The organism is Streptomyces sp. NPDC005803 (assembly GCF_040630435.1).
GTDB lineage: Bacteria > Actinomycetota > Actinomycetes > Streptomycetales > Streptomycetaceae > Streptomyces.
In genome coordinates this window covers 57202-114199 of the sequence record NZ_JBEXXO010000024.1, presented here as the reverse complement: position 1 = coordinate 114199, position 56998 = coordinate 57202, and the positions used below count along the sequence as shown (strand labels likewise).

The following is a 56998-nucleotide window of genomic DNA, read 5'->3' as shown; positions in this document are numbered from 1 at the left end:
CGTCTTGCGGGTCACCAGGTACGGGACACCGTGCTCGACGTAGCCGTGGCGGCGCGTGTGAATGTCGAGGAAGAGCGTGGCCAGCGCGCGCTCCAGGGCGGCGCCAGCGCCGCGGGAGACCGCGAAGCGCGAGCCGGACAGCTTCGTGGCGCGGGCAAAGTCGAGGATCCCGGTGGCCTCGCCCAGGTCGACGTGGTCCTTCGGCTCGAACGAGAACGCCGGCGGGTTGCCGACGCGCCGGATCTCGACCGCGAACTCCTCGGAGTCGCCGTCCGGGGCCTCGTCGTCGGGGAGATTCGGGATGGTCAGCAGGAGCTCGGTGAGCTCCTCCTGGACCTTCTCCTGCGCGGCCTCGATGTCGCGGATCTGGTCCTTCAGCTCGCGGGCGCGCTCCTTCAGCTTGGAGATGTCCCCACCCTGCTTGGCCGTCTGCTGGACCTCGCTCGCCACCCGCTTGGACTCCGCCCGCAGCTCGTCGGCCGAGCGGATGCTCTGGTTGCGCCGGGACTGGAGGTCTTCCAGCCGGGACAAATCCAGGGCGTAACCGCGACGAGCGAGCCGACGTACCGCTTCGGCACCCATTTCAATCAGGGCGCGGGCATCATGCATGAGGAAGATCCTTCTTATCCGGCGAGTGGGATGGGGATACCGCATCGACGGTAGCAACCGCCGACCCCTCACCGATCCGCAATATCGACGCGTCACCATCGGCGGTGATCTCGCGCAGAGTGGCCGATTCAAGATCATCCAAGAGCTCCGTGACCAAGAGGGAAAGATCGTCGTCGCCGATGGCGAGCGGCTCGATGTAGGGAGCCTCGGGGAAGAACAGCGGCATGGCCTCGCCGGCCGCGCGATCTCCATGCCAGTGGAGGACGGAAACCAGCAGGCCGTGCCCGACCAGGACGCGGGGCGCTGGGTGCTCCAGAGCGGCGAGGACGCCGGTGAGCAGCCTACGTATGCCCCCGTGCTGAGACTCCGCGGCGCCCGGCGGGCGCTGACGAGGACCGTGCTCGTCGAGCCAGGCCGCATAGTCGAGGAAGGGCTTGCCCTCGAGCTCCCCGTAGTCGAGTTCGTTCAGCCGGGCGTCTACAACCAGCTCGGGCGAGGGGACACCCATGAGTAGCGAGGCGGTCTGCCGAGCCCGTGGAAATTCGCTGGTCAGCCAGGTGGCCACGGAATGGAGCGGGAGGACGTTCCACGCACGGCCGAGTGACTGGCGGCCTTCGTCGGTCAGGAGGATCTGCTTGGTCGGGTCGCCGTTGACGAGGTACCGCTTGCTGTAGTCGGTCTGGCCATGGCGAAGGATGTACGTCGTCACGATCCACTCCGAGGGGTCGTCGCTGTCGCCAGAAGATCGCTGAGCACGGTGGCCATGAACGTGGCGCGTGCGTCGCCGGACTCCACGTAGAAGAGGAGGCCGTGGACCGCCAGGAGTCGGCACCAGGGTGCGAGCACGGGGACGGGGATCCGAGACGTACGTGAGGCGACGGCCAGCCGTGCGGTCGTCCCGCGTCCGAGCTCGTAGTAGACGGTCCAGAACGCCCAGTCGAACGCGGGATCGCCCACCATGGGGAGCGGATCGATCAGCCGGGGGTGTCCCCGCCAGTCGAACAAGACGTTCTCCCGGTACAGGTCGGCGTGCAGCACCGTCGCTCGGCGGGAGCCCTCCTCCAGATCGGCGACGGCTGCGAACCCTGCTTCGACGAGGGGATGCCAGCCACCAAGGTCGAGTTCGCGCATCCGCCGCTCGATCTGCGGACGCACTTCGTGGGCGAGGTAGTCGGTGAGGAGTGGAAGCTGCTCCGACCGGAGTCTGTCGCGCCCCAAGGTGTGGAGCCCGTGGACGGCCGCCGCCACCATTTGGAGCTCCCGCCGCGGCCGATCCGCGCCGCCGGGTTGCCCTCCGATGACTTCGAGCGCGGCCACGCCCAGATCGTCCGCGGCCTCCACGACCTCCGCCGTCGGGCCACGGGCCCAGAGCCGTGACGCTTCCACCTCATGGCGAAAACGAGATGGATCAACCCATGCTTTGAGGAGCAGCGGACGCCCGTCGGGACGGGCCGCGGTCGCGATCACCGAGGCGTGACCGGCGTCGTGGTACGCCACGAGCGTCAGCTTCCACCTCCCTGCCGCACGTGCCAGCAGCCCCGGGACAGCGTCGAGCCACGGCTTGACCGCGGGCCCGTAGTGCGCGAGCAATCGTTGTCTGCACCCCGCGGGGATCTCTCCGAGCGTCCGCCTCGTCATCAGCTCAGCTCGATCCCGTCCGAGACGAGCTCATCCGTCAGGGCGGGGAACTCGCCCAGTACCTCCGCGACGAGGGCCTGCACCTTGTCGACCTCGGCGTCCGGGGCGGAGAGGCGGACGAGGATGCGCCAGGGTTCGTCCAGACGCTGGCCGGTAGTGCTGACCAGATGCACTTCCGCATGCCCGTCGGTGTTCTCGTGCAGGCGGTGGGCCAGGCGCTGCGCGGCGATGTTGTAGAGCTTGCCGACGTGGTAGACGGGGTTCTTGCCGTTGGCGCCCTCCAGGTTCATCGGCCGCAGCGGCGTGATCAGCCCGTTGACCCGGTTACCGCGCCCGACGACGCCCTCGTCCCCCGACTCGATCGAGCTCCCGGTGTAGGTCAGGTACAGCTCGTCCTTCTCCGGGACGTCGCGGGCGTTGAGCCGGAAACGTGCCTGAGCGTCCGGGAGCCGGATGCCGGCCAGCCGGTGGCACTCGGCGAGGACGGTCTCCTTGTTGCGGATGTACTCGGCCCGGCTGGCGACGAGCCGCGACTTCTGCGGCACGCACAGGACGATGTCGGCTTCGTCGCCGTCCCAGAAGCCCATGAGCTTGACGTCGGCGCCGCACCACGCGTGGGAGAGGGTGAACTCGCTCTCGCCGGAGAAGTGGTTCACCAGGTCGCGGACGAACGACTCGAAGGCGTTCTCGGGGGCCCAGCCGGTCCCCAGCGACGTGTCGTTCGAGAGCCGCACCCGGCGCTCACGGAGGTCGTCGACGGAGCGGGGATTGAACCAGCGCGTGCGGTCGGGGGTCCCGTCGCCGGTGAGGACCGCCCCTGGGCTGGAGTTGCTGGTGATGTTGAAGACGATGTCGAGGTGGTCCGACACCTCGGGAAGCCGCTCGGCGAAGAACGCCCGCACCTCGGCCTCGACGATCTCCTCGACCGGGATCGTCTCGCCCCCGCACATCGGTGCCGCGCGACCGTTGACCAGGACGCGGACCGGGGCGGTCATCTCGCCTGCTCCGTAACGGACTTCGCTGGCGCCGCCGAGGAGAGCGAGCTTGTCGAAGTTGTGGTGCAGCACGGCGCCGAAGCGCGCGACGGTGTGGTGGCTGTAGGCGCGGGACAGCCGCTCGGCGAGGTGATCGGCGAGGGTGTCCGGGTGGCCGAGGCCCTTCCGCTCGACGATGGTCGTCGCGTCCGGTCTGGCCATGGCGGTGTCGATGACGAGGTGACTGTTGCCGATGATCGTGCTCGTACGAGGCATCACGAACTCCCGTTCAGGGGTGGGAAGAAGGAGATGAGCGCAGGCGTCAGCACGCCTGGACGAGCGGTGCGGTCGAGATTCAGCGAGGGACTCCGGCAGCGCGGAGATGCGCCACGATCGCTGCGAGCGACTGGTATGCGGAAACGGCTTGTTCTTCAGCGGTGAGTCGGATGATGTCGTGGGTCGTGACGAGGTCGATGTCCTGGGTCCGGCGGCGATCGAGCCAGAGGAGCAGTCGCCAGGCGAGCACCGGCCCGTGGAACGGCAAACGGTCCGCGAGATCGACCGGAATGCGCACCGGGGCTTCGTCCTCGTACAGCAGGTCCCGTACGAGATGGAAGACGACGTCGGTGTAGTCGAGAACGGCTGGGCCACAGGCACTCGCCTCCCAGTCGACGACGTGCAGGCGCTCTCCGTCGACGAGGAGGTGCTCGGGCTTGAGATCGCCATGTAGGTGAACGATTGGGTGGGCATCGATCGTTTGGAGGGCCTCCCGCAACGCAGCCCACCAGGGCATCCACCGGCAGCGGGCCGAGAACTGATCCAGTAGGAACTGGCTCGCGGAAACAGGGCTGCCAGTCCGTGCCGCCCAGCCGGGGCCAGGAGTAGCGCCGGCAGTGGGCCGGTGAAGCATGCCGCTCACCGCCACGACGTGACCGATGTAGTCCTCAGTCGCCTTGCGGGTGACCACCGAGCATGGTGTCCCGCGCACCGCCCGGAACACTGTCCAGGACCCGGCCTCTCCGCATCCCGTAGCGAGGACGGTCGGAACCGAGATGCCGCGCAGGGCAGCACGCTGGACCGTGGTGGCCTCCCGTCGACGTCGGCCGTCGGGGTCGATGCCGACGTAGACCTTCAGCACGGCACTGCCGTCCGTGGCGAACCGCGTTCTGGAGTACGGCTTGAGGACAGCCACGCCGAACGGCCCCAGCCCGTGTCCGCCCCACGGCTCCGCCGACTTCGTGCTGCGCATCCTCCACACACCTCCATCCCGTTCGAGAAGCAGAGCTGATCTCCAAAGTCCGCTGGAATGAACGGAGTTACCGCCATCGCCCTGCGGCTTTCTCGGTCTGCTGCGACAGTAGGCGCGGCGCCCCGCAGCACCCCGGAAAAACCTTCCGGGGTCGATTCCGGCCACGAGGTGATGCTCAGGACATGCGAGGGATGACAGAGAACCTGACCATCGGCGAACGCGTTGCCTGGTACCGGCGCCGACGCGGACTTTCCCAAGAAGTCCTGGCCGGCCTCGTCGGCCGCACCACGGACTGGCTGAGCAAAGCGGAGAACAACCGGATCGAGCTCGACCGCCTCTCGGTGATCACTTCACTCTCCGAGGCTCTCGACGTCTCGCTCGGGGATCTCCTCGCCGAGCCGACGCTCCTGGAGTGGTCGAGTGACAGCGGCCGCCGTACGGTGCCCGCTCTGCGTGACGCGCTCATGGACTACAAGCAGCTCACGCCCCTGCTGGGGCTCCCACCCGACGAAGAGCCGCCGACCCTGGCGGGCTTGCGGGACGCAGTGAAGGAAGTCCTCGACGCCTACCAGGTGTCTCAGTACGGCTTCGCGACCCGACGGCTTCCCCTCGTCCTCGCCGACGCCCTCGCGGCCTCCCGCTCGTATTCAGGGCGTGAAGGGGAGGAGGCCCATGCCGAACTCGCCCTGGCCTATCACGGTGCGGCCATGGTGCTGGGCAAGGTTGGGGAGTCAGAACTGGCGTGGATCGCCGCCGACCGTGGCCTTGCGGCAGCGCAACAGAGCGGCCAGAGCACGGTGACGGGCTCGCTCTTCCGGGCGGTCACGCACTGCCTGATGGCCACTGGCCGCTTCACCGCGGCGATCCAGCTGGTGAACGACGCGGCGGCCGTCATGCAGCCCGGCCTGGGCACCGCGAACGACGAATACCTCTCGGTCTACGGCACGCTCTTCCTCGCCGGCGCCATGGCGGCCGCCCGAGCGGAGGACCGTGCGACCACCCAGACCTTCCTCCGCGAAGCGGATGAGGTCGCACAACGGCTGGGGGCCGACGCGAACCACCTCTGGACGGCCTTCGGCCCGACCAACGTGGCCATCCACTGCGTCGCCACCGCCGGAGAACTCGGCGACATCCAGATCGCGGCCGATCTCGGGCAGCGCATCGACACCAGCGGCTTGCCTGTAGAACGGCGCGTGAGGCACAGCCTGGAAGTCGCCCGAGCCCTCAGCGCCTGGAACCGGACCGACGAGGCCCTGGCCACTCTGCTGGACGCCGAGCGAGCCGCACCCGAACAGGTACGCCACCACTACCTGAGCCGCGAACTGGTCATCGGCTGGATCCGCGGCACCCGAGGCCGCCCGTCCCAGCCGGTGGCAGACCTGGCCCGCAGGCTCGGCGTGGTCGGCGGTTAGAGTCCGTCCCGTGAGCGAGAACGAGCACGAAGCGAAGATGGCCCACCCGCGCATGGCCGCCGGCGCGCTCTTCTTCGACGACGCCGACCGGGTCCTGCTCGTCGAGCCCTCGTACAAGGACTATCGGGATATCCCCGGCGGGTACGTCGAGACGGGGGAGTCCCCCCTTCAAGCCTGCGTGCGCGAGGTCCAGGAGGAGCTCGGCATCAAGCCCGGAATCGGCCGCCTGCTCGTCGTGGACTGGGCGCCGAACCCCGGGGAGGGCGACAAGGTCCTCTACCTCTTCGACGGGGGACGCCTCACCGCGGATGAGTGTCGGCACATCGAGCTTCAGGCCGACGAGCTTCGCGGTTACGCCTTCCACGACGCCCGAGAGCTGCCGGACCTCACGATCCCTCGCCTCGTGCGCCGCATCACTGCGGGCATTGAGGCCCGTGCCGACGGGGCGACTACCTACCTGGAGCGTGGAGCGGCGCCGGAGGCGGCCGTGTAGCGAGGGCGCGTCGGGGCTGCCTCGCCAGACAGGTCTGCCTGGCATGCCGCTCGCCCATCGGTGCCTGATGTTCCCTGGCCGACGCGACCACGTGTGTCAGTGGGACACGCTAGCCTGCTTGCGTGATTACAGGTGAGCTGAAGAGCAAGATCGACCGACTCTGGGACGCCTTCTGGTCTGGCGGGATCTCCAACCCATTGGAGGTCATCGAGCAGATCACCTACCTGATGTTCATCCGGCGCCTGGACATCCTGGAGCAGGCCAAGGAGAACAAGGCCAATCGCACCGGACGGCCGGTTGAGAACCCGATCTACACGGACGACACCAAGATCCTTCGCTGGTCGGTGTTCATCAATGAGTCTCCCGAGAACATGCTCACGCGGGTACGTGACGGCGTCTTTCCCTGGCTGCGCACACTGGGCGGCGAGGACTCTACATACGCGCACCACATGAAGGACGCTCGATTCACCATCACGACCTCGAACCTGCTCGCCAAAGCCGTCGACATGATCAACGGCATCGACATGGGCGACAAGGACACCAAGGGCGACCTGTACGAGTACATGCTCAGCAAGATCGCCACGGCAGGGCAGAACGGGCAGTTCCGTACACCCCGGCACATCATCCAGTTGATGGTGGAGATGATGGCCCCGCAGCCGGGCGACGAGATCTGTGACCCAGCGTGTGGCACGGGTGGCTTCTTGGTCGCCTCTGCTGAGTACGTGGAGCACACTCACCGCGAGGCGTTGTTCGAGCCAGCACAGCGTCAGCACTTCAACGAGAGCATGTTCCACGGGTTCGACTTCGACAGCACGATGCTCCGCATCGGCAGCATGAACATGCTGCTGCACTCGGTAGAGAACCCCGACATTCGCTACCGCGACTCGCTCGCTCAGAGTGCGGCGGGCGAGGCCGATCGGTACTCCCTCATCCTCGCCAACCCGCCCTTCGCTGGCAGCCTCGACTACGACGCGACGGCGTCAGACCTGCAGAAGGTTGTCAAGACCAAGAAGACCGAGCTGCTGTTCCTCGCCCTGTTTCTGCGTCTCCTCAAGCCCGGTGGCAGGGCAGCAGTCATCGTTCCGGACGGGGTACTTTTTGGCTCCAGTAAGGCGCACAATGAGTTGCGGAAACTGCTCGTCGAAGGTCACAAACTGGACGCGGTGGTCAAGCTGCCCGGAGGCGTCTTCAAGCCGTACGCGGGGGTCTCTACAGCCATCTTGTTCTTCACCAAGACCAATAGTGGCGGCACGGACAACGTGTGGTTTTACGAGGTTAAGGCGGATGGCTGGAGCCTGGACGACAAACGGGTGCCGCTGTTGACAGAGGACAAGCTCGGCCCACTCGTCGCCGACGTCACGCTGGGCGAGGATGAGCACCTTAAGAATAACTTGCCTGACGTGCTTGCCCGTTGGCGACGTCGTAACGGTAGCGAGCAGGAGCGGGCGCGTACGGAACAGAGCTTCTGTGTTCCCAAGAGTGACATCGTTGCGCAGGGCTACGACCTGAGCCTTAACAGGTACAAAGAGATCGTCCACAAAGAAGTCGAGCACCGCGCCCCCAGTGAACTCATTGACGAACTGGCTCAGCTTGAGGCTGAGATCCAACAGGGGATGAGCGAGCTGAAGGGGATGCTGGGATGAGCGAGTGGCCCCGTGTAGCACTCGGAGATCTGTGTACGGTTGCAGCAGGTGGTACCCCAGCACGCGCCAATCCGGATCACTATGGTGGCGCTATCCCCTGGGTAAAGATCGGCGATATGCGACAAGGGTGCATCACGGCCACCGACGAAAGTATCACAGAGGTTGGAATCAAGAATAGTTCCGCCAAGATTCTTCCGGCTGGAACGGTTCTGATTTCCATCTTCGCAACAATCGGCCGTACGGCAGTCTTGGGCGTGGATGCTGCAACCAACCAGGCTATCGCGGGGCTCACGCCGCATGACCCCGAGCAGCTTTCGCCGGCATTCCTTCGGCGTTTCCTCGACAGCATCGTCTCTATGCTGGAGGGGAAGGCTCAAGGGGTCGCGCAAGTCAATATTAATTCCACCATTCTCAGGGCGCTTGAAGTTCCTGTCCCTCCTATGAGGGAACAGCAGAGGATGCTGCGACTATTGGATCACGTAGATGCATTGCGTGCAAAGCGCCGCAAGGCTGTCGCTCTACTCGATGATCTCACTCGGTCAACTTTCCTTGAAATGTTCGGAACTCGGGATCAAAGCTGGCCGTGTGTCACTGTGAACGATGTAGCAAAAGCTGTGAAGGGGTCCATCCGTACAGGCCCCTTCGGTAGCCAGTTGTTGCGTGAAGAATTTGTCGACTCTGGCGTGCCAGTCCTTGGTATTGACAATGCGGTAACCAATGAATTTGCCTGGCAGGGTCGCAGGTTCATCACCGGGGAGAAGTATGAGAAGCTGGCTCGGTATAGGGTTTACCCCGGAGACGTGCTGATCACCATTATGGGCACATGTGGTCGTTGCGTGGTCGTTCCAGACGATATCCCCGTCGCTATCAACACCAAGCATTTGTGTTGTATTACGCTGGATCAAAGTAAGTGCCTGCCGGAGTTTCTACGCAGTTACTTTCTGCTGCATCCAGAATCTCAAAGGTATCTGCACAGAACTGCAAAGGGGGCGATCATGAAGGGTTTGAATATGGCTATCATCAAGGATTTGCCGGTCTCGCTTCCCCCGATTAGCAAACAGCGGGCTTTTGTGGAAAAGATTGAGTCCGTGAAAAGGGTGAGGAGTTCGAATATGGCTCATCTGGCCGAGCTCGACGCCCTATTCGCCTCGCTCCAGTACCGTGCGTTCCGTGGCGAGCTGTGGGCGGAAAACCTCACACTCAACGCCTAATGGCGCCACACTCCGAGCAGCTACCACTGCCGCACAAGCACTCCGGCGAAGGGCTATTGGCGTGAGTAACTTTGGGTTCCTCCAGGCTGAATGGCCTGAGCTGCACCGAGAGGCCGTGCACGCCGAGCGGCTGGCGTACGCAGACCCGCGAGCTTCCGCCTTCTATGCGCGGAGGGTGCTGGAGCTCGCGGTGACGTGGATGTTCGAGGCGGACGACACACTCAAGCTGCCATACCAGGACGACCTGGCGGCGCTGATTGCTGAGCCGACGCTGGTGAAGGTGGCTGGCCCTGCAATCAGGACGAAGATGGACGTGATTCGGCGGCAGGGCAACGCCGCCGTGCACCGTAAGACCCCCATCTCTCCGAAAGATGCGGTGCGCACGGTCGCCGAGCTGTTCCACGTCCTGTACTGGATGGCTCGCACCTACACCCGGGACCAGTCCCAACTTCCCGCGTCTACGCTCGCGTTCGACACGGCGCTGATACCTAGACCAGTCCCAGCCGAGGTGCGGATCGCCAAGCAGGCTGAGCTGAAGGCGCAGGCGGAGAAGTACGCCGAGCAGGATGCCGCGCTGGCCGCCGAGCGGAAGAAGAACCAGGACCTCGACGCAGAGATCGCCGATCTGCGCGCTCAGGTCAAAGCGGCCAAGGCCGCGAACGAGGCGCAGCCGGACACCCACGACTACAACGAGGCCGAGACTCGCTCGCTCATCATCGATCTCCTCCTCAAGGAGGCCGGCTGGGCGCTGGACCAGCCGAGGGACCGTGAGTACCCGGTCACGGGGCTGCCGACCTCGGCCGCGCCCTCCGGTAAGGGGAAGGTCGACTACGTCCTTTGGGACGACGACGGCAAGCCCCTGGCCGTCGTCGAGGCCAAGCGGACCACCCGCGACCCGAAGCAGGGCAAGTACCAGGCGACGCTCTACGCCGATGCCCTGGAGGCGCAGTTCAAGCAGCGGCCGGTGATCTTCTACACCAACGGCTATCGCACGTACCTGTTCGACGACCTCAACTACCCGCCCCGCGAGGTCCAGGGCTTCTACACCAAGGACGAGCTGCGCCTCCTGATCCAGCGCAGGGCCAGCCGCCGAAACCTCGCCAAGCTGCCGATCAACGAGCAGATCGCCGGCCGTCACTACCAGTCCCGCGCCATACGGCGGATCGCCGGCTCCTTCGAGAAGGACTCGCTGCGCCACGCACTGCTCGTGATGGCGACCGGTTCCGGTAAGACCCGGACCGTGATCGCGCTCAGCGACCTGATGATGCGCGCCAACTGGGCCAAGCACATTCTCTTCCTCGCCGACCGCAAGGCCCTGGTCAAGCAGGCCACCAACGAGTTCAAGAAGCACCTGCCTGGTGCCAACCCCGTGAACCTGCTGGAGGAGAAGGACCCGCATTCGCGCGTGTTCGTCTCCACCTACCCGACCATGATGAACCTGATCGACCAGACCGACGCCGATGGCCGCCGCATCTTCGGCCCCGGCTTCTTCGACCTGATCGTCATCGACGAGGCGCATCGTTCGATCTACCAGCGGTACGGCGCGATCTTCGACTACTTCGACTCGCTCCTCGTCGGTCTGACCGCGACGCCCAAGGACGAGGTCGACCGCAACACCTACCGTCGCTTCGAGCTGGAGGACGGCGTGCCCACCGACGTCTACAGCCTGGACGAGGCTGTGGCTGAGGGGTACCTGGTGGCGCCGCGGGCCGTCGATGTCCCGCTGAAGTTCCAGCGCGGCGGCATCAAGTACGACGACCTGTCCGACGAGGACAAGGAGAAGTGGGACGAGACGGAGTGGAACGAGGACGGTGATGTCCCTGACGAGATCACCACGGAGGAACTGAACAAGTACCTCTTCAACGCGGACACCGTCGACAAGGTCCTGCAGACCCTCATGACGCACGGCCTGAAGGTCGACGGCGGCGACAAGCTCGGCAAGACCATCATCTTCGCCGCCAACAACCACCACGCCGAGTTCATCGCCGAGCGGTTCGACAAGAACTACCCGCATCTCAAAGGTGCCTTCGCGCAGGTCATCACCTACCGCAAGGAGTATGCCCAGAGCCTGATCGACAAGTTCTCCGACGCGGCGGAGCTTCCCCAGATCGCCATCTCCGTGGACATGCTGGACACCGGCATCGACGTCCCCGAAGTCGTCAACCTCGTCTTCTTCAAGCTGGTGCGCTCCAAGACCAAGTTCTGGCAAATGATCGGCCGTGGTACCCGCCTCGCGCCCGACCTCTTTGGCCCGAACCGGAGCAAGGACGGCTTCCTGGTCTTCGACCTGTGCCAGAACATCGAGTTCTTCAACCAGAACCTGATGCGCGCCGAAGGCAAGGTCGCCCCCTCGCTGAGCCAGCGGATCTTCGAGCGCCGAGCCGACCTGCTTCTCGCCCTCGATGACAGCTCCGCCCGCGACCACCAAGCAGCCGCAGTGATCGCTACGCGGCCTGAGTCCGACGGCACCGTCAGCGACTCCGGTCTGCGCTGGGACCTCGCCACCCGGCTGCATGACGAGGTTACGGCGATGAACCCGGAGAACTTCCTGGTCCGCCCGCACCGTGAACAGGTCGAAAACTTCGCCGACTTCGACACCTGGCTGGAGTTCACGCCCGACGCACACGGCGAGGTCGTCGACCACCTGGCCGGACTCCCGACCGCCTTCCGAGACAAGGATGACGTCGGCGAGGAGGCCAAGCGATTCGACCTGATCGCGCTTCGCCTTCAGCTCGCCGTCGCGAACGGAGACCCGGGCTTCACCCGGCTACGGGATCAGGTCCAGGAGATCGCGTCCACCCTGCTCGATCAGCTGACCATTCCCGCGATCAAGGCCCAGCAGGTTCTGCTCGACGAGGTTGCAGGCGACGAGTGGTGGCAGGACGTGACGCTGCCCCTGCTGGAGACCATGCGGCGCCGTCTGCGCGGCCTCGTCAGACTGATCGAGAAGACCAAGCGCGGCATCGTGTACACCGACTTCGAGGACGAGCTGGGCGAGTTGACCGCTGCCACGCTCACCGGCATGGAGATCGGTACCGACCTCACCCGCTTCGAGCAGAAGATCCGTATCTACCTCAACACGCACCAGGACCAGCTCGCCGTCCAGAAGATCCGCCGCAACAAGCAGATCACGGCTCTGGACCTGTCGGAGCTGGAGAAGATCTTCGTCGAGGCCGGCCTCGGCACCTCGACGGACATCGACTACATCAAGGACGCCAAGGGCGGCCTCGGCCTGTTCCTCCGGTCACTGACTGGCCTGGAGCGGGAGGCGGCGGCCCTGGCCTTCGACTTCTTCCAACAGGGCAAGACGCTCACGGCCAACCAACTCCGGTTCGTCAACGAGCTGATCGACTACCTGGCGCGCAACGGCACGATAGACGTTGATGCACTGTACGAGTCGCCGTTCACCGCGCTCGCCCCGACCGGCCCCGAGGCGATCTTCCCGGAGGCCGAGGTGGACGTCATGGTGTCCGTCATTCATTCGATCCGCTCGACCGCTGTCGCTGACGAGGGCGTGGCGTAGCCAGCTCGGTAGAGAGGAGAAGCCATGCGCGAAGAAGTCACTGAGGATTGCCCCGGAACTGGGCAGCGGGGCGTATGGACGAGAGTGCCCCAGGTAACGAGTGGTACGTGATTTGCCCTGTCTGCGGGATGAAGTGGGCAGGAGGCAGTACCCTCATCGACCCGCACAAGGACTGGCGGAAGCGCTGAGAATCCGCTCGGGTTGCGTGAGCGGTGCGTGAGCGGACGGGTAAGCATCCAGCAGACTCGGGTGTCACGCCTGCGTGGTCGGGAAGTCTCTGACCAGGCAAAACCGGACCGATCGTGATCACGGATGACCCCCCGTCACGATCTTGCAGGCCCTCGTAATGCGTAGGTCTCGGGTTCGAATCCCGAAGGCGGCTCCGCTTAAGCCTCAGGACTCACTCGCCGTGACCTGGGGCTTTTGCTTTTGCTTTGGCGGATGTGGATGCGGTGGCGACGTCGAGCGCGGGACCGGTGCGTGCCGGCCGTCTCAGTTCTGGTCTCGGTGGGGCCTGAATCCTGCGTCGGGTCGCGGGAACGAAGAGCGCGCCCAGGCGGCGCGTCGAGTCCTTCGCGTGCTTCCGAGGGCGCTTCACGCCTCGTGACGGAGTACCGCACGGCCACCGGGGCGACGTCTTTGCCAGGCTGAGGTCCGGTGGCCCACGGCGACTGATCACAAACGCGCGATCCGGAGCTGATCACCGACGGTCCGGCGCGGTTCGGCGGGACAGGGACGGTCTGTTCGAGGTCCGCCCCCTGGCCAAGACGCCGGGTCGCCGTCGATCAGCAGCGGACTGCGCCGCCGCGCCGCTCAGGCGTTGCCCCAGGCGTCAAGGAATCGTTCGCGGTCCTCACGCGTCTCCTGCTTCCGGCGACTGGCGAGCATGACGTGCCACGCGGAGTTTTCGGCGTCACGTAGCCACAACTTCCCGAGGTACCGGGCGCCGCCTCCCACGAAGGTGTCCTTCAGCGCGTCCCCGATCACTTCGGCCACGGCTGCGCGTCGCTCGTCGTCCAGCTCGCCCACAAAGCTGAGCACGCGGAAGGCGATACCTCCTTCGTTCCCGTTGAGCAGGTAGTCGAAGAAAGGGCCACCCGCGTTGGCGGGAACGATGTTCCAGGCGGCCTGGCCTCCCGCCTCCCCGAGCGACGCCCAGAACTCGCGCCCCTCGGGAGTGCCCGGCAGGGGGAGCGCGGCGAACAGGTCGACCAGGTGGCCGTTGGCCGCCTGGTCGTATGCGACATCGCAGGCTGTCGCGGCGGCGATGCTTGCGATGTGGCCCGTGTTCAACTCCCCACTCTCCGGCCGGTCCAGTGGAGTGTTGAGCTGGTCGGTGAGGTGCTGGGCCAGTTCGTCGTCCTCGTTCGGGTAGCGACGGACGATCACACGTTCCCCCAGGTCAGCGTCGGATGGCTCGCAGGGTGGATCCTCTGCGGCTATCAGCATGCCCAACTGGGCAGTGATCTACGGGGGCGAGCGGACAACGTCCGGAAGCTGCCGTGCTTGTCGAGCCGAGGGGTCCGTCCGCAGCGCGCGTCCCGGGCGTTGTAGTGCTTTCACCGGGTGGGCCTGGCGAGTCCTCGTGGGACGAGGACGGGCCCCTCTCCGGAAGGACCGGCAGGTCCGGAAGGGAGAGGGGCCCGGCGCGATACCCGTCAGCGCCAGCGGAAGGAGGCGTTGTTGTTGTACGTGTTGACGAGGTTGCCCTTGTCGCGCGGCGGGGCCACGTCGGAGGCGCCTGCGTAGTTGGAGTTGAAGTACGAGACGCCGGTCTTGCTGTCGTGGCTGTTGGCGTAGGAGGCGGCGTTGTTCTTCACGTGCGTGCCGACGCCGTTGGTGCCCTGGCCGCCGTCCGAGAAGTTCATCGGGTAGCCGGTGCCGCCGTAGTTGTCCCAGTTGGCGACGTTCTCGTAGGTGGCGGTCCAGCCGCCCTTCTGGTTCGAGTTGTACCAGAGGCAGTAGTCGACATCGATGACACCGCCGCACAGGCTGTCGGGGATGCTGTCGGCCTGTGCCGGTGCGGCGGTGGCCAGCATGCTCAGGGTGCCGGCGGCGGCGAGGGCGGCGGAAACAGCGGACTTACGTATACGCATGGATTCTCCTTGGGACGGTCGGCTCGGGTGGTCAGCGCCAGCGGAAGGAGGCGTTGTTGTTGTACGTGTTGACGAGGTTGCCCTTGTCGCGCGGCGGGGCCACGTCGGAGGCGCCGGCGTAGTTGGAGTTGAAGTACGACACGCCGGTCCTGCCGTAGTCGCTGTTGGCGTAGGACGCGGCGTTGTTCTTCACGTGCGTGCCGACACCGTTGGTGCCCTGGCCGCCGTCCGAGAAGTTCATCGGGTACCCGGTGCCGCCGTAGTTGTCCCAGTTGGCGACGTTCCCGGTCGTGGCGGTCCAGCCGCCCAGCTGGTTGGAGTTGTACCAGAGGCAGTAGTGGCTGTCGACGACACCGCCGCACAGGCTGTCGGGGATGCTGTCGGCCTGCGCCGGTGCGGCGATGGCCAGCATGCTCAGGGTGCCGGCCGCGGCGAAGGCGGCGGCCACGGCGGACTGACGAATACGCATAACGCTCTCCTTGAGTGGTGTTGCCTGAGTGGTGCGGTCAACTGGACTCGCCGAGTTCGGCCGCGGCACGCTTGAGCTGGTCGGTCTTGTGCCGCTCGATCCGGGCGAAGGTCTCGGGGTCCTTTTCGATCTCCGTACGCTGCAACTCGGACTCGACGTCGAACCAGGCACGGACGAGTCCGGTCTTCTTCTTGCATTCGACGTCCGCTCGGGCCGTCGAAATCTCCTTCTGGTTCGCCTTCTTGGTGGCGAAGGCCGGGTCGTCGATGGCGTCCATGGGTGAGGCGTAGCGGTAGCCCTTGGCCGCCATGCACGACGACCAGGTACGGAAGGCGGCGAGCACCCGGGGGTCCTTCTGGCTGCGGGCGTAGCTGCTCAGGTTGAGGGTGCGGGCCGCCTCATCGGGTCCGAACGCGTCGGCGCCGCCCGCGAGCCGCTTCTTGGCCTTGCCGATGCAGCCGCCCCCGGTGTCGAGCGAGCCGTCCGCGAGGGGCTCGCCGGACAAGGTGACGCGGGCCGCGTCGCTCAGTGACTTGACGGCGCTGTCCCGGCCGGCCGGTGGCGCCGGGAAGTGGTAGCCGTAGGCCTGTGCGGTGTGGCTGTTGGCGATGCCGTAGCGGCGGTCCATGGCGCCGATGTCCGGGGACTGGCCGTCGTCGGGCCGGTAGGTGAAGCCGGCCTCCTTCATGCAGTCCACGGCGAGGCTGCTCATGGCCCGGGTCAGCTGGGCGATCTCCGGCTCCGAGAAGATGTACGCCTCCACGGGCAGGGCCAGGTCCGCGGTGAGGCTGGACGACGCGGGCGCGATGGAGTTGTCCGGCTGCGTGGGCACGGCCTTGTCGTCGGAGTCGCCGCCGCACCCCGTGAGGAGCAGGGAACCGGTGAGCAGGGCGGTCACTGCCGCCGTCGTCGTCTTTCGCACATTTCTTCCTTGCGGGCCTGGAGGGGTGGGGGGGCGGATCAGCGGCGGAGGGCCTCCGCAGGCTGGATGCGGCTGGCCCGCCAGGCGGGGTAGAGCCCCGCGAGCAGCCCGGTGACCAGGCCGATCGCGGGGGCGGCGACGACGGTCGCCGGATGGATGACGGGGGTCCAGTCGCGGACGACCGCCATGGCGACGACGGTGACCGTGCCGAGGCTGGTGCCGACCAGGCCGCCGAGCGCGCCCAGCGCGCCCGACTCGGCCAGGAACTGGACGGTGATGTGGCGGCCCCGGGCGCCCAGGGCGCGGCGCAGTCCGATCTCGCCGGTGCGCTCCAGGACCGCGACCAGGGTGGTGTTGGCGATGCCGACCGCGCCGATCACCAGACAGATGCCGGCCAGCAGCATGAACAGTTCGTCCAGGTCGGAGGTGACGCTGCCGCGCAGGCTCCGCGGGTCCGGCGGAGGCACCGCCTTGAAGTACTCGGGGTGGGCCGGATCGAGGGCCAGGGCCGTCTCGGAGGCGATCTGCCGGGCCGCCCCCAGGTCGGTCGCGATGAGCATCTGCGCCCGCGCGCCGCTGTCCGGGCCGCCCCAGATCCGCTCGGCGGTGGTCCGCGGGACCACCACCGACAGCAGCAGGTCGGCCTTGCGCTCGACGTCCGCGAGGATGCCGATGACGGTGAAGGCGTGATCGCCCACGAAGACCGCCGGCGCGGTCTCCAGGGTGGTGATGCCCAGCCGCGCGGCCAGCCCCGAGCCGATCACCGCCACGTTCTCGCCCCGCCGGTCGTGGTATGCGTCGAAGGTCCGGCCCTGCTCCAGGACGGGACCCGCCGCTTCGAGGATCCCGGGGGAGGCCGCGACGACCTCCGTCCGTTCCCCCTCGTCGCCGGCCCCGGGAGGCGCGGCCGACACGAGCTCCTCCGATGGCAGCCGCACCGGCCAGTACACACCCGCCTTCCGCACGCCGTTGAGCGCCTCGATGCGGCGGTCCGCGTCGGCAGGGAAGGCGTTCGCCAGGTATTCGGGCTGATCGCCGCCGGTGTCCTCGACGGTCACCTGGGTGGCGGTCAGCTCGTTGAAGCGGGAGTCGATCTGCGAGGACGTGGTGGCGGTCAGGCCGAGGACGGCGACGAAGGTGCCGACGCCGAGGACGGTGCCGAGGGCGGTGAGCGCGGAGCGCGCGGGGCGTTGCAGGATGCCGGCGGCGCACTCGGAGAGCAGGTCGCGCCGGCTCAGATGGGACCGTTCGCGTCTCGGGGCCCTGCGCGGACGCGGCTTCACGCGGCCACCGCCTGTTCGCTGAGCACGCCGTCCCGGATGGTGACGGTGCGCTGGCCGCGCGCCGCGACGTCCGGGTCGTGCGTGATCACGAGGAGGGTCATGCCGTCGTGGTGGAGCTCGTCCAAGAGGTGCAGAATCGATTCGGCGGTGGCGGTGTCGAGGTTGCCGGTCGGTTCGTCGCACAGGAGCAGCGAGGGCCGGGCGACCAGCGCGCGGGCGACGGCGACGCGCTGCTGCTCACCTCCGGACAGCCGGGTGGGCAGCGCGTCGGCCCGGTGGCCGAGGCCGACCCGCTCCAGCGCCTCGCGGGCCCGCCCGGCGCGGCCGCGGCGCTCGACGGAGTTGTAGACCATGGCCAGCATCACGTTCTCCAGCGCGGAGCGGTGCGGCAGCAGGTGGAAGCTCTGGAAGACGAACCCGATCCGTCGCCCGCGCAGCCCCGTGCGGTCGGCGTCGCCGAGGGCGGCGGTGTCGATGCCGTCCAGGAGGTAGCGGCCCTCGGTGGGCGCGTCGAGCAGCCCCGCGATGTTGAGGAAGGTCGACTTGCCGGAGCCGGAGGGGCCGACGACCGTGACGTACTCGCCCCGCCGGACGGCCAGTTCGCACTCCCTCAGCGCACGGACCGGCGGCGGCCCGGGGTAGGTGAGGCCGACGCCCCGGAACTCGACGACCGGGGGCGCGACGTGGTCGTCGCTCACCGTGCGACGCCTACGACGACCTTGTCGCCCGCGACGAGCCGTGCACCCGCGGCCGGGACGACCTCGGTGAAGCCGTCCCCCGAGGTGCCGGCCCGGACCTCGATGCGGCGCCGGACGCCGGACGCCTCCAGAACGGTGACGCTGGTGCGGGAGTCGGCTCCGGCGGAGAGGGCGGACACCGGGACGACGAGCACCTTCTTGCCCGAGGTGGCGGCCTCGATGGTCAGGCGAACGTCCTGCCCGGCGAGCCGGGCCGGGAGGGGGGAGTCGGGCTTCACGGCGACGGCGTACCCCTGGCCGTCCGCGGCCGCGCCCTGGTCCCCGCCCTCGGCGGCGGTCGGGACGTCGGCGACCGAGGCGACCGTGGCGGTCACCTTGTCGCCGTAGACCTCGGACTGCACCTCGACCTTCTGGCCGGGACGGACCAGGTCCTTCTCCTGGGCGCCCAGGGATCCCTTGACCACCAGCCGGCCGGCGGAGACGGTCGCGAGCTTCTCGCCGACCTCGCTGCCGACCTTGGCGGTCATGGAGTCGACGCGGGCCGGGAAGCCGGAGAGGAAGACCACCTCGGAGGCGGGGACCATGGGGCCCGACTTCGCTTCGGCCTCGGCGAGGTGCGTCCGCGCCTCGGCCAGGTCCTCGCGGGCGTAGCGGACCGCGTCGGCGTCCCGCTTCTTCCCGGGCTCGGTCCTGAGCAGCCCGTCGAGCTGGCGCCGGGCCTGCTTCACACCGTCCTGGGCGGCCTCGACCGGGTCGCCGTCCGTCCCCTCGGCCACGCCCGAGGCGGGGACGGGCTCGTAGCCGATGGCGGAGTAGAGCGCGGCGACGGCCTGCTTGGTGCCCGGGCCGTAGGTGCCGGACGGGTCGGATCCGGTGGAGTGGCCCACCGACCTCAGGGCCTGCTGGAGCTGGCGCACGTCGTCGCCGTGGCTGCCGGGCTTGAGGTCGCGGTAGACGGGGAGGGCACCCGGCAGCGCGAAGACCGGCCGGCCGGAGACCTCCACGAGGACCCGGCCCGCCGGGAACGTCTGGCCGGAGCGGACCATCACCTTCGTGACGACGGGCGCGGTCGACCCGTCCACGGTCGAGCCGACCGGGGCGAGGTCGACCGTCTGCGAGGCGGAGACGGTGCCGCGGGTGACGACGGTGTCCGCCAGGACGCGCCGCTCGACCGGCGCGGTGAGCACGTCACGGGCCGGCGGCCCGGCGTCGGCCGCGGCCTGGGCGGGCGACTTGACGAAGGCCGAGGTCCACAGGGCGGCACCCGCGAGCACCACGGCACCCGCCGCCACGGCGGCCACGGCACGCTTGCGCCGGGACAGCCCGGTCCGCTCCCTGGCTTCGGACATCATTCCCCCCAATGTTGCGGCCACCGAGCGGAGTTGGTCACGTTCCGCAGCCATGTCCGAGCCGAAGTCGATCACTCGGGCTGAGCAGCTGTCAAGGAAGTTTCTTGGCCATGGCTTCACCGGAGCGTGACCGTGTGGTGACGTTCTTGACATTTGTCCGCGGTGTCCGCGTCGTGCGGTGGGGGACTCACCGGGCGCGTAAGGACGGGTGGCGCGACATCAGGTTCACCGCTCCGGTACGGCTGGTGTGTGGGCGGCCGGGGTCTGAGGTCGAGGTGGCGTAAGGACGGGTGACGCAACGTCAGGCCGGCCGCTCCGGTACGGCTGCCGGGTGGGGGCCCGGGGCCTGAGGGCGAGGTGCGCGGGCCCCCTGGGCCGCCTCGGTCGAGCAACACCTTCCGGCTTTCCCGGTGGACGTCGGGCTGGAGGCCCCGAAGGTCCGCGACCCGTACGCGGCCGACGCGCGGAGGGGGTGATCGCCGCCGGAGTCGGCCGGGGTGGCCCGCCCCTGCTCCGTCAATGATCCAGGCAGACAGTCTTCTGGGTTCACGCCTAAAAATCTGTGTCGGCTGGAGTAGACATTGGGGTGTCGTGTGGTTATGGTTTCTCACGTAGTCAAGAGGAACGGCGAGGCCCGGCAGAGACGAACTGCCGGGCAGCAGTACCCAGCAGTTCCCGTTCGCAGGACGGTTCGGTGGTGGAGTTACGGAGCCATGGATGGTGCAGGGCGGCGACGGAACTGACGACCGGACCGGGTGGCCCGCAGTGATCAGGGGCCGCCACAAGCGGTTCACGTAGAGGTAGTACGCAGCAGTGCATGCGAAGCAGCACCTTGGTGAAGGCGTCGGCTGCGGACGCGCGCACCAGGAAGTTCCGCAGTGGGGTTCCAAGCCGGAGCAGACGCAGGACGGGCGACGGGGCTGGCTGCGGAAGTGGCGCTGTGAGAGGCCACCAGTAAGGGAAGGGCCACCCGTAAGTACGGAGTGGCTGGTTCAGAGGGAAGGAAACGGAGGAGCCGAGCGCCATCAGGATCGCCCGGGCTGACGATATGGGCCCGGGTACCGCAGGACATCGATAGTGAGGTGGTCTCCGGTCAAGCAACCGCGATCCCCGCAACCCGCCCCTCTCTCCCGGGCGGCTCTGCGGAAACAGAGAGCCGGCGCAGCCGATCAAGGCCGGCTGATGGTGTAGCAGGTCCTTCGGGGCCCCGGTGCCGATGGCACCGGGGCCCCTCCACGTGTGTCCCGCACGAAGGCCGGAGGGCAGCAGGCGACTCGTTCGGCCGCCTCGACGACGATGCCGGCCCCCCTGCACCCTGGGCCGCCGCGGCCTTCCGGCGCGGCGGTGTGTCAGTGGTCGGAGTAGCTGAAGTCGCCCATGGTCCAGGCGCTGACGTCCTCGATCGCCACCCGGTACATCCCGCCCGTCTCCGGAATCCCTACCGTGCCCTGCAGGATCCGAGCCACATGGAAGTGCAGATGTGTGGGCGGTCCGTCCGCGGGCGCCACGGTGGTGAACATGGCGGAAAAGTCACTCAGGCGGGCCGAGTCGGCCAGGACCTCCGAGACCCGTTGCCTCCAGACGGCTTCGGGAGCCAGCCGGCCGGTGATGACAGCACCACCGGCGACCACGGTCAGAGGCATCTGATTGCTGTGCCCGGACTCCACCAGGGCGGCAACGTCAACAAGCAGCGCGTCAGGCTTCGACATGGCACCGATTATATTCCTCGATCATCGGGTACCTCTTCCGGTGCCGGTCAACGGCGAATCGCGCCCCGAGCAGCGGATGCGCTGCGCCGAGTCGGCGACCGAGCGCGCCGCGCCCGGGGGCCGGCTCGCCCCCATGCACCCGTGCATGAGTACCCGCCGGGGTGAAGGCATCCGGGGTGCGGCATCGGCGTACTCATGCGGGTGCGGACAAGCGCGATGGCGGTGCGGCAGGCCCGCCGCCATGGGGAGCTGCGGAGCGGTGGAGTCGGAGCGGGGCCAGGGCGGATGCTCAGACCCCTTCGGTGCAGAACACACACGCCTCCCAGAAGGGCAGTGCGCACAGCACCCGATGGCGTACGCACGAGGCCATCGCGGCCTCCTGCGGGCCGGGGAAGACGTCGGCGTCGGCGTCAGCGTCGGCGGTCGCAGGGTCGAAGTCCTCCACCATCGCCCGGTACGTACGGAGGTAGCCCTCGACCCGGGGTGGCTCGTACGTCAGTTCCTCCCACCGGTGGCGGGACAGGGCCAGGTCGAGGACGCGCAGCAGGAAGTCCTTGGCCGCGGACCGCTCCTGCGGGGTCTCCCCCCAGTCGAGGTCCGCGAGTCCGAAGCCGACCATTCCGCGCCCCATCATGTTCTGGTCCTGGAGCGTCAGCAGGGCGGCGAAGCGGAAGTCCCACGGCTCGTGGGCCAGCTCGGAGACGGCGAAGGTGAGCACGTCCACGAACACCGCCGTGCCGCCGTTGGTCATCTCCAGGTACCGGCCGTCACCGCCCTCGAAATTGTTCATGTCCGTGGCCCCGAGTGGGGGAGGCGGAGCGCACTCATGCCGATCCGCCGTTGCTCTTCAGCAGCTGGGCGTTGACCCACCCGCCCTGCGGCGAGCAGAGGAAGTCCACCAGGTGGGCGGTGTCCTTCGGGGTGCCCAGGCGGCCCAGCGGGGTGTTGCGGACGAGGATCCCCGAGAGTTCGTCGTTCATCCAGCCGGTGTCCACGGGGCCCGGGTTGATGACGTTGGCGGTCACCCCCAGGTGGGCCAGCTCGTGGGCGGCGGCCAGTGTGATGCGGTCCAGGGCTCCCTTGCTGGCGCCGTACGGAAGGTTGCCGACCGTGTGGTCGCTGGTGAGGGCGACGATCCGGCCGGACCCCGGCTCGGAGCGGAAGCGGAGCCCGTACTCCCTGATCAGCAGCCAGGTGGCGCGGGCGTTCACGGCGAAGTGCCGGTCGAAACTCTCGACGGTGGTGTCGAGGAGGCCGGAGTCGACCGACTCGGCATGGCTCAGCACGAGGGCGGTGACCGGCCCGAGCCGGCGTTCGGCCTCGTCGAAGACGCGGGCCGGGGACTCGGGGTCGACCAGGTCCGCCTCGATCGCGGCCGTGCGCGCGCCCCGTTCGGTGAGGGAGGCGGTGATGGCCGCGGACGCGCCCTGCTCCTCGCCCCAGCTCATGCGCCGGTCGTAAGGCGTCCAGTAGGTGAACGCGATGTCCCACCCGGAGGAGGCCAGTTGGCGGGCGATGCCGGCGGCTATGCCGATCGTGCGGCCCACGCCGGTGATCAGTGCGAGGGGGCGAGGTGCCGCGGAGGGCTGCGGGCTGTGCTCGGCTGTGGTCACAACGGGGAATCCTGCGTCACCGGCGCTCGTCCCGGCAACGTCTTTCGGGCCGGCCGCGGGCGCGGAGGACCACCGGAGCGGGCTCAGCCCCGCAGGTACGCCAGTACCGCCAGGACCCGGCGGTTCGTGGTGTCGTCCAGCGACAGGTCGAGCTTGGTGAGGATGCTCCCGAAGTGCTTGCTGACGGTGCCCTCGCTGACCGTCATCGCCGTGGCGATCGACGCGTTGGACTTGCCCTCCGCCATCAGGGCCAGTACCTCCTGTTCGCGCGCGGTCAGCCGTTCGAGCGGGTCACGGCGGCGACGGATCAGCCGGCGGACCACCTCGGGGTCCACCACCGTGTCCCCGGCGGCGACCCGGTGCAGCGCGTCGATGAACTCGTCGACGTTGCCGATGCGTTCCTTGAGGAGGTAGCCGACGCCCGTACCGTCGGCGGAGTCGAGCAGCTCCTCGGCGTAGGCGCGCTGGACGTACTGGCTGAGGACGAGAATGGGCAGCTCCGGCTGCCGGGTGCGCAGCTCGATCGCGGCGCGCAGCCCCTCGTCGGAGAAACCGGGCGGCATTCGCACATCGGTCACCACGATGTCCGGGCCGTGCTCGGCCACGGCCGCGATCAGCTCGCCGGCGGTGCCCGCGCCCGCCACCACCTGGTGGCCGAACCGCTCCAGGAGGCCGATCAGCCCCTCCCGCAGGAGCACACTGTCCTCGGCCAGTACGACGCGCACGCGCAAGTCCTCGTATCCACAGGTGACATGGGGCCCGCAGTCGAGACGCCGTGGGCACGCCGAGCGGACTGGACACTAGCAGGTGGCGGCCGTCGCGCCCCGGGACGCGGGCAGCCATGCCCAGGCCCCCGTACCGCCGCCGCGGCGACGGCCCCCGTACCGCCGCCGGGGCGACGGCCCGGACCCCCGTACCGCCGCCGGGGCGACGGCCCGGACCCCCGTACCGCTGCCGGGGTGACCGGCCGGTCCCGGAGCGCGGACCACCCGGTGAGGCCCACCCGGCAGGTGGAGCTACCTCCACCCCCGGGACTCCCGCTCGCTGCGATGTGCCCCGGAAGCGCCGCCGGTTGAGTGGTGCCCATGAATCACGCAGCTGTCCGACTCCGTTCGGTCACCCGGTCCTACGGCAGGAACACCGGCGCGGTGACCGCGCTCGACGGGGTCAGTCTGGACGTCCCCCGGGGCACGTTCACCGCCGTCATGGGCCCTTCCGGCTCCGGCAAGTCGACCTTGCTCCAGTGCACCGCCGGGCTCGACCGGCCCACCGGCGGGCAGGTGTTCCTCGGCGACACCGAACTGACCGGACTCAGCGAGCGGAAGCTGACACTGCTGCGCCGCACGCGCATCGGGTTCGTCTTCCAGGCGTTCAACCTCCTGCCCTCCCTCAGCGCCGAGCAGAACGTCGCCCTGCCGCTGCGGCTGGCCGGACGCCGGCCGAAACGGGCCGAGGTCCTCGACGTGCTGGAGCGGGTCGGGCTGCGCGAACGGGCCGCGCACCGGCCCGGTGAGCTGTCCGGCGGCCAGCAGCAGCGGGTGGCCCTGGCCCGTGCCCTGGTCACCCGGCCCGACGTGCTGTTCGGGGACGAGCCCACCGGCGCTCTGGACTCCACGACCGGCCGGCAGGTGCTGACGCTGCTGCGCACCATGGTCGACGGCGGCCAGACCGTGATCATGGTGACGCACGACCCGGTCGCCGCCTCCTACGCGGACCGGGTGCTGTTCCTGGCCGACGGCCGGGTGCGGGACGAACTGTCCTCCCCGTCCGCCGAGCAGGCCGCGGCGCGCATGACGCGGATGGCGGCGGTCCCGTGCTGAGCCTGGCGCTGCGGGGCATGCGGACCCGCTGGGTGACCTTCGTCGGCTCCTTCCTCGCGCTGGCCCTCGGCGTGGGGATCGTCGCCACCACCGGGATGGCCCTCGCCGCCACGCTCGACGCGCCCCGGCACGGCCCCGAGCGGTTCGCCGCCGCCCCCGTCGTCGTCCGGGGCGAGGACCGGTTGCGGGTCCGGACCCCGATCGGCGTCCGGACCCGGGAGCTGACCTCGCCCCGGCCCGTCCCGGCGGGCCTCGCCACCGCGCTCGCCCGGCTCGGGCGTACGGCCGAGGACCGCACGTTCCCCGTCTCGGTCGCCGGCTCCCGCCTGGACGGGGACGGCGGGGGGACGGTCGGCCACCCCTGGCCGGTCGCGGCCGCCACCCCCTACCGGCTGGCCTCCGGGCGGGCGCCGGCCGCCGCCGGAGAGGTGGTCGTCACCGCGGGGAACGGCTCCGAGGTGCGGACGGGGGACCGGATCAGGGTCGTCACCCCGGCGGGGACCGCCGTCCGGACCGTCGTCGGCACGGTGCGCCCCGCGGGGTTCGAGACCGCCCTGTTCTTCACCGCGGCCGAGGCCGCCCGGATCTCCCCGGTCATCGACGCCGTCGTGGTGCACGCGGATGCCGCGGCCGTGCGTGCGGTCGTGGACCGGGAGGAGCGGATGGCGGTGCTCACCGGCGACGACAGGCGCCGGGCGGACCCCGACCCGGACCGGGACGCCGAGGCGCTGACCTCCGTGAACGCGCTGCTCGGCACGGCCGCCGGCATCACCGCGTTCGTCGCCGTCTTCGTGGTCGCCTCGACGTTCTCCTTCGCGGTCGCCCAGCGCCGCCGCGAGTTCGGCCTGCTGCGCACGGCGGGCGCGACTCCGGGCCAGGTGCGGCGCATGGTGTACGCCGAAGCGGTCGTCATCGGCGTCCTGGCGTCGGCGGCGGGGTGCCGACTGGGCGTCCTCGGTGCGCCCCGGCTCGCCTCCTGGATGGTCGGTGAGCAGATCGCGCCCCGCTGGTTCGCGATCGGCGGCCAGAGCTGGCCGCTGCACACCGCCTTCTGGACCGGACTCGCCGTGGCACTGGCCGGCGCGGTCGCCGCCTCGCGCCGGGCCGGGAGGGTGGGGCCGGCGGAGGCGCTGCGCGAATCAGCCGTCGACAGCGGCTCGATGCCGTTGAGCCGGGTGCTGCTGGGCGCCGCCGCCTTGCTGACCGGGGCCGTGCTGCTGGGGACCGCTCTCGTCCAGGACCCCGGAAGCGTCCTCAAGCGCAAGACCTACATCATCCAGCCGATGCTGCTGATCGTGGGGTTCGCGCTGTTCGCCCCCGTGCTCGTACGGCCCGTCACCCGCCTCCTCACCTGGCTGCCCGCCCGGCTCCCGGGTGCCACCGGCGTCCTGGCGAGGGAGAACGCCTCGGCCGGGCTGCGCAGAACGGCCGCGATCGCGGCACCCGTGATCGTCACCGTGGCGCTGGCCGCCTCGCTGCTGGGTACGACGGCGACGCTCGAGGAGGCGAGGGCCACCGAGGTGCGCACCCAGGTGACCTCGGACTTCGTGATCACGGCGGACCGCGAAGGCGCCGCGCTGCCCCCGCGGTTCGTGGAGCGGGTCCGGCGGATCCCCGGCGCCGTCGTCAGCGCCTCGCGCTCCACCTCCGTGACGGTGCTGGAGGAGGGCACGGCGCTGGTCGGCTCCGAGGCGCGGGCCGTGGACCCGGCCGATGCGGCAGCGGTGTCGGCGCTGCCCGTGGTGGCAGGCAGCCTCGCCGGTCTCGACGACGGCTCCCTCGTGGTCAACGAGGAGTGGATGACCACGACGGTCGGCGAGCACGTCGGCGTCTGGCTGGCCGACGGCCGCAAGGTCACCCTGCGGGTGGCGGCCGTGCTGAGCACCGGAACCGGCGACAACGGTGTGTACGTGACCCCGCGCAACGCCGGGGGCGCCGCCGTCGACCGGATCGACGTCAAGGTGGTCGGCGACACCGGGCGCCCGGCCGTGGCGGCGCGCCTGGAGGCGGCGGGGCGGGCGACGGGCGCCAAGGTGGCGACCAGGGCCGAATGGCTGGCGCAGAGCCACCGGCGGACCGGTGGGAACACCCGCCTCGGAATGCTCATGATCCTGCTCATCGCTCTCGTGTACACGGGGATCGCGCTGGCCAACACGCAGGTGATGGCCACCTCCGACCGGGTACGTGACCTGGCGGTGCTGCGGCTCGCCGGGGCGACGAAAGCGCAGGCGCTGCGCCTGGTGGGGGTCGAGGCCCTGGTCGTGGTGGCGGTGGGTGCGGTGCTCGGCGGGGCGGTGGCCGCGCTGAATCTGCTCGGCGTACGGTCCGCGCTGCGCCTGCTCGGTGTCCACTCGGCCGTGGTCACGCCGTGGGACGCCATCGGCACGGTCCTCGCGGTGAGCGCGCTGCTGGCCGTGGTCTTCGCGGTGCTGCCCGCCTCGCTCGCACTGCGCACCCGGCCGGTCGAACTGGCGGGGACGCGCGAGTAGCCGAGCCGGGCCGGGTCCGGTCGAACGGTCGGGCGGGCGCGAGTAGCCGGGCCGGGCCGGGTCGAACGGTCGGACGGGCGCGAGCAGTCGGGCCGGGTCCGGTTGAACGGTCGGGCGGGCGCGAGTAGCCGGGCCGGGTCCGGTTGAACGGTCGGGCGGGCGCGAGTAGCCGGGCCGGGCCGGGTCGGACGGTCGGGCGGGCGCGAGCAGTCGGGCCGGGTCGGGTCGAACGGTCGGGCGGGCGCGAGCAGTCGGGCCGGGTCCGGTCGGACGGGGCTTCAGGCGGAGAGCGCGGTGACCAGGGCCACCGCCTCGCCGATGAGGGCTCGTTCGGCCGGGCTCATCGTCGGGTTAGCGGCGCGGCGGGCCGCTACGTCGGCGAGGTGCCGGGCCGGGATGCCGCCCTCCGCCTGGAGGTGGGGCATCAGGGCGGTCAGCAGTTCGCGTCCCCCGGCGGCCGCCGGATGGGCCGGATCGACCGCCACCTGGGCCAGGATCAGCGCCGACATGGCCCGGTCCAGGGCCGGCGGCCCCTCCTCCGTGTTGCTCCAGTCGATCACCACCGGGCCGTCGGGGGTCAGCATCACGTTGTCCGGATGCAGGTCGAGGTGGAGGATGCGGTCCTCGGGGTCCTGCGAGAGCCGGGCGGGGACGGTGTGCAGATCGGCGAGCAGCCCGGCGAGTACGGCGGAGCCCTCGGCGCCGTCGATGTCGCCGCTGAGCAGGGCCTCCAGCATCGTCGGTCCGGTCAGCCGCTGCAGGACCAGATCGCCGGGTCCGGCCGACGGGGGCTGCGGGCCGAGCCGGGGGACCGGATAACCCGAGGCCGAGAGGTAGGACATGACCGGCAGTTCGCGGGTGGCGTCCAGTCCGTCGCGGTAGCGCCGCAGGACCCACAGCTCGTCCAGTTCGTATACGTCGGCGGAGCGCCCGCTGCCCAGCATCTGGCCTATTCGCATGGGAGGAACCTACTCGCGCGGGCCGCACGCGGGGAGATCCGCCGAGCGTGTTCCGCCGTATCGCAGCCGGTCGTGACAGCCCCATAACGCGACGCGATGAGGCGGACGGGATCTCCTGAAGCTGACGCCCACGCGGCTACGTTGACGGCAATCCCCCGAAGTCAAGGCGCGAGCGCGCCGACGGCGCGGGGCGGCCGGCGAGCTCGTCGCGGTCGCGGCCGGCGAGGTCCGTCACGAGCGTGGCCGCAGTAGCCTGGAGTTACGCGCGGGACGGCCCGAGGAGGCCATGACCCATGGACATCCTGATCACCGCAGCGGTAGTCCTCGGCATGATCGCCGTGGTGGCGCTCGCGATCCACACGCTCAACGCACGGCACCACCACCGGCATCTGGCGGCTGCCCGGTACGACCACGGCCTTGCCGCCTTCGACGGCTCGAAAGGCGGGGCCGAGGACGTCACTTCGCGTCCGAGTACCGTTCCACCACCGCCGTAGTGAACGGGAAGCGCACGGGTGTGTCGCCGAAGACGGTCCGTCCGGCCAGTTCGCCGGCCGCCCGGATCGCCTCCACGACCGTCTCGGCCTCCTCCTGGGGGCAGTGGACGATGACCTCGTCGTGCTGGAAGAAGACCAGTTCGGCGCGGAGCCCGGCTGCCGCGATCGACTGCCGCAGCGCGGCCAGGAGCACCAGCGCCCAGTCGGCCGCACTGCCCTGCACCACGAAGTTACGCGTGAAGCGGCCCCGGGCCCGGGCGTCGGAGGAGGCGTACCCCGGAGTGAATCCGCCGTCCGCCGCGCCGGAGCCGTCCACCCGCGGATCGTCGCTCTCCTGCGGGATGCCGGCTTCCCCCTCGTCTCCGGCACCCGTGGCGGGCGGGCTTGTGCGGCCCAGCCAGGTCCGTACGAGACGGCCTTCCTCACCGGCCTTCGCGGCGTCGTCCACATACGCCACCGCGTGCGGGAACCTGCGGCGCAGCGCGGCGAGGTTCTTCAGCCCGTCCCCCGACGTCTGGCCGTAGACCGCGCCGAGCAGGGCGATCTTCGCGTGGTCGCGGTCGCCGTGGAAGGCCCGGTCGGACAGTGCGGTGTACAGGTCGCCGTCATGACCGGCCACCTCCATCAGGCCCCGGTCGCGGGAGATGGCGGCCAGCACCCGCGGCTCCATCTGGTCGGCGTCCGCGACGACCAGCCGCCAGCCGTCGTCGGCCACCACCGCCCGCCGGATCACCTTGGGGATCTGCAGCGCCCCGCCGCCGTTGGTCGTCCAGCGGCCGCTGACCGTACCGCCCGGCTGGTACTCGGGGCGGAAGCGGCCGTCGCGGACCCAGTCCTGGAGCCAGCTCCAGCCGTGGGCCGTCCAGATCCGGTACAGCTTCTTGTACTGGACGAGCGGCCGCACGGCCGGGTGGTCCAGCTCCTCCAGCTCCCAGCGGCGGGTCGAGCGCACCTTGATGCCCGCCTGCGCGAACGCCTTCACCACATCGGCGGGGAGGTCCGGGCGCACCCTGCGGCCGAACGCGGCGGACACCTCGTCCGCCAGCTCGGCCAGCTTCCGGGGCTCGCCGCCGCCCGCGTACCGCTCGCCCAGGAGCTCGTGCAGCACCTCGCGGTGGACATCGGCCCGCCAGGGCAGGCCCGAGCGGTTCATCTCCGCGGCGACCAGCATCCCGGCGGACTCGGCGGCCGTCAGCAGACTCATCCGTCCGGGCCGGTCCGTGGCGTCGTGGCGGGCGAGCTGGTCCGCGTACACCTGGAGGAGGGCATCGAACGACAGCTCCGCCCCGGAGCGCGGTTCGAACAGGGAGGACTGGGAGCCCGGCACCGCGGCGCGCGGCGGCGGATCGGCTGGCACCGGGCCGCGCAGCAGGCGGGCGTGGGCGGCTGCGGCGGAGCGGGGTTCGCCGAGGCGGCCCTCGTGCCCCAGCAGGAGGGCTTCGGCGACCTCGATGTCGTAGCAGCGCGCGACCGCGACCCCGGCGGCCAGCAGCCGGGGGTAGACCTCGGCCGTCGAACGCCACACCCAGCGGGTGACTCCGGGGCGGGAGCGCACGGCCTCGGCCACATCCGGCTCGGTCACGACCGGGGCGGTGGGGCGGCCGGCGCGGTCCAGCGGGGCGAGGCGCGCGCCACCGCTCTCCGTGACGGCCACAGCCCAGCGTTCGGTCATGGATTCGAGTCTGGCACCCGGCACTGACAGCGAGGCGGGGCGCGCGGGCGGGCGCCGGCTGGAAGGATGGATCAAGGCCTGGGGCCCGCTCCGGATCCGCTGCGCCGAGGAGGCCCGGGGCCTGGTCCGGATCCGCTGTGCGAGGAGGCAGACGACACGATGGAAGCGATCGTTTTCGAGGAGTTCGGCGGGCCCGAGGTGCTGCACCCCGCCCGGGTGGAGGATCCGCATCCCGGACCCGGGCAGGTGCGGGTGAAGGTCCGGGCCGCCGCGGTCAACCCGATGGACTACAAGATCCGGCGGGGCTGGATGGAGGACGTGTTCCCGACCTCGCTGCCGGCCGTCCCGGGCGTCGAGTTCGCCGGGGTGGTCGACGTGACGGGTGAGGGGGTCGACGGTGTCGCGGTGGGCGACGAGGTGCTGGGCTGGAGTGCCACCGGTTCCTACGCCGAGTACGCCCTGGCCGACGCCGCCCTCGTCGCTCCCAAGCCCGCGGAGCTGAGCTGGCCGGACGCGGCCGCGCTGACCATCGCGTCGAGCACCGCTCAGCGGGTCCTGGACGAACTCGCCGTGGACGAGGGCGAGACCCTGCTGCTGCACGGGGCGGCCGGAGCCGTCGGATCGGCCGCGGTCCAGCTGGCGGCGGCCCGCGGCGCGACGGTGATCGGCACGGCCTCCCCGGGCAACCACGACTATCTGCGGGTGCTCGGCGCGACCCCGGTGGAGTACGGGGACGGGCTGGTGGGCCGGGTGCGCGAACTCGCTCCCCAGGGTGTGGACGCGGTCTTCGACGCGTCGGGGCGCGGCGCGCTGCCGGACTCCATCGAGCTGCGCGGCGGCACCACCGACCGGATCGTCACCATCGCCGACCCGGACGCGGCGACGTACGGCGTGGCGTTCTCCGGCGGCGGCTCCCGGTCCAGGGTGCAACTGGCCGAGCACGCCCGGCTCGCCGCCGTCGGCGAGCTGCGGGTGCCCGTCGCCGAGACGCTCCCGCTCGCCGAGGCGGCCAGGGCGCAGGAACTGAGCGAGGCGGGGCACGTACGCGGGAAGGTCGTCCTGCTGCCGTGACCCGCGGGCGGCGGGGGAGCGGGTGAACGGAGAGCGGGTGAGGGAAGGGCGGGCGACGGGGGAGCGGACGACGGGGGAGCGGGCGACGGGAGAGAGGGGTCGCCGCGAGGGTCACCCTGGCGGTCGTGTGCCAGCGGTCGTGCGCCGGCGGTCGTGTGCCGGCGGTCGTGTGCCGACGGGCGTGTGCCGGCGTTCGTGCACCGGTCGCGAACCGGCGATCGCGAACCGGCGTTCGTTGTCCACAGGGTGTGGATGAATTCCGCCCGCCCCGCCCTGCCTACCCTGAACCCATGGAACCGGTGATCGACCAGGCCTTCGCGGCCGCCCTGTACTCCGACGGCGACGCCGGCCTCGACACCGGCGCGTCCCTCCTCGCCGCCGACCCGGCGTCCGACGCGGAGCTGCTGCGCCGGGGCGAGGAGTTCGTGCGGCGCGCCTGGGACCGGGGCTGGCTGCCCGCCGACCTCGTGCGCATCGTCCGCCGTGAACGGGACGAGCACGCGGCCGGTCTGGCCGCCGGGCTGATCGGTGCGGAGGCCCGGCGGCACGAGGTGCTGCCGCCCCGCTGGCAGGCCCAGCTGGACGAGCTGCCCGCCCCGCCGCCGGCGGGGCGGCCGGACCGCTTCTCGTACGCCTCCGCACTCCTGGGCCTCTACCGCCTGCTGCTCCGGCTGCCGGCGATCGAGCCCGTCGGGCCGCCGCCCGGCGCCTTGCGTGACAGCCTGCACCTCCCGCCCGCGCACGACGAACCGCGCATGCTGACCCGGATCCGCGCGCTGCTGGCCAAGGCCGAGGCGACCGGCTTCCCCGAGGAGGCGGAGGCGCTCACCACCAAGGCACAGGAGCTGATGGCCCGGCACAGCATCGACGAGGCCCTGCTGGCGGCCCGTACGCACAGCGGCAGCGTGCCCGGCGCCTGCCGGATCGGGGTGGACGCCCCGTACGAGACGGCCAAGGCGATCCTGCTCGACGCCGTCGCCTCGGCGAACCGCTGCCGGGCCGTGTGGAACAGCGACCTCGGCTTCTCGACGGTGGTCGGCTTCGAACCGGACCTGGAGGCCGTGGAACTGCTCCACACCTCGCTGCTCGTGCAGGGCACCGCGGCGATGACCCGGGCCGAGGCGGGCCAACGGGCCGGCGGCCGCAAACGGACCAAGACCTTCCGGCAGTCCTTCCTGATGGCCTACGCCCAGCGGCTGGGCCGCCGGCTGGCCGACGGCACCGCCCGCGCCACCGCCGAGGCCGACGCCGAGGGCGCCTCCTTCGGCGCGCCGTCCGCCGGGGCCGGTCTGCTGCCCGTGCTCGCCGCCCGGGACGTGGCGGTCACGGACACCGCCGAGAAGATGTTCCCCGAGACGACGACCACCCGGGTCCGCGGTGCCACGGACCTGGACGGCTGGACCCACGGGACGGCCGCGGCGGACCGGGCCAGGATGGGCGGGAGCACACCGGAGATCTCGGGCTGAGGCGACGGACCCGCCCCGGAGGGCTGCCCTCGGGGCAGGGGCCCTGCCCTGCCCTCCCCCGACGGCACCCCAGACCCGACGGCACCCCGCCCCCGGCGCCTCCACTTCCGGAACCGACCGGCGCAGCGGGAAACGGCACCCGATAACTCGGGGCATATCGGCAATTCCGGTTAGGCTCTGGGCATGAGCTGGCTCCGGGCGCTGAGGGAGACCGCCCGCTCGGGGCTGACGATCGAGAGAAAGCGCCTCGAACCGCTGATCGCCATCCGCGGCGCGGCCGGACTCGCCCTGGTGCTGGGGGTGACGCTCGCCCTCTTCGGGCCGGTCGTCGCCGCCAGTTCCGCGTTCGGCGCGTTCCAGGCGGCCATCGCCACCTTCCAGCGCAGCTGGCGCCCCCGTCCGGTGCTCGCCCTGGTCTCCGGGTTCAGCCTGGGCGTGTCGACGTTCCTCGGCTACGTCACCGGCTCCCATCTGGCGCTCTTCATGGTCCTGCTGGTGCTCTGGACCTTCGTCGCCGGACTGGCGTGGGCCGCGGGCCCGACGGGCGGCATCATCGCCGCGTCCAACGTCGCGATCATGCTGGTGACGATCACCCTGCCCACCTCCGTGGCCGAGGCGGCCCTGCACGCCCTGATGATCACGTTCGGCGGGGTGGTCCAGGCGGTGCTGATCGTGCTGTTCCCGGTCCGCAGATGGGGTGCCCAGCGTGATGCCCTGGCCGACGCGCTGGCCGCCGAGGCCGACTACGCCCGCAGGCTGCGCCACGACCCGGTCGCCCACTTCGACCCGGTCCCCCTGATGGAGGCCCGCAGGGCCGCGGCCGTCACCGCCCGCCAGGCCCGCCACCGCCCCGCCGAACTGCACGGCTCGCGCGGCGTCGCCGAGCGGATCAGACCGGTCCTCGCCTCCCTCGCGGACCCGGCGATGGGCGTGCCGTCCGAGGGCCCGGAACGCGACCGGGTCCGTGAGCTCCTCGCCGCCGCCGGCTCCCTGCTCGACGCGGCCGCTCGGGCGATCCGCCACGGCGACCCGGTGCGGATCCCGGCGCCCGCCGTCGCCGCCCTGAAGACCCCCGACACCGGCGCGTTGCTCACCGGCCCTCCGCTCCGCGCCGCCGACCGGCTGAGCGCCCTGCTCTCCGACGTCATCGAGGCCGCCGAGGGCGACGGCACGAAGGAGGAGCGGGCCGGGGCGGCGGGGGCGGCCGACGCCATCGAGGCCGGGCGGGGCGGCCGGATCCCCGCCGCGCACCAAGACCGGCCCACCCTCCTGCGCCTGGTCCCGGTCGTGGTCAGGTCGATGCGCCGCGAACTGAGACCCGGCTCCCCGATCCTGCGCCACGCGATCCGGATCTCCGCCGTCGCCGCGGTCGGCTACCTGCTGGGCCGGGCGCTTCCGTACGGGCACGGTTACTGGGCGCCGATGGCGGCCGTCATGGTGATGCGGCCGGAGTTCTCCCGGACGTACGAGCGGTCCGTGGCACGCTTCGGCGGCACCGTCGTCGGGGTCTTCGCCGCCAGTGCGATCGTCCAGGCGGCCCACCCGCGCACCGGGCTGTCGGCCGCGCTCGCGGTGGCCTGCGCCCTGCTGATGTACCTGCTGATGCGCACCGGTTACGCCGTCGGCCAGGCCTGTGTCGCCGCGTACGTGGTCTTCCTGCTCGGCATGGCCGGCGACGACCTCTCGCAGACCGTGCTCGAGCGGGTCCTGCTGACCCTCTTCGGCGGGCTCCTCGCGATGGTCTCGTACGCCGTCTACCCGGCGTGGGAGACCCCGCGGTTGCGGGGCCGGCTCGGCGACTGGCTGAAGGAGGACGGCCGGTACGCGGCCTCGGTCGTCGACCAGTACGCCGATCCGGCCGCCCGCGGGCACGAGGACGTCCGCCACGCGCTGCTCGCCACCCGGAACGCCCGCGTCGCCTGGCAGGAGGCGGTGGCCACCGCCCAGCACGAACCGGTGCGCCACCGCGGCCTCTCGCACGCCGCCGCCGACGACACGCAGCACGCGCTCGTCCAGCTCGGCCGGGTCGCGATGCTGATGGAGGCGCACCTCCCGGAGGGCGGCGCCACCCCCGTACCGGCGGCCGCCCCGCTCGCCGAGGCGCTGCGGCGGGCCACCGAGCAGGGGGCGAAGGCGGTGCGGGAGCGGCGCGTACCGGACTGGACGGCGGTGCGCAGGGCGCTGGAGACGTGGGACGAGGAGGAGCGGACGCGCGAAGGAGGGCCGGAGCCGGTCGTACGGAACGGGGCCGGCCTCCTGCTCGAAGCTCTGGAGGAGTTCTCCCAGGGCCTGGACACCGGCTCGCGGTCCCACGCGTCCGACGACGACTGAGAGGCTGCCGCCCGGACGGGCGACGGGCGGATCGGGGGGCTGCCCCGGATCACGGGATCGGCAGGTCGGGCAGGCCCTCCAGCGAGTCGGCGTCGGTCTTGGCGAGGGTGTCCTTGGCGCCGCCGTCCCACGAGACGACGACGGTCCTGCCGTCGTTGGACTCGACGGTTCCCACGGTCCGGCCGGTGTCGCCGTCGGCGCACGTCAGCGTCAGCGCCGGCTTGGCCGCGTCCTCGGCGGTGCCGGAGCAGACATGGGAGTCGGCGACGACCACGGCCTTCCCGGATGCGACGGACAGCACCACGGCCTTGCCGTCGGTCTGCCCGGCCCAGGCGCCCTCCAACTCCTCGAGGCCGCCGGCGTGGCCGTCCGTCCCGGAGCCGGTGTCGCCGCTGTCGCTGCCGGTGGGAGCCGGGGCGGCGGTGGAACCGGCTCCCTTGTCCGCGCTGTCCTTGCCGGTGTCGCCGCTGCACCCGGTCAGGGCGAGAAAGGTCAGCAGTCCGGTGGCGACGACGGTGCCGGTACGTACGACTTTGTGCATGCTGAATTCCCCCTGGATGACGAATGACCGTCCAAGCTACCAGTGAGTCGCAACCGTGTCGGAACGGTCAACTCCCGGAATGGGGAGCGGAACAGGCCGCTCGTTCGTCTTTCTTCTGCGGAGCGCTGTAACCGGGGGAACACCCCCCGTGCACGTGCATCTGCCCGTGCATCCGCTCATGCACGGGAAATTGAACACAGCTATGATCCGAGACAGTTGACACTTGCACTTTGCAACTCGGGGAGCGTCCTGTGCACCACGTGTACAACGGCATGGCGGCCACAGAGCTTCGCGGAGTCGTCTGGCAGAAGAGCAGGCACAGCAACTCCCAAGGCTCCTGCGTGGAGTTCGCGAAGCTGCCCGGGGGAGACGTGGCCATGCGCAATTCACGCCACCCCGACGGGCCGGCGCTGGTCTACACGCCCGCGGAGATAGAGGCGCTGCTGCTCGGCGTGAAGGACGGCGAGTTCGACCACCTCGTCGCGGAGGCCTGAACCCCTTTCGGTGCTCAGGCCTCGGGCGGAGCGGACGGGCGTCCCGTCCGAACCCGGGTCACGCCGGGTCGGACAGCCGGAAGAGCGCCCAGACGACCTTTCCGCGCGGCGCCGAACCGGCGGAGCTCTCCGCGGTCAGTACGGGTGAGGGGTGCCAGCCCCAGCAGTCGCTGAAGGAGTCCACGAGGAACAGGCCGCGGCCCGACTCCGCGGAGTCCTCGGCCTCGGACGCGACGGGGCTCGCCTGGCTGGGATCGCGCACCGCGCACACCAGCCGCGAGGTCCAGCGCATCAGATGCAGCCGGACGGGCGGGTCCTGGGGCTCGCGCGGGGTGTCGGCGGGCAGGGCGTGCCGCAGGGCGTTGGTGACCAGTTCGGAGACGACGAGCGCGACGTCGTCGAAGCGCTCGCTCAGACCCCAGCCGCCCAGGGTCGCCCGGGTGAACTGCCGTGCCCCGCCGACGGCTTCGTAGCGGGCGGGCAGGGTGCAGGTGGCTGACCCGGAGACGGCCGAGGGATCGATGGGGGGAAGCCCCTGCCGTAACGGCTCGAGCATCGTCGATCCATTCGTCCCCATGCGAGGCACTCCCGGGAATCGCGGCTGTATCGGTACTGCGGGTACACGGGTACAGCGGCACAACACGAACGAGCACGCAGGTGCGCGAGGCCCATCGTTCCCAATGCGCAGAGCAGATGCAAGGGCAGATGCACGTGCACGCGCCGGACCTGTCCGATACCGTGCCGGTTCTTGCTCATTTCTTCCTGTACGTAGTTTCGAGGCCTCCTGAAAGTCTTCCCATTTCCGTAATCGAATGAGTACGGGCTGAAGCGTTTTGATGGCAGAATCCGGCTCTTGGGGTTCGGGGGGACCCCGAAGTCCAGGAAGCGATGGGGAGGGCTGGACCAGTGGCGGCAGGCGAGTCGAGTGGATCCGTGGTGCGGCGCATCCTGCTGGGCTCGCAGCTCAGGCGGCTGCGGGACTCACGTGGCATCACCCGTGAGGCGGCCGGCTACTCCATCCGGGCTTCCGAATCGAAGATCAGCCGCATGGAGTTGGGACGGGTGAGCTTCAAGGCCAGGGACGTCGAGGACCTGCTCACGCTGTACGGAGTCACGGACGAGGCGGAGCGCGACTCCCTGCTCGGTCTGGCCCGGGAGGCCAACGTGGCGGGCTGGTGGCACAGTTACGGGGACGTGTTGCCCGGCTGGTTCCAGACGTACATCGGCCTGGAAGGCGCGGCCTCGCTCATCCGGATCTACGAAGTCCAGTTCGTGCACGGTCTGTTGCAGACCGAGGACTATGCGCACGCGGTCGTCTCGCGGGGCATGCGCGGCGCGCCCGCCGCCGAGATCGACCGCCGGGTCGCCCTGCGACTGGAACGCCAGAAGGCCCTCGTCTCCGAACGGGCCCCCCGCTTCCACGCCGTACTGGACGAGGCGGCGCTGCGCCGCCCCTACGGTGGGCGGGAAGTGATGCGCACCCAGTTGCGCCACCTGATCGACATGTCGGAACGGCCGAACATCACGCTCCAGGTGATGCCGTTCAGCTTCGGCGGACACGCGGGTGAGAGCGGTTCTTTCACGATGCTGCGATTCCCGGAATCCGATCTGTCGGACATTGTCTATCTGGAGCAGCTGACAAGTGCGCTCTATCTGGACAAGGCCGAAGAAGTCGCCCAGTACGAAAAGGCGATGGTCCGGCTCCACGAAGACAGCCCGGGTCCGGAGGAGAGCCGGGATCTGCTCCGTGGTCTTCTCCAACTCTCCTGAAATTTCAGTACGATGACGTACCGACAGGAGTCTGCACCTGCAGTAAGGGATCGCATGTCCTTCTTCCACGAGCTGGCCGCCCAGTACATCGACGGTGAATGGCGCACCGGTACCGGCTCGTGGGACATCATCGATTTCAATCCTTACAACGGGGAAAAGCTCGCCGCCGTCACCGTCGCCACCGCCGACGAGGTCGACCGCGCCTACCGCGCCGCCGAGCGCGCCCAGCGCGACTGGGCCGCCACCGGTCCCTACGAGCGCCGCCGCGTCCTGGAGCGGGCCCTTCGCGTCACGGAGGAACTGGCCGACGGCATCGTCGAGGCGGTCATCGACGAACTGGGCGGTACCCGGGCGAAGGCGCTGTACGAGCTGAGGGCCGCCCAGGACTTCCTGCGCGAGGCCGCCCACCAGGCGCTGCACCCCGGGGGCCGGATCCTGCCCTCCCCGGTGGACGGCAAGGAGAACCGCCTCTACCGGATTCCGGTCGGCGTCGTCGGCGTCATCAGCCCCTTCAACTTCCCTTTCCTGGTGACGATGAAGTCCGTCTCGCCGGCCCTGGCGCTCGGCAACGCGGTCGTCGTCAAGCCGAACCAGAACGCGCCGGTGACCGGGGGCGGGCTGATCGCCCGCATCTTCGAGGAGGCCGGGCTGCCGGCCGGGCTGCTCAACGTCGTCGTGACCGACATAGCCGAGATAGGGGACGCGTTCATCGAGCACCCCGTCCCCAAGGTGATCTCCTTCGCCGGGTCGGACCGGGTGGGACGCCATGTCGCCGCGACGGCGGGCGCGCTCTTCAAGCGCACCATTCTCGAACTCAGCGGCAACAGCGCCTTGGTGGTGCTCGACGACGCGGACATCGACTACGCCGTCGACTCCGCCGTCTTCAGCCGCTTCGTCTACCAGGGCCAGGTCTGCATGGCCGCCAACCGGATCCTGGTGGACCGTGCCGTGGCACCCGAGTTCACCGAGAAGTTCGTCGCCCGGGTGGCCGCGCTCCGGACCGGCGACCCCCGCGACCCGCAGACGCAGATCGGCCCGGTCATCGACACCTTCCAGGCCGACGCGCTGACCGCCCTGGTCGACCAGGCGCTCGCGGAGGGGGCCACGGCGCTGGTCCGGGGCCGTACCCGCGGCAACCTCGTCGAGCCCACCGTGCTCACCGGGCTCCCGGACGGCTCGCCGCTGCTCTCCCAGGAGATCTTCGGCCCGGTGGCGCTGCTGATCGAGTTCGACGGCGAGGAGGAAGCCGTACGGATCGCCGACAGCAGTCCCTACGGGCTCAGCGGCGCCGTGCACACCGCCGACGCCGAACGCGGGGTGCGCTTCGCCCAGCGGATCGACAGCGGAATGTTCCACGTCAACGACGCCACCGTCCAGGACGATCCGCTGGTCGCCTTCGGCGGGGAGAAGGACTCCGGGACCGGCCGGCTGAACGGCGAGGCGGCGGTGGAGGCGTTCACGACCCAGAAGTGGATATCGATCCAGCACGGCCGGAGTGCCTTCCCGCTCTGACCGGAGTGTCGTCCCGCTCCGGATCACCCACCGCTACGCTCGTCGAAGGTGTGAGTGGAAAGGTGGGTGGGCATGTCGGCGATCCGGTTGCTGGTCCTCTGCGCCGTGCGGCAGCACGGCCGGGCGCACGGCTATCAGATCCGCAACGACCTGGAGTACTGGGGCGCCCACGAGTGGTCCAACGCCAAGCCGGGGTCGATCTACCACGCACTGAAGCAGATGGCGAAGCAGGGCGTGCTGCTCGCCCATGAGGTGGCGCCGAGCACGGCGGGCGGCCCGCCGCGCACCGAGTACGAGATCACCGCACGGGGCGACGAGGAGTACTTCACTCTGCTGCGCGCGGCGCTGACCTCGTACGACCAGAAGCTGGACGTGCTGTCCGCCGGGCTGGGCGGCATCGTCGACCTGGAACGGGGCGAGGCCGTGGCCCTGCTCAAGGAACGGGTGGCGGGCCTCGCCCGGTGGCGGAGCTCGGTCACCGGGTACTACACGCCCCCGGCGGGCCCGGAGTCGATCGGCCACATCGGCGAGATCATGAACATGTGGGTGCACTCGGCGGACGCCGGCGCGGAGTGGACCCGGGGGCTGATCGAGCGCATCGAGGGCGGGGCGTACACCTTCGCGGGCGAGGGCGAGCCGTTCGTCGGCGTGCTGGCCGAGGGCGAGAAGAACCCGTACGCGACCGGCTCCGCCGGCCCTTAGTGGTGGAACGACGTCGCCGCGGCGTGGTCCCGGGTCAGCGGATGCGACTGCCCGCGCAGCTCCGGCAGCAGCAGCCGCAGGTCCTCCAGCAGCAGTTCCGCCAGGTCCGACGAGAAGCCGTTGCGGCACACGATCCGCAGCACCGACAGGTCCTCCCGGTTGGCGGGGAAGGTGTACGCGGGCACCAGCCAGCCGCGCTCCCGCAGCCGGCGCGACACGTCGAAGACGTCGTACGCCGTCACCTCCGGCTTGGTGGTCAGCGCGAAGACGGGCAACTCGTCGCCCCGGGTGAGCAGGCGGAAGTCGCCGAGTTCCTCGATCTTGTCCGCCAGCCCCATGGCCACGTCACGGGACGCCTGCTGCACGGCCTTGTATCCCTCCCGGCCCAGTCGCAGGAAGGTGTAGTACTGCGCCACGACCTGTGCGCCCGGCCGGGAGAAGTTCAGCGCGAAGGTGGGCATGTCGCCGCCCAGGTAGTTGACCCGGAAGACGAGTTCCTCGGGCAGTTCCGCGGGTGAGCGCCACAGCGCCCAGCCGACGCCCGGGTAGACCAGGCCGTACTTGTGCCCGGACGTGTTGATCGAGGAGACCCGCGGGAGGCGGAAGTCCCACACCAGATCCTCGTCCAGGAACGGCGCCACCATCGCACCCGATGCCCCGTCGACGTGGACGGGGATGTCCAGGCCGGTGCGCTCCTGGAGGGCGTCGAGTGCGGCGCAGAGTTCGGCGATGGGCTCGTAGCTGCCGTCGAAGGTGGAGCCGAGGACGCCGACGACGCCGATGGTGTTCTCGTCGCAGAGGTCGGCGGCGGCCTGCGGGTCGAGGTGGAAGCGGTCGCCCTCCATCGGGACGAGGCGCGGCTCGACCTCCCAGAAGGTGCAGAACTTGTCCCAGCAGACCTGCACGTTGACGCCCATGACGAGATTGGGCCGGGCGGTCGAGGGGTAGCGGTCCGTGTTCTTGGCCGCCCAGCGGCGTTTGAGCGCCATGGCGGCCAGCATGCAGGCCTCGCTGGACCCGGTCGTCGAACAGCCCACGGCCGCCGAGGGGTCCGGGGCGTTCCAGAGGTCGGCGAGCATCGCCACACAGCGCCGTTCCAGCTCGGCGGTGCGCGGGTACTCGTCCTTGTCGATCATGTTCTTGTCGCGGCACTCGCCCATCAGCACACCGGCCTGGGGCTCCATCCAGGTGGTGACGAACGTGGCCAGGTTGAGCCGCGAGTTGCCGTCCAGCATCAGCTCGTCATGGACGAGGCCGTACGCGGTGGCGGGCGGCAGCGGTCCGTCCGGCAGCTTGTGCCGGGGCGGCGCGGACTCCATCCCGGCGGTCGGGTCGGCCTCCCCGAAGAAGGGGTTGAGCGCGAGCCGGCGCCGCTTCTCGGAGGGTTCGGTGGTGTGGGTGGCGCCCTTGTGGAGCGGCATCGCGGACCTGCCCTTCGCAGCTCTCATCGACAGAACCGAATGAGTCAAACAATTCGGACAGAATCAGACGATACGGATAGTGGGCGACTCCGGCGCGTCGGGCGGGCTGCCCGCGGCGCGCCGTCCCGCTCAGCGCAGCGGCGTGCCGTCCGCGCGCAGTTGCATCTGCGGCCGCCCGGTCACCAGCAGCCAGGCCGGCAGCGTGGCGACGCACAGCAGGGGGAGCAGCCTCATGTCGGAGGCGAGCACCGCCGCCGTGAACAGGCTCAGCCAGCCCTGCCGGGTGACGGCCAGCAGGACGCCCAGCACCCCGCACGTCACGGCGAGGGCCACCGGCACCCCGCCGGCCAGGGCGTGCGCGCACAGCCCGAGCGCGACGCCGCAGAACACCGCGGGGAAGATCCGGCCGCCCCGGAAGCCGCAGGTCGCGGCCACCAGCAGGGCGACGGTCTTCACCACCGCCATGACCGCGAACTCCCCCGCCGACCAGCCGTCCGGATCGGCGGCCAGTACCTTCACCTCCTCCAGCCCCTTGAACAAGGTGAGGTGCCCCCCGAGGGCCCCGAGCAGGCCGAGCAGCAGCCCGCCCGCGGTCAGGGCCAGGACCGGGTGCCGCAGCGCCCGGAAGGCGCGGTGCACGTGGGGGAAGGCGTACACCGCGGCCAGTCCGAGTGCCGCACCCGCGGTGGCGATCACGCACGCGGAGAGCAGGTCGCTCCAGTGGGCGTGGGGGTAGGCCGGCAGCGACAGGTCGAAGGTGGGGTGGGCGGCCAGCGTCATGGTGACCGCGCCCGCCGCCCCCGCGGTGAGCGGCCCGAAGAGCCGGTCCCACAGGGCCCCCGGGCCGGCGCGTGTGGCGAGCGTCTCGGAGAGGATCAGCGCGGCGGCGACCGGGGTGCCGAAGAGCGCGCCGATGGTGCCCGCGGCGGCGAGCGCGACCCACAGCGCGGCCGGGGCGCCGGGGGTCAGCCGGCGGCCGGCCCAGTAGGCCAGCGCGATGTTGGCCGCGGTGATGGGATTCTCCGGACCGAGGCTGACGCCGCCCGCCAGGGCCAGGACCGTCACCACCAGCAGTCCCGGCACCACGCCGGGCGCCAGCGGCGGGTCGACCAGCCCCATGGTCGCCGGGTCGGGGCCCGCCCGGCCGGGCACCGCCCGGATGGCCAGTCCGGTCACCAGGCCCGTCGCGGTGAGCATCACGATCATCCACAGCGAGGAGTACCGGCCGACCGACAGGGCGTCGGGCAGCGTCTTCCAGAGGACGTCCTGCAACTGTTCCGCGAGCAGGCTGACGCCGAGCAGGACGAGGGCCGAGACCACGCCGACGGCCAGGGCGGGCACGATGACCAGCAGGAGCCGGCGTGCGGGGGCCGGCTCGGCGGAGACGGCGGAATCGCCGGCGGATGCGGTGGCCATCGGCTCACCATAGCCATGCAAAACGCCTATAAGCCCCCAAATGGTGCAGTGCTCTCGGCGTTTCGGAGGTGCACCTCACGTCGCGTCAGGGGCGAGGCTCGGACGCGTACCACCCAGGGATGGAGCGGGGAGCCGTGAGCACTCCGTGGGACCGGTCCCCGGATACGCCGGAGTGACGGTGCGCGCCCTGCGCCACGACGACGGCAGCGGACTGCTCGCGCCCGGCGCGCGCAGCCACGCGGGTCGCCGGCGTTGCGACGACGCCGACCTCGGCCGGCCGCGGCGGATCCTGTTCCACCGGGAGCCCGGCTTCGCGCTCGACGGGATCGCGGTCCTGCTCGACGACCCGGACGCGGACCCGCAGGAGCACCTGCGCCGCCGGCACGCGCTGCTGTCGCACCGGATCGCCGGGCGCCCCGCCCCCGGCAGACCGCTCAGTTCCTGCTGATCACCGCGGCGGTTCCGTACGCACAGACCTCCGTGCCGACGTCGGCCGCCTCGGACACGTCGAACCGCATCATCAGCACCGCGTTGGCGCCGCGCGCCCGCGCCTGCTCGACCAGCCGTTCCATGGCCTGGTTGCGGGTCTCGACGAGCGTCTTGGTCAGCCCCTTCAGCTCGCCGCCGATCATGGACTTCAGTCCGGCGCCGATCTGGCTGCCGAGGTGGCGGGACCTGACCGTCAGACCGAAGACCTCCCCGATGACCTGGGTCACCTGGTGGCCGGGTACGTCATTGGTGGTGACGACCAGCACGTCGGACTGTGTCGCCTGACCGCCGCCGTAATCCTCAATGCCCATGGGGTGGCACCTCCTGGGGAAGAGTTTTGCCCCGGTTCGCCCGGTGTGCATCTTCGCGGGGGTCGATGGAACCGGGAGGGGGGCTGCGGCGTTGATAGTTTTGGGCGGCCACGCAGCCGCCATCGACCACATCCTGGAGCCCGGACCCTTGAATACGCTTGCGCTCGGACCCAGCTGGCTGGACCCGGACCACCTCATCGGGCAGTTCGGGCTGATCGGTGTGCTGGTCATCGTCTTCGCCGAGTCCGGGCTGCTGATCGGGTTCTTCCTGCCCGGCGACTCGCTCCTGTTCACCACGGGTCTGCTGGTGACGACGGGCAAGCTGGACACCCCGCTGTGGCTGGTCTGCCTCCTGGTCGGGCTGGCGGCGATCATCGGCGACCAGGTGGGGTACCTCTTCGGCCGCAAGGTCGGCCCCTCGCTCTTCAACCGGCCTGACTCCCGCCTCTTCAAGCAGGAAAACGTCGAGAAGGCCCACGAGTTCTTCGAGAAGTACGGCCCGAAGTCGCTGATCCTGGCCCGCTTCGTGCCCGTCGTGCGGACGTTCACGCCGATCATCGCCGGTGTCAGCCGGATGAACTACCGCTCGTTCATCACGTTCAACATCATCGGCGGAGTCCTCTGGGGTGTCGGGGTGACGCTCCTGGGGGCGGGGCTCGGCCGGATCGAGTTCGTGCACCAGAACATCGAGGCGATGCTGGTCCTGATCGTGCTGATCTCGGTCGTGCCGATCGGCATCGAGTTCCTGCGCGCCCGCGGCAAGTCGAAGAAGGAAGCGGCGTCGGGCGGGGCCGAGGCCCAGGACCCGGCTGCCGGCGGCGGCGCGGCCGCGAGCCGTCGCGGCGGCCGCCACGCCAAGCGCTGACACCTCCGGGGACCGGGAGCGCCCGCCCCCGGTCAGAAGCCGCGCGTCCGCTTGGCCGCGCGGCGGTTCGCTCCGCCGACCGCCCCCGGCACCCGCATGAACAGCCGCGAGATCTCGCTTCCCAGATTCACCCCGATGGCGATGGCCAGCGCCGTCGCCACCGCGGTCGACAGCGAGGCGAGCCCCCGGTCCAGTTCGTTCTGCGCGACGCCCAGCAGACCGAAGTACGTGGCCGAGCCGGGCAGCAGCGGTCCGATCGCGGCCGTGATGAACGGCAGCGACGAGGTGTAGCGGTAGCGCGAGAACAACTGCCCGAACAGCCCGACGAGGCCGGCCGCGGCGGCGGTGGCCGCCACCGCGGAGAGGCCGCCCGTCCGGGCCATCGCGGCGTAGATGATCCAGGCCACCCCGCCGTTGAGGGTCACCGCCAGCACCGTGGCCCGCTCCTGCTGGAGCAGGATCGCGAAGGAGAGGGTCAGCACCATCGACGCCAGGATCTGGATCACCGGCCGGTCGTGGGTGATGAACCGCGCCTCCGGGTCCAGCTCCGCACCCAGTTGCAGCCCTCCGTAGAGAGCGAGCAGCACCCCGGTGACGATGGCGATGAAGAAGTACATGACCTCCAGCAGCCGGGCCGCCGCGGTGATGTAGTAGCCGGTCAGGCCGTCCTGCACACCGGCGACCAGCGCCCGCCCCGGCAGCAGCGCGAACAGTCCACCCGTGATCACCGCCGAGGGCCGCACGTCCGACCAGTGGGTGAGCGTCAGCGCCACGCCCATCGCGGCGGGCGGCATCGCCGCCACGACGAACTGGTAGAACTCCGGCAGCCCGCGCCCGGCACACAGCCAGGCCAGCCGGTCGCCGAGCATCGCTCCGAGCGCCGCGATCAGGAACACCAGGGGCCCGCCGCCGACCAGCACCGATGCGGCGCCCGCCAGCCCGCCGGCGGCCAGCGTGAGCACCCAGCCGGAGTACGGATGCCGGTTGCGGCGGATCTCCGCCAGCCGCCGGTAGGCCTCCTCCAGCGAGATCTCGCCCTCTTCGGTGGTGATGTCGTCGATGAGCCGGAAGACCGCCGCCAGCCGGGTGTAGTCGGTGCCACGGCGGCGTACGGTCCGGCTCGCCGTCACCGGGTCGTCGACCAGCGACGGCTGGTGCGAGATCGACAGCAGCGTGAAGGTGACGGTCGGCTCGCAGCGGTCGAGCCCGTAACTGCGGGTGACCGCGAACATCGCCGCCTCGACGTCCTCGGCCCCCTCGCCGCCGGCGAGCAGCAATTCCCCGATACGCAGGGTCAGGTCGAGCACGCGTGGCACCGCGGGGCCCGCGTCGTCGTGCCGCTGCACCGGTTCCGGAGCCGGACGCTCGGCGACCGGCATCCGCAGCATCGTGCGCATCCGGTCCTGCCAAGGGGCCTCCTTGGTCAGCCGGATCATCGGGACGCCGTGGGCGGGCGTGAAGGCGGGCGGGGAGTTCCGGGCGTCGTAGGTGCGCGGCGGAGCGAAAGCGGAACCGATCGTGTCCGAGCCGGAAGCGGAACCCGTTGCCGGGCCGGACGCCGGGCCCGGTGGCTCGGGTGTCACACCGGAAGGCAGAGAGAACTCCGACGTCGGATGGTCGTCGTCCGACGGCGAGGTGGACCTCCCGACCCCGGCGGGCTGGGAGAAGGCGCTGCGCGCCTCGTCGGACTGGGGCTTCTGGTCATCGGGACCGCCCGGTTCCGCCACCACTCGACCTCGATCCTCGTCGGCTGCGCATCCTCGGCTGCGCTCCTGCCCAGTATGGCCGCGCCCAAGGGTGGGCATGCGAACGGGCGGCACACCCCTGGAGGTGTACCGCCCGGCAGCTGTTCAGAACCGCAAGCGGAACGTCAGTGCGCGCCGCCCTGCGCCTCGAGGCGCTTGTACGAGTTCTCGATCTCGGCCTCGGCCTCGGCGCGGCCGACCCAGTCGGCGCCCTCGACGGACTTGCCCGGCTCCAGGTCCTTGTAGACCTCGAAGAAGTGCTGGATCTCCAGGCGGTCGAACTCCGACACGTGGTGGATGTCGCGCAGGTGCTCCACCCGGGGGTCGGAGGCCGGCACGCACAGCAGCTTGTCGTCGCCGCCGGCCTCGTCCGTCATCCGGAACATGCCGATCGCGCGGCACTTGATGAGGCAGCCGGGGAAGGTCGGCTCCTCCAGGATGACCAGCGCGTCCAGCGGGTCGCCGTCCTCGCCGAGGGTGTTCTCGACGAAGCCGTAGTCCGCCGGGTAGCTGGTCGAGGTGAAGAGTCGACGGTCCAGGCGGATCCGACCGGTCTCGTGGTCCACCTCGTACTTGTTCCGCGAACCCTTAGGGATCTCGATAACGACGTCGAACTCCACGGGTGGCTCCTCCATGATCAACACATACGTCTGGTGGTTAAGTGTCCCCCACGGAGATGTGTGCTCGCGAAAGGGGCTGGTCAACGGTGGCTGAACCGGTGAAAAGACCGTCGATCAATCCGTTTTCGGCGCGGGGCGTCACGGCCCTCACGGACCGGCTGGGCATGCGCAACGGACTGAGCGACCGGCAGTTCACGGCTGTCTCCGCCGTCCTCGGCCTGGCGCTCGCAGCCGGCGCCGTCTTCGCCGCCGGTCCCTGGGACGAGGGTCAGCGTAAGGCCGAGCAGGACTGGGCGGCCGCCCGGTCCCGTACAGGTGGCGCACATCACGAGCCCGCCGCCCCTTCGGGCCCGGCCCCGGCGCCCAGCGCCCCGGCCGTCCTCGCGGCGCTGGGCACCGGCGCCGACGACTCCGCGCCGGACGCCCCCGGGGCCCCGGAGGGAGCGGCGGCAGCCCTCCGCGGCCTGCTGGAGCCCCTGCTGAGGGCCCCCGCGCTCGGTACGCGGCGCACCGCCGTCGTCATCGACACCGCCACCGGCAAGCGGCTGTACGGGCTGGGTGCCGACACCCCCATGACGCCCGCCTCCACCGTCAAGATCGCCACCACGGTCGCGGCCCTGACCGCACTCGGCCCCGACCACCGCATCCCCACCACCGTCCGGGCCTCCGCCGACCTGCGCACCGTGACCCTGGCCGGCGGCGGCGACCCCACCCTCGACCGGGCGGCCCTGCGCTCCCTGGCCGCCGACACCGCCCGCGCACTCAAGGACGGCGGGGTCCGCTCGGTGCGGCTGCGGTACGACAGCTCCGGCTACTCCGGACCCGCACTCCACCCGATCGGCCCCAACGAGAACATCGCACCCGTCAGCGCCCTGATGATCGACGAGGGGCGGCTCGACGACACCTCCAGCGGCCCCGCGCCCCGCAGCGACGACCCGGCCCGCGACGCCGCAGACGCGTTCGGCGAACTGCTGGAGGAGGCCGGGATCACCACCGGGGACGGCGCCGCCCCCGGCCGGCCGGCCGCGAAGTCCCGGCCCGTCGCCAAGCACCTCTCCGTCCCGCTGTCCGCCCTCGTCGAACGCGCGCTGACCAACAGCGACAACGACATCGCCGAGGCACTCGCCCGGCAGACCGCGCTCGCCACGGGCCAACCCGCCGACTTCAAGGGCGGCCGACGAGCCGTCACCGCGCAGCTGAAGAAGCTGGGCCTGCCCCTGAAGGGCGTGAACATCGCCGACGGCAGCGGGCTCGACCGCCACGACAAGGTCACCGCCGCCCTGCTCGCCGGGCTCCTGGCCCGCGCGGCCGACCAGGACCATCCGGAGCTGCGCCCCGTCCTCACGGGCCTCCCGGTGGCCGGCTTCAGCGGCACGCTCAGCGACCGCTACACCACGAAGACCGGCGGCACCGGACTGATCCGCGCCAAGACCGGCACCCTCACCGGCGTCAACACCCTCTCCGGCACGGTCGTCGGCCCCCGCGGCCGGCTGCTCGCGTTCGCGTTCCTCGCGTCGGGCACCACCGCCCCGTCCGAGGCGCAGTCGGCGCTCGACGCGCTCGCGACCGCACTGGCCGCCGGCCGGGGGTGAGGGGCCGGCGGGCGGCCCCGGACCGGTCGGCCACGCCCCGGCACCCACCCGCCGGGCCTCGCCGGCCGAAGCCGGCGCCCCGGCCGCCGAGCCGGTCAACACCTCACCGCATCAAGGGCCGAGCACGTACGGTTGACGCATGACGAGCATCGGTGGTGCCGGGATGGTCGACTGGAAACTCGCGGTCGCGACAGCGACCCGGCTTGTGCGGCCGGGTCCCGAGATCAGCCGCGAGGAGGCCCGCGAGGTCGTCGCGGAGCTGCGCAGGCATGCCAAGGCGGCGGAGGAGCACGTCCGTTCCTTCACCCGGATGATCCCGGAAGGGACCGAACCGGAGGACACCCCGGTCCTGGTCGTCGACCGGGCGGGCTGGATCAGGGCCAACGTCGCGGGCTTCCGGGAACTGCTGCGCCCCCTCCTGGACAAGATGGAGGAGCGGCGCGGCGGCGGTACGGGCGGCGCCGTGCTCGGCGCGGTCGGCTCGAAGGTGACCGGCGTCGAGGTGGGGATGCTGCTGTCGTTCCTGGCCTCCCGGGTCCTCGGCCAGTACGAGACGTTCGCCCCCGTCACGCGCGAACTCCCGGCCTCGGCCGACGGCGGCGGCAGGCTCCTGCTGGTCGCCCCGAACATCGTCCACGTCGAACGGGAGCTGGAGGTCGACCCGCACGACTTCCGCCTCTGGGTCGCCCTCCACGAGGAGACGCACCGCACGCAGTTCACCGCGGTGCCCTGGCTCCGCGACCATCTCCAGGGCGAGATCCAGTCATTTCTCGACGAGACCGACGTCGACCCGATGACCGTGCTCGAACGGCTCCGCGAGGCCGCCCAGTCGCTGGCCGGCGGCCGGCCCGAGGGCGAGGAGGGCGAGGACGGCGGCCGCAGCATCGTCGAGATCGTCCAGACGCCCGCCCAGCGCGAGATCCTCGGCCGGCTCACCGCGGTGATGTCCCTGCTGGAGGGCCACGCCGACTACGTGATGGACGGCGTGGGCCCCGAGGTGGTGCCCTCCGTCGGCGACATCCGGGAGAAGTTCCAGCAGCGCAGGGCGCGAGGCGCGAGCCGTCTCGACCAGGCACTGCGCAAGCTGCTGGGGCTCGACGCCAAGCTGCGCCAGTACCGCGACGGCGAACGGTTCGTGCGCGCCGTCGTCGACGAGGTCGGCATGGACGGCTTCAACCGGGTCTGGACGTCGCCCAACACCCTCCCGACCAAGGCGGAGATCGCCGCACCCGAGGACTGGATCGCGAGGGTGCACCGTAAGGCGGAGTCGTGATCAGGGGCCGTACGCGAGCCGATGACCCGAGGGCAACGCGCCGGTAATCACCCATCCGAGGGACCGTAGAGGCATGGGAAGGCGTGCAATGCTCGATGAACGGGTTTGCTCTGTCACCATCGACGCACTCTGAGTGACGGCGCTTCTTGCCGTCCGCCACTCGGAGGCACCTCTCCAGACCTTCACGAAGGGCACCGGACATGGGTCCCCATCCTGCGGTCGCGGCGATACGCCTGGCGGTCCGCCGCGTACTCCACGACGTACTCACCGAATTCGCCGATCAGACCGAACACACCGGCCACACCGGCCGCGCCCCGCACCCCGAGCTCGCCGAAGCCGGAGCGGGCAGGGGGCGCCCCGCGCTTCCCGAACGCACCGATACCCCCCTGGTGCTCGTGGCATGCTCCGGCGGCGCCGATTCCATGGCGCTCGCCTCCGCCCTCGCCTTCGAGGCCCGGAAACTCGCCGTCCGGGCCGGCGGCATCACCGTCGACCACGGCCTCCAGGCCGGCTCCGACGCCCGTGCCACCGAGGTCGTCGGCCGCCTCACCGCCATGGGCCTCGACCCGGTCGAGGCCGTCGCGGTGCGCGTCGGCCACGAGGGCGGGCCGGAGGCCGCCGCCCGGGACGCGCGCTACGCGGCCCTGGACGCCGCCGCCGAACGCCACGGCGCCGCGGCCGTCCTGCTCGGCCACACCCGCGACGACCAGGCGGAGACGGTGCTGCTGGGCCTCGCCCGCGGCTCCGGCATCCGCTCCCTGTCCGGCATGGCCGCCGCGTCCGGACCGGCCGGCCGCTACCGCCGCCCCTTCCTCCAGCTCGACCGGCAGACCGCCCGCACGGCCTGCCTGGCCCAGTCCCTGCCCGTCTGGGACGACCTGCACAACATCGACCCCGCCTACACCCGCTCCCGGCTGCGCCACGAGGGCCTGCCCGCCCTGGAGAAGGCGCTGGGCAAGGGGGTCGTCGAGGCGCTCGCCCGTACGGCGCAGCTCTCCCGCGACGACGCCGACGCCCTGGACACCTGGGCCGCCGAGGCCGGACGTGACGTACGCGACGACGCGGGCCGGCTGGAGTGCGCCAAGCTGCACGTGCTGCCGCCCGCGGTCCGCCGCCGGGTCCTGCGCCGGGCCGCCATAGAGGCCGGTTCCCCGGCCGGTTCGCTCTTCGCCCGGCACATCGAGGAAGTCGACCGGCTCATCACCGGCTGGCGCGGCCAGCAGGCCATCAACCTCCCCGGCCGCGTCGAAGCCCTGCGCCAGGGTGGCAGACTGGTGATCCGGCAGAGCTGACGCACAAGCGGCTGACATGCAGGCGAGCGGCCGCGCAGGCCCGGGACACCATCCCGGACCCGGCAGGCAAAGAAAGAGACGCGGGTGAACGAGAAGGACATGGGCACCGACCTTCAGTCGGTGCTCCTCACCAAGGAAGAGATCGACGCGAAGCTCGTCGAGCTGGCCGCGAAGATCGACGCGGAGTACGCGGGCAAGGACCTCCTCCTCGTCGGAGTCCTCAAGGGCGCGGTGATGGTCATGGCGGACCTGGCGCGCGCGCTGTCCACCCCCGTCACCATGGACTGGATGGCCGTCTCGTCGTACGGCGCGGGCACCCAGTCCTCCGGTGTCGTCCGGATCCTCAAGGACCTGGACACCGACATCAAGGGCAAGCACGTCCTGATCGTCGAGGACATCATCGACTCGGGCCTGACGCTGTCCTGGCTGATGTCGAACCTGGGTTCGCGCGAGCCCGCCTCGCTGGAGATCTGCACCCTGCTGCGCAAGCCCGACGCGGCGAAGGTCGCGCTCGACTGCAAGTGGGTCGGCTTCGACATCCCCAACGAGTTCGTCGTCGGCTACGGGCTGGACTACGCGGAGAAGTACCGCAACCTCCCGTTCGTCGGCACCCTCGCCCCGCACGTGTACGGCGGCTGACCGCCGCGGCGGCGAACCCGCCCCGGCTCCGGGGAACCCTCATCGTTTTCCCGCCGTTGAGCCTTCGAAGGCGGGTTTGACAGACGTCCTCGGCGGTCCTCGGTGACAATGCTGGGGTACCGTCCGAAGAACAGTCTTTACTCACAGCAGCATTTACCTACGGGCAGGAGGGACGGGGCGACTTCGCTCCGTATGGATGGACGTGAAGCGATACTTCCGTGGGCCGGTCATGTGGATCGTGCTGGCCGTCCTCGCCGTGGTCGTGTTGATGCAGGTCGTCGGCTCGTCCGGCGGCTACAAGACGGTGGACACCGGCAAGGTGATCCAGGCGATCAGTAAGAACCAGGTGGAGCAGGCCAAGCTGACCACCGGTGACGATCACATCCTCAAGATTGAGCTGAAGGACGGCCAGAAGCTCTCCGGCGAGTCCGGCAGCAAGTTCCAGGCGAGCTACATCGGCAACCAGGGCGTTCAGCTCGCCGACACGCTGCAGAAGAAGTTCGAGAGCGGTGACATCGAGAAGGGTTACACCGTCTCGCCGTCGAAGCAGTCCCCGTTCGTCTCGATCCTCTTCTCGCTGCTGCCGTTCGTCCTCATCGTGGTCGTCTTCCTGTTTCTGATGAACCAGATGCAGGGTGGCGGCTCCAAGGTCATGCAGTTCGGTAAGTCCAAGGCCAAGCTGATCACCAAGGACACCCCGAAGACGACCTTCGCCGATGTGGCGGGGTCGGACGAGGCGGTCGAGGAGCTCCACGAGATCAAGGAGTTCCTCCAGGAGCCGGCGAAGTTCCAGGCCGTCGGCGCCAAGATCCCCAAGGGTGTCCTGCTGTACGGGCCTCCCGGTACGGGCAAGACGCTGCTCGCACGCGCCGTCGCGGGCGAGGCGGGCGTCCCGTTCTACTCGATCTCCGGTTCCGACTTCGTCGAGATGTTCGTCGGTGTCGGTGCCTCCCGTGTCCGTGACCTCTTCGAGCAGGCCAAGGCGAACGCCCCGGCGATCGTCTTCGTCGACGAGATCGACGCCGTCGGCCGGCACCGCGGCGCCGGCATGGGCGGCGGTCACGACGAGCGCGAGCAGACGCTGAACCAGCTGCTCGTGGAGATGGACGGCTTCGACGTGAAGGGCGGCGTCATCCTGATCGCCGCCACGAACCGGCCGGACATCCTCGACCCGGCGCTGCTGCGCCCGGGCCGTTTCGACCGGCAGATCGCGGTCGACCGGCCGGACATGCAGGGCCGTCTGGAGATCCTCAAGGTCCACCAGAAGGGCAAGCCGGTCGCGCCGGACGTCGATCTCGGCGCCGTCGCCCGTCGTACGCCCGGCTTCACCGGTGCCGACCTGTCGAACGTGCTGAACGAGGCGGCGCTCCTCACGGCGCGCAGCAACCAGAAGCTCATCGACAACGCCATGCTCGACGAGGCCATCGACCGCGTCGTGGCGGGTCCGCAGAAGCGGACCCGGATCATGTCCGAGAAGGAGAAGAAGATCACCGCGTACCACGAGGGCGGACACGCCCTGGTCGCGGCGGCCTCACCTCAGTCGGACCCGGTCCACAAGATCACGATCCTCTCCCGCGGCCGCGCCCTCGGTTACACGATGGTGCTCCCGGAGGAGGACAAGTACTCCACGACGCGCAACGAGATGCTCGACCAGCTGGCTTACATGCTGGGCGGGCGCGCGGCCGAGGAGCTGGTCTTCCACGACCCGACGACCGGCGCTGCGAACGACATCGAGAAGGCCACCGCAACGGCCCGCGCGATGGTCACGCAGTACGGCATGACGGAGCGGCTCGGCGCGATCAAGTTCGGTGGCGACAACACCGAGCCGTTCGTGGGCCGCGAGATGGGCCACCAGCGCGACTACTCGGAAGAGGTCGCCGCGCTGGTCGACGAAGAGGTCAAGAAGCTCATCGAGACCGCGCACAACGACGCGTGGGAGATCCTGGTCGAGAACCGCGACGTTCTGGACGCCCTGGTTCTCCAGCTCCTCGAGAAGGAGACCCTCGGCAAGGCGGAGATCGCCGAGATCTTCGCTCCGATCGTCAAGCGTCCGGCCCGTCCGGCGTGGACCGGCTCCGCCCGGCGCACGCCGTCCACCCGGCCGCCGGTGCTCTCCCCGAAGGAGCTCGCCCTCACCAACGGCGCCACCACGGCGAACGGCTCGGTCACGGACACGGTTCCGGTGACCGAGGCGACCCCCGAGGAGCGTCCCGAGAGTTAGACGCCGTCCCCGGTGTGGCCCCTGTCACGGGGGCCGCACCGGGCCCGGAATGGATGCCGCGTCCCCCAGGTTTTAGCCTGTGGGGGCGCGGCTTTTCCCTTGGGCCCGTCCGACCCTGATCCGCCGGACAGGCCCTACACCTGTGTGGACGTCCACGCAGGGACAGTTCAGAGGAACGAGGCACAGATGACCGACCCGGTGACGCTGGACGGCCAGGGTTCGATCGGCGAGTTCGACGAGAAGCGGGCCGAGGCGGCCATACGGGAGCTGCTGCTCGCCGTCGGGGAGGACCCGGACCGGGAGGGGCTGCGGGAGACTCCGGGGCGGGTGGCGCGGGCGTACAAGGAGATCTTCGCGGGCCTGTACCAGGAGCCCGAGGACGTCCTGACGACCACGTTCGACCTGGGTCACGACGAGATGGTGCTGGTCAAGGACATCGAGGTGTTCAGCACCTGTGAGCACCATCTGGTGCCGTTCCGTGGAGTGGCGCACGTCGGATACATCCCGGCGACCAGCGGCAAGATCACCGGTCTGTCCAAGCTGGCCCGGCTGGTGGACGTCTACGCCCGCCGGCCGCAGGTCCAGGAGCGGCTGACCACGCAGATCGCCGAGTCCCTCATGGCGATCCTGGAGCCGCGCGGCGTCATCGTCGTCGTGGAGTGCGAGCACATGTGCATGTCGATGCGCGGAATCCGCAAGCCCGGGGCGAAGACCCTGACCTCCGCCGTTCGCGGACAGCTCCGCGACCCCGCGACGCGCGCCGAGGCCATGAGCCTGATCATGGCGCGCTGACGCGGCGACGGGAGCGGGCGGTGGCCTACGCCGCCGCCGCGTTCTTGTTGTCGTCCTCGTCGTCGGGGAGCTTGCAGACGCGCTCCAGGAACAGCGCCGCCGCGATCACCGCGATGCCGGCCAGGACCGCGAAGCCCGCGTAGATGGCCTGGTCGCGGCGGGGCGGCATGTCGAGGGAGCCCAGCAGGAAGACGCCGGTGCCGCCGTACATCCCGGAGACCAGGGCGACGACGAGGGCGCTGGCCTGACCGAAGACCACGGCCCGGGCCGCCATCAGGGGCTCGACGCCCTTCGCGCCCGGCCGGCGCTCGCGCTGGGCGCGCAGCCGGGAGCGGAGGGAGAGCGCCGTCGCCAGCAGGACCACGGCGATCACGGCGAGCACGATGGGCGCGGCCAGCGGCACGGCCGGCAGGGTGCCGAGGGAGTCCCAGAGGCGGGCGCCGCCCCAGGACAGCACCCCGGCTGCGGCGAAGAGGCCGGCCAGTACTCCGAGCCGTAGTTGCTTCACCGGGTGAGCCGCCCTTCGCCGTCTGTGGATGTCCTGCCTTCTCCTCCGAGCCTAACGACTACTCGGGCAGCCGGAGTTCCAGGTCGGTCCGGGGCAGTACGCCGTCGCGGCCGACACCGGCCAGCAGACCGGCGACCGGGCCGACGCCCGGCAGTTGGGCCTCGGGATCGACGTCGTGCCACGGAGCCAGGACGAAGGCGCGCTCCCGGGCCCGGGGGTGGGGGAGGGTGAGGGCCGGGTCGTCGGAGACGACGTCGGCGTACGCGACGATGTCCACGTCGATGGTGCGCGGCCCCCAGCGCTCCTCACGGACCCGGTCGAACGCCTCTTCGATGGCCTGGCCGCGCTCCAGCAGGGAGGACGGGGGCAGCGTCGTCTTCACGACGACGACCGCGTTGAAGTACGACGGCTGGGAGCCGGGGTCGACGCCCCACGGCTCCGTCTCGTACACCGGGGAGACGGCCTTGACCCGGAGGCCGGGCGTGTCCTCCAGGGCGTCGATGGCGCCCTGGAGGGTCTCCAGGCGGTTGCCCAGGTTGGAGCCGAGGGAGATCACGGCGCGTTTGGGGTTGGAGAGGGTGATGTCCGCGGCGTCCACCTGCTCGACCACGGAGGCGGGCACCGGCTGTACGGTCGGGTCGCTCTGCCCCTCGGTAGAAAATGCAGTCATGCTCGGCTCCGGGTGATGGTGACGGTGACGTCGTCGAAGGGGACGGTGATGGGCGCGTCCGGCTTGTGGACCACGACCTCCACCTCCTCGACGCCTTCGTGCTTGAGGCACTGCTGGGCGATGCGCTCCGCGAGCGTCTCGATGAGGTCGACGGGTTCGCCCTGGACGACCGCGACGACCTCCTCGGCGACCACGCCGTAGTGCACGGTCTTCGTGAGGTCGTCCGCGGCTGCCGCGGGGCGGGTGTCGAGGCCGAGCACCAGGTCCACGATGAACGTCTGCCCCTCCTCCCGTTCCCGGGGGAAGACGCCATGGTTCCCACGGGCCTTGAGGCCGCGCAGCGCGACACGATCCACGCGAATCACTCCTGCTGTTGTTGTCGGAGGGGCACGGAACCACGTGCGGGCGGCCGCGTACCCCGGTTCCGAATCTACCCGCGAGCGCCGACAGTCCTCCCCCGCGGGGGCCATGGACACGGCGGTACGGGGCTGGTAGCCGCTGATACCCGGATGCGCCCGGCCCCAACCCCGCCCGGGCGGCTTTTGGTGCCTCCGTGGGCGTGGCGCCCGCTCAGGAGGGCGGGTCCTCGTCCTCTTCCTCACCGGTTTCGGTCAGTACGGGCGAGCCGTGGTGGGACCAGAGCTTCCAGCCGTCCGGGGTGCGCCGGAACACGTTGGTCGCGACGACGAGCTGGCCGACGAGCGGGCCCAGCGAGCTGCCCTCCTCGGCGGGGCCGCCGCTGAGGATGTTCTCGGTGCAGGTCACCAGGGCGGTGTCGCCCGTCATGGAGACCTGGACGTCGGTCAGGAAGAACTGGATGTACTCGGTGTTCGCCATGATCAGGGCGTAACTGCGCAGTACCTCGCCGCGTCCGGTCAGCACCGGCCAGCCGGGGTGGACGCAGGAGACCGTGAGGTCCTCCCCGGGCAGCC

51 protein-coding genes and 1 pseudogene (2 of these 52 running past the window's edge) are annotated in these 56998 nt (G+C 70.4%); 23 read left to right on the top strand and 29 right to left on the bottom strand.

What is annotated here, in order from left to right; all coding sequences use genetic code 11:
- The 5 genes from serS to ABZ454_RS29525 form a co-directional block, all read right to left on the bottom strand.
- On the bottom strand, nucleotides 1–609 hold the beginning of the coding sequence (gene serS, locus ABZ454_RS29545) for a serine--tRNA ligase (RefSeq protein ID WP_359542463.1). Its footprint begins 684 nt before the window's first position; 609 of the gene's 1293 nt are visible here — the first part of the coding sequence; it begins with the start codon at nucleotides 607–609; its stop codon lies off the left edge, out of view.
- A complete protein-coding gene (locus tag ABZ454_RS29540; protein ID WP_359542461.1) occupies nucleotides 602–1318 on the bottom strand; it encodes a histidine phosphatase family protein in 717 nt (238 codons plus the stop codon). Before ABZ454_RS29540 ends, serS begins: the two co-directional genes overlap by 8 nt.
- Entirely contained in the window at nucleotides 1315–2247 is a 933-nt protein-coding gene (locus tag ABZ454_RS29535) for an aminoglycoside phosphotransferase family protein (protein WP_359542458.1), read from the bottom strand. Before ABZ454_RS29535 ends, ABZ454_RS29540 begins: the two co-directional genes overlap by 4 nt.
- On the bottom strand, nucleotides 2247–3497 hold the full coding sequence (locus tag ABZ454_RS29530) for a methionine adenosyltransferase (protein WP_359542456.1): 1251 nt from the start codon (nucleotides 3495–3497) through the stop codon (nucleotides 2247–2249). The genes ABZ454_RS29535 and ABZ454_RS29530 overlap by 1 nt, the downstream gene beginning before the upstream one ends.
- A gap of 79 nt (nucleotides 3498–3576) precedes the next feature.
- Nucleotides 3577–4470: an aminoglycoside phosphotransferase family protein gene (locus tag ABZ454_RS29525; protein WP_359542454.1), complete on the bottom strand. Its 894-nt coding sequence runs from the start codon at nucleotides 4468–4470 to the stop codon at nucleotides 3577–3579.
- Between the two features lie 191 nt (nucleotides 4471–4661).
- Between ABZ454_RS29525 and ABZ454_RS29520 the strand changes: the two genes are divergently transcribed.
- From ABZ454_RS29520 to ABZ454_RS29500, 5 genes are all read left to right on the top strand, one after another.
- On the top strand, nucleotides 4662–5882 hold the full coding sequence (locus ABZ454_RS29520; RefSeq protein WP_359542452.1) for a helix-turn-helix domain-containing protein: 1221 nt from the start codon (nucleotides 4662–4664) through the stop codon (nucleotides 5880–5882).
- Between the two features lie 10 nt (nucleotides 5883–5892).
- On the top strand, nucleotides 5893–6375 hold the full coding sequence (locus ABZ454_RS29515) for an NUDIX hydrolase (protein WP_359542449.1): 483 nt from the start codon (nucleotides 5893–5895) through the stop codon (nucleotides 6373–6375).
- Between the two features lie 122 nt (nucleotides 6376–6497).
- A complete protein-coding gene (locus tag ABZ454_RS29510) occupies nucleotides 6498–8018 on the top strand; it encodes a class I SAM-dependent DNA methyltransferase (RefSeq protein ID WP_359542447.1) in 1521 nt (506 codons plus the stop codon).
- Nucleotides 8015–9229: a restriction endonuclease subunit S gene (locus ABZ454_RS29505; RefSeq protein ID WP_359542444.1), complete on the top strand. Its 1215-nt coding sequence runs from the start codon at nucleotides 8015–8017 to the stop codon at nucleotides 9227–9229. The genes ABZ454_RS29510 and ABZ454_RS29505 overlap by 4 nt, the downstream gene beginning before the upstream one ends.
- A 61-nt stretch (nucleotides 9230–9290) precedes the next feature.
- Nucleotides 9291–12752 (top strand): DEAD/DEAH box helicase family protein, encoded by a 3462-nt coding sequence (locus ABZ454_RS29500; protein WP_359542443.1) that lies wholly within the window; start codon nucleotides 9291–9293, stop codon nucleotides 12750–12752.
- 813 nt (nucleotides 12753–13565) lie between these two features.
- Here the strand turns inward: ABZ454_RS29500 and ABZ454_RS29495 are convergent.
- The 11 genes from ABZ454_RS29495 to ABZ454_RS29445 form a co-directional block, all read right to left on the bottom strand.
- A complete protein-coding gene (locus ABZ454_RS29495; RefSeq protein WP_359542441.1) occupies nucleotides 13566–14141 on the bottom strand; it encodes a hypothetical protein in 576 nt (191 codons plus the stop codon).
- A 269-nt stretch (nucleotides 14142–14410) separates the two neighbouring features.
- Nucleotides 14411–14848, bottom strand: coding sequence for a hypothetical protein (locus ABZ454_RS29490; RefSeq protein WP_356319470.1), 438 nt, complete (start codon nucleotides 14846–14848; stop codon nucleotides 14411–14413).
- 31 nt (nucleotides 14849–14879) lie between these two features.
- Nucleotides 14880–15317: a hypothetical protein gene (locus tag ABZ454_RS29485; protein WP_359542438.1), complete on the bottom strand. Its 438-nt coding sequence runs from the start codon at nucleotides 15315–15317 to the stop codon at nucleotides 14880–14882.
- A gap of 37 nt (nucleotides 15318–15354) precedes the next feature.
- The gene (locus ABZ454_RS29480; protein WP_359542436.1) at nucleotides 15355–16239 is read right to left on the bottom strand and encodes a hypothetical protein; all 885 of its coding nucleotides are present in this window, start codon (nucleotides 16237–16239) and stop codon (nucleotides 15355–15357) included.
- A gap of 38 nt (nucleotides 16240–16277) precedes the next feature.
- Entirely contained in the window at nucleotides 16278–17522 is a 1245-nt protein-coding gene (locus tag ABZ454_RS29475) for an ABC transporter permease (RefSeq protein ID WP_359542434.1), read from the bottom strand.
- Nucleotides 17519–18220, bottom strand: a complete 702-nt coding sequence (locus ABZ454_RS29470; protein ID WP_359542432.1) for an ABC transporter ATP-binding protein — start codon at nucleotides 18218–18220, stop codon at nucleotides 17519–17521. Before ABZ454_RS29470 ends, ABZ454_RS29475 begins: the two co-directional genes overlap by 4 nt.
- Complete coding sequence (locus ABZ454_RS29465) at nucleotides 18217–19572, bottom strand: peptidoglycan-binding protein (RefSeq protein ID WP_359542430.1); 1356 nt, start codon at nucleotides 19570–19572, stop codon at nucleotides 18217–18219. Before ABZ454_RS29465 ends, ABZ454_RS29470 begins: the two co-directional genes overlap by 4 nt.
- A gap of 1346 nt (nucleotides 19573–20918) precedes the next feature.
- Nucleotides 20919–21278 (bottom strand): hypothetical protein, encoded by a 360-nt coding sequence (locus tag ABZ454_RS29460; RefSeq protein ID WP_356319462.1) that lies wholly within the window; start codon nucleotides 21276–21278, stop codon nucleotides 20919–20921.
- Between the two features lie 289 nt (nucleotides 21279–21567).
- The gene (locus ABZ454_RS29455) at nucleotides 21568–22068 is read right to left on the bottom strand and encodes a hypothetical protein (protein WP_359542426.1); all 501 of its coding nucleotides are present in this window, start codon (nucleotides 22066–22068) and stop codon (nucleotides 21568–21570) included.
- Between the two features lie 34 nt (nucleotides 22069–22102).
- Nucleotides 22103–22891, bottom strand: a complete 789-nt coding sequence (locus ABZ454_RS29450) for an SDR family oxidoreductase (protein WP_359542424.1) — start codon at nucleotides 22889–22891, stop codon at nucleotides 22103–22105.
- Nucleotides 22892–22974: 83 nt separating this feature from the next.
- Complete coding sequence (locus tag ABZ454_RS29445; RefSeq protein WP_359542422.1) at nucleotides 22975–23616, bottom strand: response regulator transcription factor; 642 nt, start codon at nucleotides 23614–23616, stop codon at nucleotides 22975–22977.
- 360 nt (nucleotides 23617–23976) lie between these two features.
- Between ABZ454_RS29445 and ABZ454_RS29440 the strand changes: the two genes are divergently transcribed.
- Nucleotides 23977–24711 (top strand): ABC transporter ATP-binding protein, encoded by a 735-nt coding sequence (locus ABZ454_RS29440; protein ID WP_359542420.1) that lies wholly within the window; start codon nucleotides 23977–23979, stop codon nucleotides 24709–24711.
- Nucleotides 24705–27200 (top strand): FtsX-like permease family protein, encoded by a 2496-nt coding sequence (locus tag ABZ454_RS29435; RefSeq protein ID WP_359542417.1) that lies wholly within the window; start codon nucleotides 24705–24707, stop codon nucleotides 27198–27200. Before ABZ454_RS29440 ends, ABZ454_RS29435 begins: the two co-directional genes overlap by 7 nt.
- Before the next feature lie 278 nt (nucleotides 27201–27478).
- On the opposite strand, the gene ABZ454_RS29430 is transcribed toward ABZ454_RS29435, so the two are convergent.
- On the bottom strand, nucleotides 27479–28159 hold the full coding sequence (locus tag ABZ454_RS29430; protein ID WP_359542414.1) for a phosphotransferase: 681 nt from the start codon (nucleotides 28157–28159) through the stop codon (nucleotides 27479–27481).
- A 293-nt stretch (nucleotides 28160–28452) separates the two neighbouring features.
- On the opposite strand from ABZ454_RS29430, the gene ABZ454_RS29425 reads away from it, so the two are divergent.
- Nucleotides 28453–28653 (top strand): hypothetical protein, encoded by a 201-nt coding sequence (locus ABZ454_RS29425; protein WP_359542411.1) that lies wholly within the window; start codon nucleotides 28453–28455, stop codon nucleotides 28651–28653.
- On the opposite strand, the gene ABZ454_RS29420 is transcribed toward ABZ454_RS29425, so the two are convergent.
- The gene (locus ABZ454_RS29420) at nucleotides 28616–30325 is read right to left on the bottom strand and encodes a bifunctional 3'-5' exonuclease/DNA polymerase (protein WP_359542409.1); all 1710 of its coding nucleotides are present in this window, start codon (nucleotides 30323–30325) and stop codon (nucleotides 28616–28618) included. The two genes, ABZ454_RS29425 and ABZ454_RS29420, sit on opposite strands and share 38 nt — an antisense overlap.
- Nucleotides 30326–30484: 159 nt before the next feature.
- On the opposite strand from ABZ454_RS29420, the gene ABZ454_RS29415 reads away from it, so the two are divergent.
- The 3 genes from ABZ454_RS29415 to ABZ454_RS29405 all read left to right on the top strand — a co-directional run bounded on the left by ABZ454_RS29415 (nucleotide 30485) and on the right by ABZ454_RS29405 (nucleotide 35193).
- The gene (locus ABZ454_RS29415) at nucleotides 30485–31396 is read left to right on the top strand and encodes an NADP-dependent oxidoreductase (RefSeq protein WP_356319453.1); all 912 of its coding nucleotides are present in this window, start codon (nucleotides 30485–30487) and stop codon (nucleotides 31394–31396) included.
- 290 nt (nucleotides 31397–31686) lie between these two features.
- Nucleotides 31687–32862 carry a DUF2786 domain-containing protein gene (locus ABZ454_RS29410; RefSeq protein WP_359542404.1) on the top strand — a complete coding sequence of 392 codons (1176 nt, stop codon included), beginning with the start codon at nucleotides 31687–31689 and terminating at the stop codon, nucleotides 32860–32862.
- A 183-nt stretch (nucleotides 32863–33045) separates the two neighbouring features.
- A complete protein-coding gene (locus ABZ454_RS29405; protein WP_359542401.1) occupies nucleotides 33046–35193 on the top strand; it encodes an FUSC family protein in 2148 nt (715 codons plus the stop codon).
- Between the two features lie 49 nt (nucleotides 35194–35242).
- Here the strand turns inward: ABZ454_RS29405 and ABZ454_RS29400 are convergent, their stop codons facing one another.
- Complete coding sequence (locus tag ABZ454_RS29400) at nucleotides 35243–35734, bottom strand: hypothetical protein (RefSeq protein ID WP_359542398.1); 492 nt, start codon at nucleotides 35732–35734, stop codon at nucleotides 35243–35245.
- Nucleotides 35735–35985: 251 nt separating this feature from the next.
- Between ABZ454_RS29400 and ABZ454_RS29395 the strand changes: the two genes are divergently transcribed.
- Nucleotides 35986–36228, top strand: coding sequence for a DUF397 domain-containing protein (locus ABZ454_RS29395; protein ID WP_356319449.1), 243 nt, complete (start codon nucleotides 35986–35988; stop codon nucleotides 36226–36228).
- A 58-nt stretch (nucleotides 36229–36286) separates the two neighbouring features.
- On the opposite strand, the gene ABZ454_RS29390 is transcribed toward ABZ454_RS29395, so the two are convergent.
- Nucleotides 36287–36784, bottom strand: coding sequence for an ATP-binding protein (locus ABZ454_RS29390; protein ID WP_356319448.1), 498 nt, complete (start codon nucleotides 36782–36784; stop codon nucleotides 36287–36289).
- Nucleotides 36785–37116: 332 nt separating this feature from the next.
- Between ABZ454_RS29390 and ABZ454_RS29385 the strand changes: the two genes are divergently transcribed.
- The 3 genes from ABZ454_RS29385 to ABZ454_RS29375 all read left to right on the top strand — a co-directional run bounded on the left by ABZ454_RS29385 (nucleotide 37117) and on the right by ABZ454_RS29375 (nucleotide 40212).
- Nucleotides 37117–37998: a helix-turn-helix transcriptional regulator gene (locus ABZ454_RS29385; RefSeq protein ID WP_356319447.1), complete on the top strand. Its 882-nt coding sequence runs from the start codon at nucleotides 37117–37119 to the stop codon at nucleotides 37996–37998.
- A gap of 54 nt (nucleotides 37999–38052) precedes the next feature.
- The gene (locus ABZ454_RS29380; protein ID WP_359542393.1) at nucleotides 38053–39510 is read left to right on the top strand and encodes an aldehyde dehydrogenase family protein; all 1458 of its coding nucleotides are present in this window, start codon (nucleotides 38053–38055) and stop codon (nucleotides 39508–39510) included.
- A 72-nt stretch (nucleotides 39511–39582) separates the two neighbouring features.
- On the top strand, nucleotides 39583–40212 hold the full coding sequence (locus ABZ454_RS29375) for a PadR family transcriptional regulator (protein ID WP_359542390.1): 630 nt from the start codon (nucleotides 39583–39585) through the stop codon (nucleotides 40210–40212).
- On the opposite strand, the gene ABZ454_RS29370 is transcribed toward ABZ454_RS29375, so the two are convergent.
- Both ABZ454_RS29370 and ABZ454_RS29365 read right to left on the bottom strand, forming a co-directional pair.
- Nucleotides 40209–41633, bottom strand: a complete 1425-nt coding sequence (locus tag ABZ454_RS29370; protein ID WP_359542492.1) for a glutamate decarboxylase — start codon at nucleotides 41631–41633, stop codon at nucleotides 40209–40211. The genes ABZ454_RS29375 and ABZ454_RS29370 overlap by 4 nt on opposite strands.
- Before the next feature lie 129 nt (nucleotides 41634–41762).
- Nucleotides 41763–43049, bottom strand: a complete 1287-nt coding sequence (locus ABZ454_RS29365) for an ion channel protein (protein ID WP_359542387.1) — start codon at nucleotides 43047–43049, stop codon at nucleotides 41763–41765.
- Nucleotides 43050–43194: 145 nt separating this feature from the next.
- On the opposite strand from ABZ454_RS29365, the pseudogene ABZ454_RS29360 reads away from it, so the two are divergent.
- Nucleotides 43195–43455: pseudogene (locus tag ABZ454_RS29360) on the top strand (MerR family transcriptional regulator); the annotation flags it as partial.
- 28 nt (nucleotides 43456–43483) lie between these two features.
- Here ABZ454_RS29360 and ABZ454_RS29355 read toward each other — a convergent pair.
- Nucleotides 43484–43849 (bottom strand): YbjQ family protein, encoded by a 366-nt coding sequence (locus ABZ454_RS29355; protein WP_356319443.1) that lies wholly within the window; start codon nucleotides 43847–43849, stop codon nucleotides 43484–43486.
- Nucleotides 43850–43997: 148 nt separating this feature from the next.
- On the opposite strand from ABZ454_RS29355, the gene ABZ454_RS29350 reads away from it, so the two are divergent.
- Nucleotides 43998–44714 (top strand): VTT domain-containing protein, encoded by a 717-nt coding sequence (locus ABZ454_RS29350; protein ID WP_359542384.1) that lies wholly within the window; start codon nucleotides 43998–44000, stop codon nucleotides 44712–44714.
- 32 nt (nucleotides 44715–44746) lie between these two features.
- Here the strand turns inward: ABZ454_RS29350 and ABZ454_RS29345 are convergent, their stop codons facing one another.
- Entirely contained in the window at nucleotides 44747–46444 is a 1698-nt protein-coding gene (locus ABZ454_RS29345) for a threonine/serine exporter family protein (RefSeq protein ID WP_356319441.1), read from the bottom strand.
- Nucleotides 46445–46584: 140 nt separating this feature from the next.
- Nucleotides 46585–47079: an inorganic diphosphatase gene (locus ABZ454_RS29340; protein ID WP_123460069.1), complete on the bottom strand. Its 495-nt coding sequence runs from the start codon at nucleotides 47077–47079 to the stop codon at nucleotides 46585–46587.
- 86 nt (nucleotides 47080–47165) lie between these two features.
- Between ABZ454_RS29340 and dacB the strand changes: the two genes are divergently transcribed.
- From dacB to folE, 6 genes are all read left to right on the top strand, one after another.
- Nucleotides 47166–48671: a D-alanyl-D-alanine carboxypeptidase/D-alanyl-D-alanine-endopeptidase gene (gene dacB, locus ABZ454_RS29335; RefSeq protein WP_359542379.1), complete on the top strand. Its 1506-nt coding sequence runs from the start codon at nucleotides 47166–47168 to the stop codon at nucleotides 48669–48671.
- 139 nt (nucleotides 48672–48810) lie between these two features.
- On the top strand, nucleotides 48811–49944 hold the full coding sequence (locus ABZ454_RS29330) for a zinc-dependent metalloprotease (RefSeq protein ID WP_359542377.1): 1134 nt from the start codon (nucleotides 48811–48813) through the stop codon (nucleotides 49942–49944).
- A 200-nt stretch (nucleotides 49945–50144) separates the two neighbouring features.
- A complete protein-coding gene (tilS, locus tag ABZ454_RS29325) occupies nucleotides 50145–51236 on the top strand; it encodes a tRNA lysidine(34) synthetase TilS (RefSeq protein ID WP_359542375.1) in 1092 nt (363 codons plus the stop codon).
- Nucleotides 51237–51335: 99 nt separating this feature from the next.
- Nucleotides 51336–51875, top strand: a complete 540-nt coding sequence (gene hpt / locus ABZ454_RS29320; protein ID WP_037777945.1) for a hypoxanthine phosphoribosyltransferase — start codon at nucleotides 51336–51338, stop codon at nucleotides 51873–51875.
- Between the two features lie 196 nt (nucleotides 51876–52071).
- A complete protein-coding gene (ftsH, locus tag ABZ454_RS29315; RefSeq protein WP_356319437.1) occupies nucleotides 52072–54096 on the top strand; it encodes an ATP-dependent zinc metalloprotease FtsH in 2025 nt (674 codons plus the stop codon).
- A gap of 186 nt (nucleotides 54097–54282) precedes the next feature.
- A complete protein-coding gene (gene folE / locus ABZ454_RS29310) occupies nucleotides 54283–54888 on the top strand; it encodes a GTP cyclohydrolase I FolE (RefSeq protein WP_356319436.1) in 606 nt (201 codons plus the stop codon).
- Between the two features lie 25 nt (nucleotides 54889–54913).
- Here folE and ABZ454_RS29305 read toward each other — a convergent pair whose 3' ends face one another.
- From ABZ454_RS29305 to ABZ454_RS29290, 4 genes are all read right to left on the bottom strand, one after another.
- Nucleotides 54914–55396, bottom strand: a complete 483-nt coding sequence (locus ABZ454_RS29305; protein ID WP_356319435.1) for a DUF3180 domain-containing protein — start codon at nucleotides 55394–55396, stop codon at nucleotides 54914–54916.
- 58 nt (nucleotides 55397–55454) lie between these two features.
- Entirely contained in the window at nucleotides 55455–56066 is a 612-nt protein-coding gene (gene folK / locus ABZ454_RS29300; RefSeq protein WP_356319434.1) for a 2-amino-4-hydroxy-6-hydroxymethyldihydropteridine diphosphokinase, read from the bottom strand.
- Entirely contained in the window at nucleotides 56063–56422 is a 360-nt protein-coding gene (folB, locus tag ABZ454_RS29295) for a dihydroneopterin aldolase (protein ID WP_356319433.1), read from the bottom strand. Before folB ends, folK begins: the two co-directional genes overlap by 4 nt.
- A 214-nt stretch (nucleotides 56423–56636) precedes the next feature.
- Nucleotides 56637–56998, bottom strand: partial view of a nuclear transport factor 2 family protein gene (locus tag ABZ454_RS29290; protein ID WP_356319432.1) — the 3' portion only. 121 nt of this gene lie beyond the right edge of the window; the window shows 362 of its 483 coding nt (coding positions 122–483); its start codon lies off the right edge, out of view; the stop codon is at nucleotides 56637–56639.

What these genes read in the sequence shown, in the direction of transcription:
- ABZ454_RS29535 (WP_359542458.1), bottom strand. Translation starts at nt 2,247, where the DNA reads ATGACGAGGCGGACGCTCGGAGAGATCCCCGCGGGGTGCAGACAACGA.
- ABZ454_RS29530 (WP_359542456.1), bottom strand. Translation starts at nt 3,497, where the DNA reads ATGCCTCGTACGAGCACGATCATCGGCAACAGTCACCTCGTCATCGAC.
- ABZ454_RS29525 (WP_359542454.1), bottom strand. Translation starts at nt 4,470, where the DNA reads ATGCGCAGCACGAAGTCGGCGGAGCCGTGGGGCGGACACGGGCTGGGG.
- ABZ454_RS29520 (WP_359542452.1), top strand. Translation starts at nt 4,662, where the DNA reads ATGACAGAGAACCTGACCATCGGCGAACGCGTTGCCTGGTACCGGCGC.
- ABZ454_RS29505 (WP_359542444.1), top strand. Translation starts at nt 8,015, where the DNA reads ATGAGCGAGTGGCCCCGTGTAGCACTCGGAGATCTGTGTACGGTTGCA.
- ABZ454_RS29490 (WP_356319470.1), bottom strand. Translation starts at nt 14,848, where the DNA reads ATGCGTATACGTAAGTCCGCTGTTTCCGCCGCCCTCGCCGCCGCCGGC.
- ABZ454_RS29485 (WP_359542438.1), bottom strand. Translation starts at nt 15,317, where the DNA reads ATGCGTATTCGTCAGTCCGCCGTGGCCGCCGCCTTCGCCGCGGCCGGC.
- ABZ454_RS29465 (WP_359542430.1), bottom strand. Translation starts at nt 19,572, where the DNA reads ATGATGTCCGAAGCCAGGGAGCGGACCGGGCTGTCCCGGCGCAAGCGT.
- ABZ454_RS29460 (WP_356319462.1), bottom strand. Translation starts at nt 21,278, where the DNA reads ATGTCGAAGCCTGACGCGCTGCTTGTTGACGTTGCCGCCCTGGTGGAG.
- ABZ454_RS29455 (WP_359542426.1), bottom strand. Translation starts at nt 22,068, where the DNA reads ATGAACAATTTCGAGGGCGGTGACGGCCGGTACCTGGAGATGACCAAC.
- ABZ454_RS29440 (WP_359542420.1), top strand. Translation starts at nt 23,977, where the DNA reads ATGAATCACGCAGCTGTCCGACTCCGTTCGGTCACCCGGTCCTACGGC.
- ABZ454_RS29430 (WP_359542414.1), bottom strand. Translation starts at nt 28,159, where the DNA reads ATGCGAATAGGCCAGATGCTGGGCAGCGGGCGCTCCGCCGACGTATAC.
- ABZ454_RS29425 (WP_359542411.1), top strand. Translation starts at nt 28,453, where the DNA reads ATGGACATCCTGATCACCGCAGCGGTAGTCCTCGGCATGATCGCCGTG.
- ABZ454_RS29420 (WP_359542409.1), bottom strand. Translation starts at nt 30,325, where the DNA reads ATGACCGAACGCTGGGCTGTGGCCGTCACGGAGAGCGGTGGCGCGCGC.
- ABZ454_RS29415 (WP_356319453.1), top strand. Translation starts at nt 30,485, where the DNA reads ATGGAAGCGATCGTTTTCGAGGAGTTCGGCGGGCCCGAGGTGCTGCAC.
- ABZ454_RS29410 (WP_359542404.1), top strand. Translation starts at nt 31,687, where the DNA reads ATGGAACCGGTGATCGACCAGGCCTTCGCGGCCGCCCTGTACTCCGAC.
- ABZ454_RS29405 (WP_359542401.1), top strand. Translation starts at nt 33,046, where the DNA reads ATGAGCTGGCTCCGGGCGCTGAGGGAGACCGCCCGCTCGGGGCTGACG.
- ABZ454_RS29400 (WP_359542398.1), bottom strand. Translation starts at nt 35,734, where the DNA reads ATGCACAAAGTCGTACGTACCGGCACCGTCGTCGCCACCGGACTGCTG.
- ABZ454_RS29390 (WP_356319448.1), bottom strand. Translation starts at nt 36,784, where the DNA reads ATGCTCGAGCCGTTACGGCAGGGGCTTCCCCCCATCGATCCCTCGGCC.
- ABZ454_RS29385 (WP_356319447.1), top strand. Translation starts at nt 37,117, where the DNA reads ATGGGGAGGGCTGGACCAGTGGCGGCAGGCGAGTCGAGTGGATCCGTG.
- ABZ454_RS29380 (WP_359542393.1), top strand. Translation starts at nt 38,053, where the DNA reads ATGTCCTTCTTCCACGAGCTGGCCGCCCAGTACATCGACGGTGAATGG.
- ABZ454_RS29375 (WP_359542390.1), top strand. Translation starts at nt 39,583, where the DNA reads ATGTCGGCGATCCGGTTGCTGGTCCTCTGCGCCGTGCGGCAGCACGGC.
- ABZ454_RS29370 (WP_359542492.1), bottom strand. Translation starts at nt 41,633, where the DNA reads ATGCCGCTCCACAAGGGCGCCACCCACACCACCGAACCCTCCGAGAAG.
- ABZ454_RS29365 (WP_359542387.1), bottom strand. Translation starts at nt 43,049, where the DNA reads ATGGCCACCGCATCCGCCGGCGATTCCGCCGTCTCCGCCGAGCCGGCC.
- ABZ454_RS29355 (WP_356319443.1), bottom strand. Translation starts at nt 43,849, where the DNA reads ATGGGCATTGAGGATTACGGCGGCGGTCAGGCGACACAGTCCGACGTG.
- ABZ454_RS29330 (WP_359542377.1), top strand. Translation starts at nt 48,811, where the DNA reads ATGACGAGCATCGGTGGTGCCGGGATGGTCGACTGGAAACTCGCGGTC.
- tilS (WP_359542375.1), top strand. Translation starts at nt 50,145, where the DNA reads ATGGGTCCCCATCCTGCGGTCGCGGCGATACGCCTGGCGGTCCGCCGC.
- hpt (WP_037777945.1), top strand. Translation starts at nt 51,336, where the DNA reads ATGGGCACCGACCTTCAGTCGGTGCTCCTCACCAAGGAAGAGATCGAC.
- ftsH (WP_356319437.1), top strand. Translation starts at nt 52,072, where the DNA reads ATGGACGTGAAGCGATACTTCCGTGGGCCGGTCATGTGGATCGTGCTG.
- folE (WP_356319436.1), top strand. Translation starts at nt 54,283, where the DNA reads ATGACCGACCCGGTGACGCTGGACGGCCAGGGTTCGATCGGCGAGTTC.
- folK (WP_356319434.1), bottom strand. Translation starts at nt 56,066, where the DNA reads ATGACTGCATTTTCTACCGAGGGGCAGAGCGACCCGACCGTACAGCCG.